The organism is Streptomyces sp. NPDC002513, assembly GCF_053595355.1.
The window spans coordinates 1-53,728 of record NZ_JBSFXK010000051.1 but is presented as its reverse complement, the minus strand read 5'-3'; the positions used below and the strand labels follow the sequence as shown (position 1 = coordinate 53,728).

Genomic DNA, 53,728 nt, shown 5'->3' with positions numbered 1-53,728 from the left:
CCTGCGGCGGAGCAGGCACGTCGAGTAGGCCCAGCCCAAGGAGGCGGGCGGGTGCCCGCCCGCCTCACCCCGCCGGAACCCGGGAGCAGTAGCGTCCCGCCCGCCCATCCGGTGTTCGCCGTCGCAGCGGAGGTCAGCCGCTATGTCCCATGCCCCTTCCCGCGCTCGATCCGCCCCCGACCCGCCCGTGGCCGCGCAGGGCCCGAGCGCACGCCCCGGCCGTCGGGGTCCCGCCGGCCGGGGGGTCACCCGGGGCGCGGCGCTCGTGACCGGTGCGTCCTCCGGGATCGGTGCCGCCGTGGCCTTGCGGCTGGCCGCCGAGGGGGGCTGGCGGCTCGTGCTGAACGGCCGTGACGTGTCACGGCTCGCGCGGGTCGCCGACCAGACGTCCGCCGCCGCCTTCCCCGCGGACCTCACCCGGCCCGGCGCGGACCGGCGGCTGGCCGAGTTCGCCCTCGGACGCGTCGGCCGGGTGGACCTGCTGGTGGCCGGTGCCGGCATCGGCTGGGCGGGTGATTTCACCACCATGCCCGCGTCCGCCATCGCCGAGGTGATGGAGGCCGACGCGCTGGCCACGATGCGCCTGGTACGGCACCTGCTTCCGCACATGGTCGCCGCCGGCTCCGGACGGGTGGTGATCATCGGCTCCTTCGCGGGTTCCGTCGGCGTCCGGGGAGAGGCCGTCTACTCCGCCGCCAAGGGGGCGCTCGCCACCTTCGCCGACGCCCTGCGCTACGAGGTGCAGGGCACCGGCGTGGGCATCAGCCTGGTGATCCCGGGGGTGGTGGACACCCCGTTCTTCGACCGGCGGGGCGTGCCCTACCGGCGTACCAGGCCGAGGCCGGTGCCGGCCGAGCGCGCCGCGGACGCCGTCTGGCGTGCCGTGGTCCGTGGCCGCGACGAGGTCTACGTTCCCGGCTGGCTGCGTCTGCCCGCCCGGGTGCGCGGCGCGGCGCCGGGGCTGTACCGGCGGCTGGCCGCCCGGTACGGGTGAGTGCCGGGTGAGCGTCCTCACCGTCGTACTCGCCCTGCTCACCGCGCTCTCCAACGCCTCGGCCTCCGTCCTGCAGCGGCGGGCGGCGGCGGACCAGGCCGGGGGCGGCCGGGGGATCCGGCAGGCCGTCCGCTGGCTCGTCCGGGTGCTGCGGCGACCGCACTGGCTCGCGGGTGCCGGTCTGCTCGCGCTGTCGACCGTGCTGCAGGCCTCCGCGCTGGCCGTCGGCAGCCTCTCCGTCGTCCAGCCCCTGCTGGCCAGCGAACTGCTGTTCACCCTCATGGTCGGCAGCGTGGTCTTCCACCGGCGCCCCAATCGCCGCACCTGGCTGGCGTTCGCGGCACTCGCCGCCGGCCTCGCGCTCTTCCTGGGGGCGGCGGCGCCCTCCGCCGGGCGGACCACAGCCGTGGCGGGCCGCTGGGCGGCGACGGGAGCCGCGGTGCTGTGCGCCGTGGTGGTGTTCATGGTGGCGGCCCTCCTGGTGACGGGCGCGCCGCGCGCCGTCCTGCTCGGCCTGGCGTCGGCCGTGTCGTTCGCCGCCACCGCCGCGCTCATGAAGGAGGTCGTCGGGCAGCTCGGAGACGGTGTCGTCGTGGTGCTGACGCGCTGGCCGCTCTACGCCGGGATCGGCGCCGGAACGGTCGGCTTCCTGCTGCTCCAGAGCGCGTTCCGGGCCGGCTCCCTGTCGGCTTCGCAGCCGGCTCTCACCCTGGGGGACGCACTGACCAGCGTGGCTCTGGGCTGGGTGCTGTTCGAGGAGCGGATCGCCCTCGGCGTCCGGGTGCTGCCCGAAGCGGTCGGCGTGGCGCTCATCGGGGCGGGCAGCGTCGGACTGGCCGGTGCCCTGACCGCCGGCGGAACCTGGGACGCCCCGCCCGTTCGGCGGAACGGTCCGGGCCCCGGCGCCGGGGAGCCGACGGCACAGCAGTCGTGAAGGGGGGCCGGCAGCGCCGTGGACGGGGCCCTGCGACGCCGTGGACTACGAGCCGCGGACGGCGGGCCTGAGGCGGCGCGGGACGGCGGCCGTGGGACGGGGCCGCAGACGGCCACGGAGGACAGGTCGCAGGCGGCGTGGACGAGGCCTGCCGAGCCCTCGGGCCGTGGCGCGTCCCGGAGTTCGCGGAGCGGGTCGCGGGCGGACCCGGTGGAGGTTGCGACCCGTGCCGCACGGGCGTTACCTGGAAGTAGCCCGGCGGTGAGAAGGAGAGCCCCAGGGGCCACGGCACACCCGGTGGCCCGCGCCGTCCCGTGTGCCCCGGTAGCGCCCCGACTGTCGCCGCCGTCATGCCGGCGCGCGACGCGGAGGTGACCGAGGTGAAAGCCGTCGTCTACGAGGAGCCTTTCCATGTGACGGTGCGGGAGGTCGACGATCCGCGTGTCGAGCATCCCAACGATGTGATCGTGCGCGTCACGTCGACCGCGATCGGCGGCTCGGACCTGCATATGTACGAGGGCCGCACGGTTGTCGAGCCGGGCATCGTCTTCGGCCACGAGAACCTCGGCATAGTCGAGGAGTTCGGCAGCGGTGTGGTCTCCCTGTCGCAGGGTGACCGGGTTGTGATGCCCTTCAACGTCGCCTGCGGATTCTGCAAGAACTGCCTGGCCGGCAAGACCGGTTTCTGCCTGACGGTGAACCCCGGTTTCGCGGGCGGGGCCTACGGATATGTGGCGATGGGCCCGTACAAGGGCGGTCAGGCGGAGCGGCTGCGGGTGCCCTTCGCCGACTTCAACTGCCTGAAGCTACCGCCAGGACGCGAGTTCGAGAACGATTTCGTCCTGCTTGCCGACATCTTCCCGACCGGTTACCACGGGTGTGAACTCGCCCAGGTGTCCACCGGCGACAGTGCGGCCGTCTACGGGGCCGGCCCGGTGGGGCTGATGGCCGCCTACTGCGCCCTGCTGCGCGGTGCGTCGAAGGTGTTCTGCGTCGACCGGGTGCCCGAGAGGCTCGCCAAGGCGGAGGAGATCGGGGCCGTCCCCATCGACTTCACCCAGGGCGATCCGGCCGAGCAGATCAAGGCACAGACGAACGGTGAGGGCACCGACAAGGGTGTGGACGCCGTCGGCTACCAGGCCCAGGCGCACGACACCAGCCACGAGGAACCCGCCATCGTCCTCAACGAGCTCGTCGAGACCGTACGGCCGACCGGCATGCTCGGTGTGCCGGGCCTGTACGTGCCCTCCGACCCGGGCGGACCCGACGACCACGCCAAGCACGGCCAACTGCTGGTCTCCATCGGCAAGATGTTCGAAAAGGGTCAGCAGATGGGCACCGGTCAGTGCAACGTCAAGCAGTACAACCGCCAGCTGCGCGACATGATCATCGCCGGTCGCGCCAGGCCCAGCTTCGTGGTCTCCCATGAGCTGCCGCTCGACCAGGCGCCGCAGGCGTACGAGAAGTTCGACAAGAGGGTCGAGGGCTACACCAAGGTGGTCCTGCACCCCGGCCACGCCCTCGCGGCATGAGAGCAGGCCCCTGAGCCGGACGCCGGCGCCGGGCCCGACGTCCACTCCGGCGCCGCCCGCGACCCTGTGACGCCAACCCGTCCGTCGTGAAGGGACGGTTGTTAGAGCTCCGAACGAAATGGGCGCCCGGCTCGCGGCGTCTGGCACGCACGCTCGCGGCGTTCGCACGCACCAGACGCCGCGAGCTGATCGGACTCCCATTTTGTTCGGAGCTCTTATTCCGGTAACTCTCAGGGGAGTTGAGGCCTGCGGCGGCATAATGAGGGCGTGACGTACACCGTCGAGGTGCCGTTGGAAGACGGCGAAGATGACCACCAGGTGGTCCGGGTCCAGATCCGTGAGGTGGACGAGTCGCTGGTGCGGGTGGGCCGCGGGGGACGTTCCGTGGCGCGTGCCGGTCGTTCGCTCGGGGAGATGCTGGACACTGTCCGTCCGGTGGCGGAGAGCTTTGTCGGACGCTTCCGCGGGCTGGCCCAGGCACCGGATGAGATCACGCTGGAGTTCGGAGTGTCATTGTCGGCCGAGGCGGACGTGGTGATCGCCAGCACCGCCACCGAGGCGAACTTCTCGGTCACCCTGACGTGGCGGAAGAGCGAAGCGCACCCCACGGCAGGCGGCGCCACGCAGGAAGGCTGAGGGACCGAGGACGCGGGTGAGGCGGGGGTCGACGGACGTGGCGGTGGCGGCGGGGGGCGGAAGCCCGGAGGAGGCCCTGGCCTCGGGAGTCGTACGGGTCAGGGGAATGGGCACGGAAGGCCCCGTCGGCGGCGGCGGATTCCTGGTCTCCGAGGACCTTGTCCTGACCTGCGCTCATGTCGTTTCGGATGCGTTGGGCCGCCCTCGGGAGGACGATCAGCCGCCGGGAACCGAGGTGATGGTGGACCTGCCGCTGCGTGACGGCGGCAGAGCCGTGGCCCAGGTGGAGCACTGGATACCGGTCCGCGGGGATCAGACCGGCGATGTGGCGGTGCTCCGGCTGCGGGATGCCCTCCCCGCTGCGCGTCCGCTCACCATGGTCGAAGCGGATCAGGTGTGGGGCCACGAGGTACGGGTGCCCGGCTTCCCGCATCGCTTCCCCGGCGGGGTGTGGCATGCGGGCCGTCTGCGGGGCCGGACTGCCGAACGATGGATCCAGCTGTCCCAGGCCGATGACACCAGCGTGGCCATCGAGGGCGGCTTCAGCGGAAGTCCCGCCTGGGACGAAGAGCTGCGCGCCGTGGTCGGCATGGTGGTGACAGCCCAGCTCGGCGGCGCGCGGCAGAGCTTCCTCATCCCCACCCAGACGGTGGTCCGGGAGCTTCCCGCCCTCACCGCAGTCCTCAGCCCTGGATCGCCCTTTCGGGGACTGTCCACCTTCCAGGAGGCGGACCGGGACGTCTATTTCGGCCGGGAGGAAGAGGTTGCGGCCGTCGTCGCCCTGCTGTGCGGCGAGAGCCCCAGCGTCACCGTCGTCGGCCCCTCCGGGTGCGGCAAGTCGTCGTTGGCGCTGGCCGGCGTGGTGCCCGAACTGCGGCGTATCGGTCAGGAGATCGTGGTGCTGCGCGCCGGCAAGGGAGCCTCGATCCACAGCCTCCTGGCCTCCGAACTGGCCGGGACGGCCCACGCCGAACTGCGAGGGGCCGCTCGCCTTGCGGAGGTCGAGGCGTTGGAGGTCTCGCTGCGCCAGAGGGGGTTGGCGCAGACGTTCCGCCTGGCGCTGGGGGCGTCGGCTTCGGGACTGCTCGTCGTCGTGGACCAGGCCGAGGAACTCCTCACCGGCCCGCAGCAGGCTGTCCGCGACGTCGCCGAGGTGCTCTTCCCGGTGCCGGCACCGGACGATGTGCGGGTACTGCTCACGCTCAGGGCCGACTTCATGGAGACGGCTCTGTCGGATCCGTGGATGGGCCCGGCGCTCGCGCGCGGTGCGGTGCGGCCGCTCACCGCGATGTCGCGGCGGCAGTTGGAGGAGGTCGTCACCAAACCGATCGCGTCGATGCCCGCGGTGACCTACGAGGCCGGGCTCGTGGAGCGGCTGCTGGACGACACGGGTGATGAGCCGGGTGCTCTGCCGCTGCTGGGCTTCGTCCTGGCCCGGCTGTGGCGGGAGCGGTCCGCGGGGCGGATGCGGTTTGCCACGTATGGGGAAATCGGCGGTGTGCGAGGAGCTCTCGGCCGGCACGCCGAGCGGGTCTGGCGGGATCGCGTGCGAGCCGAGGACGAGGAGGAGGCGCTCGGGCTGCTGACCTCTCTGGTCCGGCTGCTCCCCGGCGGGGAGGCCCCGCTGCGCCATGTGCTCACTCGCGACGAAGCGGGCACGGAACGCTGGCGGTTGGCCCAACTGCTCGCAGGGGAACGCCTACTCGTCACCGGCAGCGACCCCAGTGGTCGGCAGACGGTCGAACTGGCCCATGAGGCGTTGATCGGCGCATGGCCCAGACTCGCCGAACGGGTCCGGGTCAATCGGGACTTCCTGGCATGGCGGGCCGCGCTGCGCGTGGACGTAGACCGGTGGAAGCAGCACGGGCAGGCTGCGGAACAACTGCTGAGGGGTGAGCCGCTGAAGAAGGCGCAGCAGCAGCTGCAATCCCGTGCACGGGAACTGACCGCCGAGGAGCGGCAGTACATCGAGGACAGCGCCCACCGCCAGGCCGAGCAACAGGGACAAGAGCGCCGGCGGGCGCGGCAGAAGCGGTGGGCGATCACCGCCCTCGTCGGGCTGACCGTGGTGGCGCTGGTGGCCTCCGCCCTCTACGTCGCACGGAACCGGGAACTCGACGGTCAGCTGCGCCAGGCCGCCTCCGAACAGCTCGCCGCCCGCGCCGAGCAACTCGACGACGTATCCGTGGTCACCTCGGCGCTGTTGGCGAGCACCGCCTTTCACACCGCGGACGGTCCGCAGGCCCGGACGGCGCTGATCGAAGAGTTTCTGCGGCTGCGGAACGTCGACCGCATCGTCCTCGAAGGCAAGGGCATGGTCAGGGACATCGCCATGACGGAGGACGGCAGCCGGGTGCAGGCCCTGCTCGACGACGGTGAGACGCTGGACGTGAAGGTCACCCAGGGCGGAACGCGGGCCGTGCATGGCGTGGTGGGGTCCAGCCGCCTGGCCGCCCTCTCACCCGACGGCCGCATGATGGCCCGCGCCACCAGCAGAGGGCTGGTTTCCCTGGGGGTGCGGACCTCACCCGACGGCAGCACCTTCCGCGTCAAGCGGTTGCGCACGGTCGCCGACGTCAGGAAGAACGCTCGCGGTGCCACCGTGCTGGCCTTCGACGGCAGCGGCGGAAGGCTGCTGGCCGCCCTACCCCGCGAGGGCGTACGGGTCTGGGACACGAGCACCGGGCACCAGGTGGGCCGGGCGCTGCCCGCACCCGGCGGATGGGAGGTGGCACAGGCCTGGTTCGGACCCGCCGACGACCAGATTATCGGCCGCGTCGTGCCACAGGACTCGACCGGGGACGACGGCGCCCAGGGGCGTCTGGTCCGCTGGAACCTGGGCAGCGGAGTGCGGACAGCGGGCCCCTCGGGGACAAGAGCCATCGGGAAGGCGGCCGTCAGCGGGGACGGCCGCACCCTCGTCGGCTGTACATCGGACGGTGTGCTGCAGGTTTGGGACCTGACCGGCTCCGCCAAGCCGGCACACCAGTACGGGCCCCAGCAGATCAGCCAGATCTGTCCGCTGTACGCGCCCCGTCTCGACCGTACGGGCCGCTATCTGCTCAACCCCGTGTCGCGGATCGGCAGTCAACTGGCACGGCTGCAACTGCTCGTGCTCGATCTGCAGTCGGGGCACCGCAGCGTCATCGAACTGCCCGGCGCATCCGAGCTGGACCGGACCGCCACCGGCGAGGACCAGGTTCCCGCAGTGGCGCTCGCAGGAGAGCCCGGGAACCTCAAAGTCGCGCTCAGCACCGGTGGCACCGTGGTGACAGCCCGCATTCCCGTACCGACCGCCTTCGACAGCGCCATGCTCACCAGTCTGGTCAAGACCGCCGATGCCGACACCGCGCGGGTCGCCACCGTCGACCCTGACGGCAACGGGCTGCGACTGTGGGACATGCGCAGCCACCGGCAACTCGCCGGGGTACGCCCGCCCCGCCCTTTGGCCCGGCAATACGCCGCCTTCACGCCCGACGGCACACGACTGCTGACCACCAGCCAGGACGCCCGCGTCGTCCTGGAGTGGAACCTGCCCGACCTCTCCCCGGCCGGCCACATCGACGTACCGCTGCCGCCCGGCACCGACCCCGCCGCCCACAACACGCTCACCGGCCTCATGGCTGCCTCGCCCGCCCTCACCTTCACCGACGACGACCACGTGGTGATCTCAGCGGCCTCCTACGTCTCGCGTTGGAACGTGAAGACAGGACGCCAGGAAGGCGAGTCCTACCGTCCCCCCGTACAGGAACCCGTCGACATCTCCGCCGCCGCAGCCAACACGATCGGCATCGCCCGGCCCCGACACGCCCAGGCGGCCCTGTCCGTACTCGGCGACAAAGTCGTCCTCTGGGACTTCGACAGCGGCGACCAGGTCGCTGCCATCCCCGTCCCCGCCGGCACCGTCAAACAACTCGGCTTCGATCCCACCGGCCGCTACCTGGCCATCCTCACCTATGACGGCCAGGTGCTCCTGCGGGACGTGGACCACAACCGGTGGCTTCCCGACCTCGCCCACACCGGCGTGCTCTGGCTCACCGCCTTCTCGTCACCCCAGACTCTGGGTGTGCAAAGCACCAAAAACGAATACGTGGTGTGGAACGTGCCGGACCGCACCGAGCGGTACCGCTTCCCTCTGGCGAACGGGGTGACCGGAGACATCAGCCGAGACGGCCGGTTGCTCGCGGACATCGAAGGATCCGACGCGGTCCTCCTCCCCCTGGACCCGGAGCAGTGGAAGGACCGCTTGTGCCGCCTCGCCGGCCGAGACCTGACCCGACCGGAGAAAGACCTCACCCCGGCCGGCAGCCGAACAGACGGCGTCTGCGCAGCAGGTGCGCCGGATTGACCAGGGGCGATCGGGTCCGTTTCGCGACGGCGATGTCGTAACTCCGCTGCGCCGCATGCTTCGATCGCGGTGGGACCAACCAGGCGATCCTGGCCTCTGCCTTTCAGAGGCCGCGGGCGGTGATGTCGCCGTGGGAGGTGGTGGCGCGGATGTCGAGATCGGCGGTGCCATCGTTCTTGAGGGCGTTGCTGATGCGGCCGTGGCCGGTGCCGGCGTTCAGGGTGGCCGAGACGCCGGCCGCGGCGGCGACCGAAATGTCGCCGGACTGGGTGCTGAGCACGACCGTGCCGCGCACGGCCTCGGCGATCCGGATGTCGCCCCTTGCGGTGCTGATCTCCGCGGGGCCGCTCAGCCGGCCGACCTCGACGTCGCCGTCGATCGCGGTGAGGCGGACGCTCGCGGCCTCGTCGATCTTGATCTGGTGGTACGCGCCGTCGAAGGTGACGTCGCCGAGGCGGCCGACGCCGCGGAGTTCGGAGCTGGCGGCCTTGGCCTCGATGCGGGAGCCGGCGGGCAGCTGGACGGTGATTTCCAGGGATCCGGAGGGACCGAAGAGCTGGTTCTTGGGCTCGGGGGTGCGGATCCGCAGGACGCCGTCGGCGTAGGCGACGGTGGTCTGCTCGGCGGTCTGGACGTCGCGGCTCTTGGAGGGGTTGGCGGGCAGGACCTCGACGGTGGTGTCGGCGCGGTCGGCGGCGATGAACTGGATGCGTCCGGCGGGGATGTCCAGGACGGCGGAGATCGGGGCCGGGGTGTCGAACTTCTGCATCGTGCTCTCCCGTGCTCGTTCGTTGTTTCTGACATTGGAAACGCTACGTTGCTTTCCAGGTACGGGCAATGGATCTGTTGCATCAGACCAGTATATGCGCAGGTAGATGATGGGAAACTGTTGCAACGATCTCCTCAGTAATGCAACGGAGACTGTCCGGGTCATTGCAATGGGAGAGAAGTGAACGCTATGGTGGGGGGATCGGGGGCCGCCACGAGGATCACCAAGGAGACCGCGATGCCGGGAGGCAGGCTCACCCAGCAGGAACGCCGGCAGATCGCGCTGGGGCTGGCCGACAGCCTCCCCTACGCCGAGATCGCTCGACGCCTCGACCGTCCGACCTCGACGATCACGCGTGAGGTGATGCGCAACGGCGGCCCCACCGCCTACCGCGCCGACCTGGCCCACCGCGCCACCGAACGCCGCGCCCACCGGCGCAGGCCCGTCTCCTCCCGAGCGTCGGAGTCAGTTCCTCAGCCACACGGACGTGATGCCGAGGCCGTGACCGAGTACGAGGAGACGCTCACCACCGTCCTCATGGCTTCGGGCCTGCCCAAGATGACGGCCCGGGTGCTGACGTGTCTGTTCATCACCGACGCGGGCAGCCTCACCGCGTCCCAACTCGCCCAGCGCCTCCAGGTCAGCCCGGCGTCCATCTCCAAAGCGATCGCCTTCCTGGAGAGTCAGAGCCTCGTCCGCCGGGAGCGCGACGAACGCCGCCGCGACCGCTACATCGTCGACGACGAACTCTTCTACCAGGCGACGATCGCCAGCGCCCGATCCAACGACCAACTCGTCGAAACCGCACGCCAAGGTGTCGCCGTCCTCGGCCCCCACACGCCCGCCGCCACCCGCCTCGAGAACATCGCCCGCTTCCTCGACTTCATCAGCGAGAGCATCACCCGCGCCGCCGAACAGGCCCGCGAAGTCCTCCACACGAAACCCGAAACAACCTCGAACGACAGCGCCCGACCAAGTCCGGACCACGGATAGAGACCACGGACAGACGGTCGTCCGCGGTGTCGGCTTCACCTCGCCGGCCGAGAACCTGGACACCCCGCCCCCGGTGGCCGGCCGCAGTCACCTGCCCGCGTTGACCGTGAGCCGGGACGGGACGCCGCGGTGGCAGAGGGCACGGTGGCCGCCCTAAAGTGAAAGGACGTCTTCCGTCAGGTCCCGCACGCCGGTCGGCCGGGCGGCATCCCGCCGGGCTGCGGGGTGGAGACCGTACGGGCCCGGCACCGATCGTCGACCGCGCTCCGGCGTCCCGCTCGCGGCCGCCGGGAGGAGGAGTGGCCCATGGCAGGACGCCCCCGGGAGCCCGTTCCCCAGCCGGTGCTGTCCCCGCTGACCACCGCGGCGATCTTCCTGGTGGCGACGATCGGCACAGGGGGCGAGCCGGTGGTGCGGGATCTGCTGGCCGACCTGAACGGACTGCGGCGCGCGGTCGGTTTCCGGGCCGAGCCGGACGGAAGGCTGAGCTGTGTCCTGGGCATCGGCTCCGCCGCGTGGGACCGCCTGTTCACCGGGCCGCGCCCTGCGGAACTGCACCCCTTCCGGGAACTGTCCGGGCCCGTCCACCGCGCCGTGTCGACGCCCGGTGACCTGCTCTTCCACATCCGCGCCGCACGGCTCGATCTGTGCTTCGCGCTGGCCGCCGAGATCATGGACCGGCTGCGGGGCGCCGTCACGGTGCGCGACGAGGTGCATGGGTTCAAGTACTTCGATGTGCGCGACCTGCTCGGCTTCGTCGACGGAACGGAGAACCCCACCGGGCCGGCGGCGGCCGCGGCCGTTCTGGTCGAGGACGAGGATCCGGCTTTCGCGGGCGGGAGTTATGTCATCGTCCAGAAGTACCTCCACGATCTGGACGCGTGGAACGCCCTTCCGGTGGAAGCGCAGGAGCTGGTCATCGGCCGTCGGAAACTGTCCGACGTCGAGCTGGACGACGAGGTCAAACCGGCCGACTCGCACGTCGCGCTGAACACGATCGTCGATCCCGACGGCACGAAGCACGAGATCCTGCGCGACAACATGCCCTTCGGCACCGTCGGGAAGGGCGAGTTCGGCACGTACTTCATCGGGTACGCCCGGACCCCGGCGGTGACGGAGAGGATGCTGGAGCGGATGTTCCTGGGCGCACCTCCGGCGAGTCACGACCGGATCCTGGACTTCTCCACCCCGGTCACCGGCTCGCTGTTCTACGTCCCCAGCAGCGACTTCCTCGACGACCTGCCCGATCCGCCCGGCCTGATCGCGTCGTGCGAGGCGGGCACGCCCCGCGAGGAGTCCGGCCCGCCGCCGTGCGAGGCTCCGTCGTCCCCGCACGGGACCGACACGCCCCGGGACGAGAGCGACGACGGCAGCGACACCGCGCCCTGCGTACCGGCGCGGGTCCGGGACGGTTCCCTCGGGATCGGCGACATGAAGGGCGGTCATACAACGCAGTCGTGAGACGCAGTCATGAGACGCAGCCATGAAGGACGGTTGGGCCGATGAACAACCTTCACCGCGAACTCGCGCCCGTCTCCGCCGAGGCCTGGGCCGATCTGGAGGAGGAGGCCGGCCGCACGTTCCGACGCCATGTGGCGGCCCGCCGGATCGTCGATGTCCCCGAGCCCGGTGGTCCCGACCTGTCCGGTGTGGGCACCGGACACCTCCAAGCCGTCGACGGCCCCGCCGAGGGGGTCATCGCCCACACCCGCCTCTTCCAGCCGCTCGTCGAACTGCGGGTTCCGTTCACCGTCGACCGCCGGCAGGTCGACGACGTCGCACGCGGAGCCAAGGACGCCGACTGGCAACCGGTCAAGGACGCCGCCCGCCGGATCGCGTATGCCGAGGACCGGGCGGTGTTCGAGGGCTACGCGGCCGCGGGCATCGCCGGCCTGCGCGACAGCTCGTCGAATCCGCCGCTGGTCCTGCCCGAGGCGGTGCCCGAGTACCCCAATGCCGTCAGCCAGGCCGTGAGCGCGCTGCGGCTCGCGGGTGTGGGCGGCGCCTACACCCTGGCACTGAGCGCGGAGGCGTACACCGCCGTCAGCGAGACCTCCGACTACGGCTATCCGGTCATCGACCACATGGCCCGGCTCCTGGACGGCGACATCGTGTGGGCGCCCGCCATTGACGGAGCCTTCCTGCTGTCCACGCGGGGCGGCGACTTCGACCTGCGCATCGGCCAGGACCTGTCGATCGGGTACCTGTCGCACGACGACAACAGCGTGCGGCTGTACTTCCAGGAGACGCTGACCTTCCTGGTGTACACGAGTGAGGCCGTGGTGGCCCTGGAGGTCCCGCAGACGCGCCCCACGGCCCTGTGAGCGCTTGCTCCGGCCCCGAGGCGCTGCGGCCGCCGCGGACGAACGCCGGGCCTGTGCCGATGTCGTGTCCGGGCCGCCGACGTCGTGCCCAGGCCGTCGCCTACGCCTGTCGTTCACCCGCCGCCGACCGGTGCAGGAGCAGAGGCCGGGCCGCGACGAGCGTGGCGACCGCGACGAGTACGAAGGGGAGCGCCCCGGCCCATGAGGGCGCCACCTGGCGCAGCGCCATGGCAGCCGCCGCACCGGCGATGAGCGCCCCGAGCCGGGCGGGCACCCATCCGTCCGGTCGCGCCCGTCCGACGCCGCGCACGATGTACGTGGCAAGCGTCCCGGTCAGATAGGTGGTGGGAGCGGCGGCCCGTCCCGCGGCCACCATCGCCGCGGCCTGCCCGCCCATGGCCACCGCCGCCCCGCACTGCAGAGCGTCCCGGGCCACCCCCGTGGGCGCGCCGCCCGAGGCCGCCCAGACAGCCGCTCCCAGCGCGAGCAGCACGGCCTCGCCGATCAGACAGAGCATCACCCGGGGGTGCCAGTGCGTGGCGCCGCCCGTGCGGCCGTGGGTCACCCAGGCCACCACCCCGGCGCCCGCGCCGAACCCCGCCAGGGCCAGCACGGCGGAGGTGACTCCCGTACCGCCGCCGTGGCCGATCGCGATCCCCAGCAGGGCGAGGTTGCTCGTCATGACACCGGCGAAGACATGGTCGAGCGCGGTGAACGAGATGGTCTCCACCGCACCGGACGCGGCCACCAGCACCACCACCGCGACCCGCATCGTCCGGCCCGGACTGTCGTCCGACGCTCCGTGCTCCTCCATCACCGCTCCTCTCGACGGTAGTCACCGAGGGTAGGTGCTGGTCACCCACCGCGCCGAGCGGCCACGGCTCGGGAGCCGCTCCCCGCCCGGGCGGCGCCCTGCGGCATCGAGTCCTTCGCCGCGCGCCGCGTACCGGGCCCGCATCCGCGATCCGCCGAGTCCGCCGGGAATGCGAGGGAGGGGGCCGCTGTTACAGACCACGTAGCTGACATGCGCGAGTCAGGATCGCGGATGTGGGTGAAGGGAGAACCTCATGGCACGCAGCAACGCTCGCCCGGTCGTCAAGCTGAAGTCCACGGCCGGTACCGGCGTCACCTATGTGACGCGCAAGAACCGTCAGCACCACCCCGACCGGCTGGTGCTGCGCAAGTACGACCCGGTGGCCAACCAGCACGTCCTCTTCCGCGAGGAGCGCTGAACCGAGTCCCGGTCGGCCCACCGACGGCCACGAGACACGCACGAACGGCCACGAGAAAGGAAACTCCCATGAGGACTGGCATCCACCCCGAACTGCGGCCGGTGGTCTTCCGGGACCGCGCCGCGAACACAGCGTTCCTGACCCGCTCGACGGCACAGCCCACCCGGACCGTCGAGTGGGAGGACGGCAACACCTACCCGGTGGTCGACGTGGAGATCTCGTCGGCGAGCCACCCGTTCTACACCGGCACTTCGCGCGTCATGGACACCGCCGGCCGCGTGGAGCGCTTCGAACGGCGCTACGGCCGTACGGCCCCGGCCCAGCGCTGACGGCCGATCACGTGGCGTGCGAGAGGAGAAGACAGCAATGAAGGTACGCAAGTCCCTGCGCTCTTTGAAGTCCAAGCCCGGAGCCCAGGTGGTACGCCGCCGGGGCGTGGTCTTCGTCGTGAACAAGAAGAACCCGCGCTTCAAGGCCCGCCAGGGCTGACGCCGGCTCACCGGACACCAGTAGACACCCGGCCCCTCTCCGTCCCGTACGGAGAGGGGCCGTCTGTTGTGTCCACGCGTCTGCGCCGCGCGGGGGCGCCCCGGTCTCCCGACTGGCCGTGCGGCAGTCGTCCACGGATCGGGTGCCGGCCACGGCGTTCCCGTGCGGCCGAATGTGGCACTTCTGCACGCTCTTGGTGAGGCGTGGGGCCGGGGTGCCGTGGTCGGCGGACACCGCGCGGTTACATGGCCCGGGATGCGCACGGAGGCGTTTCCCGCTTTGGGGGCCGTGTCTGTCCGCCGGTCTCCCGGCCGGTGGCGCACACCCCGGATTCCGCGCCCGGATACGCGGGCCACGACGGCGCCCATGTCGCATCCGCCGATCCGCACGAGGCCGCGCGGCCGTGCCGGGCAGCCCTGACCAGGATGCGAGGGAGAAATGAGCGAAGCAGCCGGAAACAGCGAGGCAGGCGGAAACCAGGAAGCCGGTGACGCCACCTATGACGTGATCGTGCTGGGTGCCGGTCCGGTCGGCCAGAACGTCACCGACCGCGCCCGCGCGGGCGGGCTCTCCGTGGCCGTGGTGGAGCGTGAACTCGTCGGCGGTGAGTGTTCCTACTGGGCGTGTGTCCCCAGCAAGGCGCTGCTGCGGCCGGTCATCGCCCTGGCCGACGTCCGCCGCGTGGACGGCGCCCGGCAGGCCGTGACCGGACGGATCGACACGGAACGGGTCTTCGCCCGCCGCAACCACTACGTCACCGACTGGGACGACAGCGGGCAGGCCGAAGCGGTCAAGTCCATGGGCGCCGACCTGTTCCGCGGGCAGGGCAGGATCGACGGCCCGCGCCGGGTCACGGTCACCAGGGACGACGGCGCGCGCCAGACCCTGACCGCCCGGCACGCCGTGGCCGTCGCCACCGGCAGCCGGCCGTTTCTGCCGGACCTGCCGGGCATCCGGGAGGCCCGGCCCTGGACCAACCGGCACGGCACCGACTCCAGCACCGTGCCCGCCCGCCTCGTGATCGTCGGCGGCGGCGGGGTCGGCGTCGAGATGGCCACCCTCTGGCAGGGCCTCGGCTCCCAGGTCACCCTGCTCGCCCGCCGCGCCCTGCTGCCCCGGATGGAACCCATCGCGGGGGAGCTGCTGGAGCGCGGGCTCACCGAGGCGGGTGTGGATGTGCGGATCGGCCGTCAGGTGACCGCGCTGCGGCGCCCGCAGCCGCAGGGGCCCGTCACGCTCACCCTCGACGACGGCAGCGAACTGGAGGCCGACGAGGTCATGTTCGCCACCGGCCGGACGCCCGCCACCGACGACATCGGCCTCGACACGGTCGGCCTGACCCCCGGATCCTGGCTGGACGTGGACACGACCTGCCTGGTCCGCGATGTCGACGGCGACTGGCTGTACGCCTGCGGGGACGTCAACCACCGTGCCCTGCTCACCCACCAGGGCAAGTACCAGGCCCGCACCGCGGGCGACGCCATCGCCGCCCGCGCCGCCGGACGCCCGCTGGACGACGCGCCCTGGGGCGACCACGCCACCACCGCCGACCAGCATGCCGTGCCCCAGGTCTTCTTCACCGATCCCGAGGCCGCCGCGGTGGGCCTGAGCGCCGAGCAGGCGGCCCGGGCCGGCCACCGGGTCAGGACCGTCGACGTGCCCTTCAACGCCGCCCAGGGCGCCAACCTCTACGCCGACGGCTACCAAGGCCACGCCCGGCTGGTCGTCGACCAGGACCGGGAGGTCCTGCTGGGGGTGACCTTCGTCGGGCCGGGCATCAGCGAGCTGCTGCACTCGGCGACCGTCGCGGTCGCCGGTGAGGTGCCGCTGAAACGGCTGAGACACGCGGTCGCCTGTTTCCCGACCGTCAGCGAGATCTGGCTCTTTCTCCTCGCCGCCTGCCAGCGCGAACACGGCTGAGCCGGACCGGCAGGGGCGCGCCCCACTCCGGCGCGCCCCACCGCGGCGACCTCACCGGACCGTGTGCCGATGCCAGCGGCGGGACCAGCGGAAACCCGAGAGCGCGAGGCTCGCCACGAAGACCACGACTCCGATGATCAGGAGGTAGAAGAACCCTTTGATCACCGCGCCGATGAGCCCGAGGGCGACCGCCGCGAGGATCAGGAACAGGAAGAACGCTAGGAACGCCATGAGAGAACACATCCTCCGGCCGGTGGTGCGGATGACGGATCGCCGGCGATCGGCGGGCCGGTCGGCGCCATAGCAGGTCAGCGCCGTGCGAGGCGGCGCCCGCGGTCGGCCCCGGGCGCGTAGGCCTGGTCGTAGTGCTGGAAGATCTCCGCCTCCCGCTCGGCGGGCAGGATGTCGTCCAGACCCATGGACGGAGCCTTCTTCACCAGACCCCTTGAATGCGCCACCTTGACATAGCCCGGCCCCAGGGTCGCCCCGTCGAGGGGGACGAAGACGAGCCGCTGCCGGGTCGGCAGCCCCGTACGGACGGTGGCCATGGCCGGCGCGTCGGTGGTGGTGTCCACGTAGACCGCTTCCAGAGCTCCGATCCTGCGCCCTTTGGGGTCCACCACGTCATGGTTGCGCCATTCGCGGATATCGGCTGAATGGATCATGCCTCGCTCCTTGCGGCCCGCGGCCTCTCACAGGAGCCCCGCACCAGGGGAAGCGGCTGTGGGAGAGCCGGCACTTTCTTCACCTTACGTCCCCGGAGCCTCAACCAGCAGCTACGGCATGGTGCACCACCCCCGGACGCCGCAGGCGGCTGTCCGTGCCGCGGGCCGTCCCGGTCACCGGGTGAAACGCCGGCTCCCCGTCCGCTCGGGGGTCCGTGGCCGGGTTTCCCGCCTCCCACACGGGAGGAGGCGCGGCTCCCGCTGCGCGACGATGGGGGGAACGGACCGCTCTCCCGCGGCAGGCTTCACCGGAAACAGGGGTGACCGCTTCCGGCCCGGTGCGGGAACGGCGGCCGGGAGGTGGTGTCATGCCGATCAGGCGGGTGGGACTTGTCGTGCACGGGGGCCGTCCACAGGCGGTCGCCGGGGCGCGGACGGTACGGGAGTGGTGCGCGCGGCACGGTATCGGGTGCGCCGACATCGATGTGTGGCACGACGGGGCAGGCCGCCGTCACGCACGTGAGGAAGTGCAGGCGGCGGGCGGTCCGGACCTCATCGTGACCCTCGGTGGGGACGGCACGTTCCTGCGTGGCGCGCGCATCGCCGCCAAGAACGACGCCCTGGTGCTGGGCGTGGACGTGGGCCGGGTCGGCTTCCTGACCGAAACCCCGGTCAGCGAGGTGGCGCAGGCACTGGAGGCGATTCAGGCCGGAAGGTCCGAGTGCGAGGAACGCATGATGCTGATGATGCGGTCCTCCAGGCTGCTGGAGATACCCGCCGGCATGGAGCAGACCCTGTGCTACGGGCGGGGCCCGGCGCTGCCGCCGCCCCAGCCGCAGCCGGAGGCGGACGCCGGGGAGGAGGCCTCGTGGGGGATCCCGCTGGACGTCAACGCCCTGAACGACGTCGTGGTGGAGAAACTGGCGCGGGACCGGCAGGTCGGCGTCGGGGTGTACATCGCGGGCCGGCTGCTGGCCTCGTACTCGGCCGACGGCGTCATCCTCGCCACCCCGACCGGCTCGACCGCCTACAGCTTCGCCGCGGGCGGACCGGTGCTCTCCCCGCGGATGAGGGCCCTGGTCTTCACCCCCGTAGCCCCGCACATGACGTTCAACCGCACGGTGATCGCCAACCTCGACGAGCCGATCGCGCTGCGGGTGCTGCCCCACTCCGGCCGGGCCGCGGTCAGCGTGGACGGGCAGTCGCGCGGCATCCTCGAACCCGGTGACTGGATCGGGGTGGCCGCGGCGCCGCGCCCGCTGCGCCTGGTCAGGCTGGCCCCCGCCAACTTCTACGGGCGGCTCAGGGAGCGTATGCGGCTCACCGACGCGCCCGCGACGGCCGCCGACGGTGAAGCGGCGCCCGTGTTCCGGCCCGCGGGCCCCCTGCCGGAGGACCTGCACGGTCTCCGGCTGCCCCCGGCGCCGTGACCCGCGGCGTGGAGGCGCGGTCCGGGCGGCCTCGATGACGGCGGCCCGGTGCCGGGGCGGCACCTGGCCGCAGCGCGCGGGCCTGCCGCTGGTGCGCCGGGATCCCGCGGGCCGCCGGCCCAGGGCGGAGGGAAGTGCCGGACGGCGAAGATCCTGTGACGGGACGTCAGCCGTGGAAGGTGATGTAGCCGTTGCCGTCGGGGTCCGAGCCGGACTTGGTGTAGGAGTGGACGTCGGCACGGCTTCCGGAGGGCTTGTACAGGTAGATCGTGTCCTTGTCGTTGTTCCAGATGAAGTTGCAGTTCTGGCGGTAGACGACGTTCTTGGCGTCGGAGTCGGTGCCCTTGCCTCCGCGCAGCTTCACATAGTCGCCCGGCTCCAGGTAGTGGTTGGCGGGGAAGGCGAAGCGGTTGCCGGTGGCGTCCTTGACCACATAGCCCTTGAGATTGACCGTCGTGCTGCGGGAGTAGTTCTTGATCGTCAGGTACTCGTCCCGCGTGTTGCCCGTGGAGCAGCTGTTGGAGTCCCGCCCGGGCGCGTCGTACTGAACACCCGTCAGTTTCACGGCCGACGAGTACTCGGTGGCGTGCGCCGGGACGGCGGCGACGGCGATGAACGTCCCGGCGGTGGCGGCGGCAGCGGCCAGAACGGCGCGTATACGCATGAGGAATCCCCCCTCGGAGTGCGAATGGAGCGCGAGGAGCCTATCCGACGGGTAAGCGTGAAGTGGGTGAGAAGTGATGAAAGCATGGAGAATGTGTGGCGGCGTGAGTCTGTGGGGGGCCATGGCCGTGCCCCCGCATCCGGCGAGGGGGCGGGGGCACGGTCTGCCGCGGCGGGGGTCAGCAGCCTCCGCAGTTGTAGTAGAGGACGTCCCAGTGACTGCCCTCGTCGGCGTAGACGTTGCCGGAACCTGACTGGTACTGGGGTGCGCCGTCACCCCGCAGGCCGATGTAGGTGAAGGTGCCCTGGATGTAGTTGGTGACGCAGGTGTTCTTGCCGTAGTCGAGCTTGTAGCCGTTCCAGTGCGAGTACGTGCCGGAGGCGTGCCCGGTCTCGGTGCCCCCGGTGATGTTCAGCGCGCAGCCGGTGGCCTGCTTGAGGGTCTGGGCACCCTGGGCCGTGGCGAGGTTGAGCTGTTCGAAGGACGTACAGGTCGGGTTGTTGCGGTCGGAGCAGTTGCCGGAGGACGACCAGGTGATGCCGACCTGACGGAACATCGAGGTGGCCGTGGCGTGGGAGATCTTGGTGACGGCCTGGGCGCCGTCCTGGGCGGCGAGCGCGTCCCCGGCGCCGCCGAGTACGGCGAGGCCGGGCGCGACGGTGAGTGCGAGGGCCGTGAGGGCGGAGCGCATCTTCATGCTGGGACCTTCCTGCGGTCGGGCCGTATGCCTTGTGGGTCGGCTGTGCAGGTGGTGCAGGGAGATGGTGCCCGAGATCTACGCGCGTCCGCCAGAGGGCGGATCAGGACAGGGCGACGCGATGTCCGTCGCCGAAGACGTCCCGGGCGCTCCGCCCCGACCCGCGCCCGGCGCTTGTGGGGCGGCCGTCACGCGGTGCGCGTGAAGACGGGGAGGTAGCCGCGGGACTGCCCGAGTGAGGTGGGATGGTACGACTCGACGGGCGCCAGCAGGCTGACGCTGCGCACCCAGGGGCTGGCGGAGCAGATCTCGTGGTCCGTGAAGGCGGCGCGTACGTCGGCGAACGTGTACCCGTGGTCGGCGGCGCGCTTCGCGGTCACGGTGTTGAGGTGGTCGACGGCGCTGTTCAGGGCGGACCGTGAGGTGTCGGCGAGGCCGGCCGCGCAGGTGCCGCGCAGTTTGTACAGGTGCGGATAGCCGAGGACCACCACATGGGCGGCCGGGGCCTTCCTCCTGATGGTCGTGTAGAGACGGTCCAGGTCGCGCGGGAGGGTGCTGTCCATGTAGGTGCGCGCCTCCGCCACGGCGGACTGGCATGCGGCGGGGCCGCGCAGCACACAGGTCGTCATGACATGGCCGAAGCCCGAGTCACTGCCGCCGGCAGTGACGCTGACCAGACCGGTACGGGCGCTGAGCGGGCCGAGCTGGCGGTCCATGACATCGCTGGTGCGGGCCCCGTTGCACGCGGTGAAGCTGAACGACGACCGTGGATGGGACGCGGCCCACAGGGCGGGATACGCCCGACTGCTGCGCAGGCAGTCGCCGCTGGAGGCGAAGTAGCCGCCGGAGCCGACCCCGGAGGAGTACGAATCCCCGAGGGCCACGTAACCCGTGGCCGCTGCCTGCGGGACGGCCTGCGCCGGCCCGGTACCCGTGAGGGTGCAGACGGCGGAGAGGAGGAGCGAGGACACACATGCCGCGATTCGGGACTGTCTCATAGCCCTCGCTTAGCACGTCCGAGCCGGTCAGGACGTGCCCGGCGCCGTCTTCGTCCGCGGCACGTCGCCCGGCGGCCAAGGGCGTGGCCCTTCCCAAGTTCCGTGCTTGACACGGCACTTACCCCTGGCCGGAGGGTGCGGCAGTGTGCGGTGTCCCGTGCGGGAGTCACCCATGGGGCCGTCACCCGTCCGGCGCTGTCTCTCCCGGGACGCCCGGACCGCGCGGCCATGACACCCGCCCGGCCCTGCACACCGTGCCGCGCCGGGCCGGAAACCTAGGGTGGGAGGTGATGAGCTGCGCCACCGAGCGACGTCGACCGGCCCGTCGGCCCGGGTACGTGGCCGCGGCGGGTGTCTTCGCCGTCGGCATGCTGGGCACCACCCTGCCGACGCCGCTGTACGGGCTGTACCGCCAGCAGATCGGGTTCTCCGAGCTGATCGTCACCGTGGTCTTCGCCGTCTACGCCGTGGGCGTCATCGCCGCCCTGCTGGTGGCCGGTGACTTCTCCGATCTGCTGGGGCGACGCCCGGTGCTGCTGGGCGCGCTCGGGCTGGCCGCGCTCAGCGCCGTGTGCTTCCTCGGCGAGGGCGGACTGCCGCTGCTGTATGTGGGACGGGTCCTGTCGGGGTTCTCCGCGGGCCTGCTGAGCGGCACCGGCACCGCGGCCGTCCTCGAACTGGCACCGCCGGAGCGACAGGCCCGCGCAGGTTTCGCGGCGACCGCGGCGAACATGGGCGGCCTCGGCCTCGGTCCCCTGGTCTCCGGCGTCCTCGCCCAGTACGCGCCCTGGCCGCTCAAACTGCCCTTTCTCGTTCATCTGGGGCTCCTGGCGGCCGCCGCCGTGGTCACCGTTCTGCTGCCGGAGACCGTGCGCCGTGCCGGCCCCCGGCCCCCGCTGCGGCCGCAGGGCTTGACGGTCCCGCCCGAGGTGCGCGGGGTGTTCGGGCCCTGTGCCCTCGCGGCCTTCGCGGGCTTCTCGCTGCTCGGCCTGTTCACCGCGGTCGCCCCGGCCTTCCTCGGCCAGACGCTGGGCGAGCACGATCTGGCGGCGGTCGGCGCCGTCGTCTTCTCCGTGTTCTGCGCCTCGACCTGCGGACAGCTTCTCCTGGGCCGCCTGGGGACGCGCCGAGCGCTGCCGTTGGGCTGCCTGGTGCTCGTCGCCGGTCTCCTGCTCATCGGGGCCTCACTGCTGCTGGCGTCGTTGCCGGTGCTCCTCGTGGGGGCCTTGACCGGCGGCGTGGGACAGGGCATGGCGTTCCGGGCCGGTCTGACCGCGGTCAGCTCCGCGGCGCCCGACACGCACCGAGGCGCCACCATCTCGGCGTTCTTCGTCGTCGCGTACGTGGGCATCTCCCTGCCCGTCGTCGGGATCGGCGCGCTGGCCGTGGCCCTCGGAGTGCGCGACGCCGGTGTGGTCTTCGCGGGCTGCGCGACCCTCCTCGTCGCCGGAGTGGGCACCGCCCTGTGGCGACGGCCCCCCGCGGATTCCTGACCGGATCCGGTGCTGCGGGGCGATGAGGTCCGGTAGCCGACAGCTTTCACTCCGACGGCCCACCCCTGACCCGTTCGGACCATGCGGCCGGGCGTGCCCGCCACGGACGGGTGAACACTCGGGTGACGGAGACCTCGAGCAAAGCGAGAACGCCATGACAGCATCTGCGATCCACGGCCTACCCCGCCGCATACGAGGCGCGCACGTCACCGCGGTGGGGTGCGCCCTGGCCCTGTGCGCCGTCGGGGCAGCCCCCGCCGACGCGGCCGGCACCACCTCCGACACGAAACCCACCATCGTCCTGGTGCACGGGGCGTTCGCGGACGCCTCCAGCTGGAACGGAGTCGTCGAACGGCTGCAACGCCGGGGCTACACCGTGATCGCCCCGGCCAATCCGCTGCGCGGCCTGTACAACGACTCCACCTACATCGCCTCGGTGCTGAAGACCGTCAAGGGGCCGATCGTGCTAGTGGGCCACTCCTACGGCGGCGCGGTGATCAGCTCCGCCGCGGCCGGGAACAGTCAGGTGCGGTCGCTCGTGTATGTGTCGGCCCTGATGCCGGACAAGGGGGAGAGCGGGATGTCGCTGGCCGCCATGTTCCCGAGCGAACTCGCCGGCGCCCTCCGTACCGTTCCGTACCGGGCCGGTGGGGGAGCGAGCGGGACCGATCTCTACGTTCAGCCGGACAAGCTCCACCGGGTCTTCGCCGCCGATCTGCCGGAGCGCACGGCGAGAACGCTCGCGGCGACCCAGCGGCCCGCGAGTACGGCCGCCTTCTCCGAGAAGGCCAAAGAGGCCGCCTGGCGCACGATTCCGTCCTGGTTCCTCGTCGCGAAGCAGGACAAGACCATCAACCCGGCCCAGGAACGCTTCGAGGCGCGGCGCGCGGGCTCGCACACGGTGGAGATCGACTCCTCCCACGTGGCCATGATCTCCCATCCCGACGCCGTCACCGGCCTCGTCCTCCAAGCCGCCACGTCGGTCGGTTCCGCACCGCGGTGACGGCCCGCCCGTTCCGAATTCACCGGGACTGCGGCGGTGCCGTGGCCGGACGGCCGTGTCCAGTTCCGCGCCGCTGCCGCCAGGGATGCACCTGACGTGTCGTCAGTGGCCGGATGCCGAGCGCACGGCGGCCCGGGCCGCGCCCTCCACCAGAGCGACGCCGTCCTGCATCGACGGGCTGCCCTCCGAGAGGACCGCGACCAGGTAGTGGTGTCCGTTCACCGTGATGCGCCCGATGCTGTTGATGTCCCACAGCCCGGTCGCGGTGCGCTGCAGCCAGCCGTTCTTCAACGCCCATCCCGAGGTCGTGGCCGCGGAGACGCCCCACGCCTGGTCGCCGTCGATACGGGTCATCAGCGTCCGGACGTATTCCCGCGACTCCTCGCGCAGTGCCAGGGAGCCGGTGTTCCTCACCGGAGCGGTGTCGAACACCGCGCGCAGCAGCAGTATCTGGTCCCGCGCCGTCGTCCGGGTCAGCCCCCACAGCAATCCGGGGCCGCCCTTCGTCGCGGCCAGTCCCAGTCGCTTGTTGGCCGCCTCCAGCCCCGGGGCGCCGCCGATCTCCCGCCACAACGCGGTCGCGGAGTCGTTGTCGCTGTGCCGGATCATCGCCTCCGCGTGGGTGAGCTGCTGCGCGGTCGGCTTCCGTCCCGCGTCCTGCGCCTGGAGCAGCACCGTCGCGAGGATGTCGACCTTGACGATGCTCGCGGTGTCGTACGGGGTGTCGTCGCCGTGCACCGTGGGCTCGCGGCCCGCGTCGTCCAGGCCGAGCACCGCCGACGTCACCCGTGGCGTGGCGTGCGGCCGCACAGGTGCGGGGGCGGCGGGGGTGTCGGGCCCGGCCGCCGGCGCGGCAGCTTCCGCCGGCGCCGAGTGCAGGGCGCCGGTCGAGAACAGCGCCGTCACCGACGCCAGGAGCACACCGGCGCAGGCGACGGCGCGCTTGCCCCGGCGCTTGTCCACGGTGTCCGGGCGCCGCGGGGAGAACGGTCGGAAGAGCATGGTGGAGCAGCCTCAACGGTTCCTGGGGGAGGGGCACTGAACGTCGAACGTAGACAAAACGCCCGTTCCGCGAGGTGACCGCCATCACTCCGGACCGCCTTGTGGCCGGAATTGTGGGGAGAACCACAGGCTGCTGTGTGAGGGGAGCCACGGCGGTCGCCGCCCGCTCACGGAGTGTCGTCGGGGAGTCCGGTGTCGTCGTCGGCGGCGGTGCGGGCCGCCGAGAGGTAGGTGTAGGCGGAGGCCCGGGAGATGCCGAGCCGTGCCGCGACCTGCTGCACCGCGCCGCGTACGGCGAACACGCCGCGCCGGTCGAGATCGCGGAACAGCTGAAGCCGTTCCCCGCGGCCGAGCTGGGCCCACGGCTTGTTCTGGCGGAGCTGGCGCTCGTCGACGATCGCGTCCAGCACCGCGCCGATGTCGTCGCCGAACGTCGTGGTCGGTACGGCCGCGGGGGAGGCGGTGACACCGGCGATCTCGCCGATCAGGGCGTGGGCCTGGTGGACGGCGGTGATGTCGAGGTTGACGCACAGGGCACCGAAGGCCGTGCCGCTGGAGTCGCGGAGCACCATGGTCGACGACTTGACCAGCTTCCCGTCCTGTGTGCGGGTGAGGTAGTTCAGCTCGTCGCGCGCCTGGTCGCCGCGTGCCAGGAGCTGCATGCCGATCTCGCTCATGGACCCGCCGGGACCTCGCCCGGTGACCGACCCGGCGAGGGCGACGATGGAGTGCTCGGGCCGCCGGAAGTCATGGATCACCACTTCGCAGAAGGATCCGAGGGTCGCGGCGATCCCCTCGATCACGGGGGTGAGAGCGGCGATGATCGCGTCCTGCTCACCGGCCGCCGGCCCGGACTCCGTGCGGCCCGCCGTGCCCGCCGTGGCTCCGGGCCGGACACCGGACCCGTCGGAGCCTGTGGGCCGCCCGTCGTCGGCGTCGCTCATGCCTGACCGTCCCTGTGTCGTCCGTCCGTCTCCCTGGTGCCGCAACCATGTTCCCAGCGATTGGACGTCGAGTATAGGCTCTGGACAAGAATTCCAAGCCGCGTCAGAGTGGCGGCGTCGACGACCGCAGGGCGCTCACCCGCGACCCGGAACGGAGTTACGAACATGACCGATACCCAGCGCGTCACCCTGGAGGACGTGCAGGACGCCGCCGCTCGGATCAAGGGCGTGGCCCACCGCACCCCGGTGCTGCGCTCGCGCACCCTGGACCGGCTGGTCGGCGCCGAGGTCTTCGTCAAGTGCGAGAACTTCCAGCGTGTCGGTGCCTTCAAGTTCCGCGGCGCGTACAACGCCGCGTCACGGCTGTCCCCCGAGCAGCTCGCGAAGGGGATCGTCGCGTACTCCTCCGGCAACCACGCGCAAGCCGTCGCCCTGGCCGCCCGGGAGCTGGGGACCAGCGCCGTGATCGTCATGCCGGAGGACGCCCCGCGCTCCAAGCGGGAGGCGACGGCCGGATACGGGGCGGAGATCATCACCTACGACCGCTACACCGGAGACCGGGAGGCGATCGGGGAAGCGCTCGCGGCCGACCGGGGCCTGGCGCTCGTACCTCCCTACGAACACCCGCATGTCATCGCGGGGCAGGGCACGGCGGCCCTCGAACTGATGGAAGAGGTCGGGGAGTTGGACGCCGTCGTGGTGCCGGTCGGTGGCGGCGGGCTGATCGCCGGGACCGCCACGGCCGCCAAGGGACTCCGTCCTGCCCTGCGGGTGATCGGCGTCGAGCCGGAGGCCGGCGACGACACGAAGCGCTCCCTGGAAGCCGGCCGGCGTGTGTCCATCCCGGTGCCGCGCACCATCGCCGACGGCCAGGCCGCGAACATCCCCGGTGAACTGACCTTCTCTGTCAACCGGCGGCTGGTGGACGAGATCGCCCTGGTCGGCGACGACGGGATCCGGGATGCCATGCGGTTCGCCTTCGAACGCATGAAGCTCGTCACCGAACCCAGCGGCGCGAGCGCCCTGGCCGCACTGCTGGCCCGCCGGATCGCCCCCGTGCCCCGGCGGATCGGCGTCATCGTCTCCGGCGGCAACATCAGCGCCGAACGGTTCAGCGAGATCGTCGGCGGCTGACCGTCGGACACCGCACACCGGGGCGGCCGTGGTCACCGCGAAGGCCCCGGGCACATCGGCCGCGGCCGGAGGATCCCGGCCACGCCGACCTCGGCCGTAGGCCCCCGGCGGCCTACCGAATTCGGCCATGGGCGCCGGGTACACCGACGCCGTCGACGTACTCGCGCGCCGGACGCCAGGAGTCGTCCTCGCGGCCCCGGCCGAGGGACTATCGTGCCTTCATGCCCGTCGACCTCATGCGCATCGTCTCCCGTGACTCTCCCATGGCGCTCGCCCAGGTGGAGCGAGTCCGCACCGAACTGGCCGCACTGCACCCGACCGTGCGCACCGAGGTGATCCCGGTGAAGACGACCGGTGACAAGTGGATGGGCGACCTCTCCCGCGTAGAGGGGAAAGGCGCCTTCACCAAGGAGGTCGACGCGGCGCTGCTGGCGGGTGAGGCCGATCTCGCGGTCCACTGCGTGAAGGACATTCCCGCCGACCGTCCGCTGCCGGTCGGTACGATGTTCGCGGCCTTCCTCAAGCGCGACGACATCCGGGACGCCCTCGTCGACCCCGCGGGCCGCACCCTCGACGAACTCCCCTCCGGGACCCGTATCGGCACCTCCTCCGTGCGCCGGACCGCGCAGCTCGCCGCGTCCCACCCGCACCTGCGGTGCGTTCCGATGCGCGGCAACGCCAACCGCCGTCTGGACAAGCTGGCCGCCGGGGAAGCCGATGTCCTGCTCCTCGCCGTCTCCGGCCTTCAGCGGATCGGCCGCACCGACGTGGCCAGCGAGATCCTGCCGGTGGAGACGATGATGCCGCCGATCGGCGCGGGCGTCCTCGCCCTGCAGTGCCGTGAGGACGACACCGAGACCATCGAGACCGTCAGCGGCCTCGGTGACCCGGCCACGCACCGCGAAACCCTCGCCGAGCGCATGTTCCTGCACGTCCTGCAGGGCCACTGCAACAGCCCGATCGCCGGGTTCGCACGCTCCGAACGGGGCGATGAACTGTCCCTGCGCGCCTGCGTGTTCACGCCGGACGGCAAGACCGTGCTCAATGCCCACGAGTGGGCCGGCCGCCTCGATCCGGCCACCCTCGGCACCTCCGTCGCCGTCGCCCTCCTCCGGCAGGGCGCACGCGACCTGATCGACAGCATCGCCCACTGAACCGGACGCCCACACACGCCCCTTCGGGAAGCCCCCGGTCAACTCCTGTGTGACCGGGGGCCATTGAGTGTGTCGGCCGCCCGACCGCCGTGACCGCCGCGCCGGGCGGCCGACGCCCGGCCCGGCCACCTCGTACGTCGGTGTCCGGGGCACGCCCGGGCCGTCCCGGGAACGTCCACGCCGCTTCCCCACCGCCCTCGCCGACGCGTGCCTCCGGAGCCAGAGGACAGGGCCGGGTCCGGCGCCGTCCCGTCTCCCGGCTCTCTCAGCGCCCTCTCAGCGGGCACCGGACAGGCTGGAGGGGTGACCGACAGGCGAGTGAAGACCCTGCGTACGGGAAAGAGTGAGCCCCTATGGCTTCCCACACCTCGGCCCCGCCCCTCTCTGCAGCCGGAGGTCATACCGGCCCCAGGAAGGCGGGCCCGGCCCGCCGACTGCACGGCTTCTACGAATCGGCCTGTGACACGACGCCGTCGTCGGTGGCGCTCGAGTGTGACGAGCGGCGTCTGACCTACGCCGACCTCGACGCCCGCGCCAACCAGGTGGCCCACTGTCTGCGCCGTGCGGGCATCGGTCCGGGGGACCGCGTGGCGCTGCTGCTGCCGCGGTCGGTGGACCTGTACGCGGCCTTGTTGGGGGTCGGCAAGGCGGGTGCGGCGTTCGTACCGATCGACCCCGCGTCCCCGCCCGACCGGGTCTCCTTCATCCTGGGCGACGCCGGCGCCGCCGTACTGCTGACCGTGTCCGCTCTCGACCCCGGAGCGTCTCTTGCCCCCGGAGGGTCGCAGGCGCGGACACCGCCTCGGTGCAGGGTGATCGACCTCGACGCGTGCGCCGGAGAACTCGCCTCCCTGCCCACCACCCGCCCGTCCCCCGCGACAGCGGGCGGGAGCGACCCGCTCGCGTACATCATGTACACCTCGGGATCCAGCGGCAGGCCCAAGGGCGTGCAGATCGCCCAGTCGAGCATCTGCAACTTCCTCCGTGTCGTCACCCCCGTCTACGGCGTGCGCCCCCACGACCGCGTGTACCAGGGCATGACCGTCTCGTTCGACTTCTCCATCGAGGAGATCTGGCCGACGTGGACGGCGGGCGCCACGCTGGTCGCCGGACCGGCCGGTCCCGGGCGGCTCGGCGACGACCTCGCCGACTTCCTGGAGGAGCACGGCGTCACGGTGCTGTACTGCGTCCCGACGCTGCTGGCCACGATTCCCCGGGAACTGCCGCGGATCCGCGCCGTTGTCGTGGGCGGCGAGGCCTGCCCGGGGCAGCTCGTCGAGCGGTGGAGCAGGCCGGGACGCCGCATCCTCAACACCTACGGACCGACCGAGGCCACCGTCACCGCCACCTGGAAGGAACTGCTTCCCGGGCGGCCCGTGACCATCGGACGGCCCCTGCCGACGTACTCGGTGGTCCTGCTCGACGAACGGCGCCGGCCCGTACCGCCCGGCACGGTCGGCGAGATCTGCCTGGGCGGCCCCGGTCTCGCCCGCGGCTATGTGGGCCGGCCGGACCTGACCGCCGACCGCTTCATCGAGTACCCGACGGTGCCCTTCGGCGGCCGGCTCTACCGCACCGGGGACCTCGGGCGGCTGACCGACGACGGCGAGATCGAATACCTGGGCCGGGCCGACGCCGAGGTCAAGATCCGCGGCTACCGGGTCGCGCTCGACGAGATCGACAACGTGCTGCTGGAGGACCCGGGCGTGGCCGAGGCGGTCACCGCCCTCGTCCCGGCGCCGGGAACGGGCGGAGACGCGCGGTCCCCGGATGCTCCGACGCCGGACGACCGGACGCCGCCCGGACAGGACAGGCAGCATGTGCAGGACGCGCACGACGACGGCGAGTACGGCAAGACCCTCGCCGCCTACGTCGTACGCACCCCGGAGCACCTCGCCCCGGACACCCCCGGTGACGACGGTGACGACGGCGATGACGGTGACGACGACCTCGCCGCCCGCCTGCACGAGCGCCTGCGCCGCACCCTGCCCGCCTACATGGTGCCGTCGTACCTGGACGTCCTCGACCGGCTTCCGGCCATGCCCAGCGGCAAGGTCGACCGCAAGCGGCTGCCCGCCCCGACCGGCCGCCTGCTCACGGGGACCGGCCCGGTGGTGCCCGCCCACGGCGCGGAGGAGACGCGGGTGCGGGACGTCTGGGCGCAGGTACTCGGCATCGCCCCGGGCCAGCTGTCGGCCGAGGCGGACTTCTTCACCGACCTCGGCGGCCACTCCCTGCTCGCCGCCCGGGTCGTGTCGCTGCTGCGCGGCAGGGACGGCGAGGCCGGCCCCACGCTGCGTGATCTCTACGGACACCCGACCGTACGGACGTTCGCGGCACGGCTGCGCGCCTCGGCCGCCGCCGCACCCTCGGTCGCGCCACCGCGCCCGGAGCCCCTCCGCCACGGCGGGGGCCGGATCGCGCGCGCCGGGCTGGTCCAGGCGACGGCGCTGTACGTCGTGCTGTTCCTGTTCACGCTGCCGGTCGCCCTGTACGCCGGAGAGTACAACGGGATCCCCGGGCGGTCGATCGTGGAACTGGCCGCCCTCGCGCTGGCCGGTTACAGCGCCATGCGCTGGATCGTGCCCTTCGTCCTGGTGCGCCCGCTCGCGGCGGGCATCCGCCCGGGCCGCTACCCGCTCTGGGGAACGACCTATCTGCGCCTGTGGGGTGTGAACCTGCTCCTGGGCCTCAGCCCGCTGCGTACGCTCAGCGGTTCCCCGATGATGGCCCCCTGCCTGCGGCTGCTCGGAGCCCGTGTCGGAGCACGCACCACCATCGCCACCGGCATGGTCTCCCTGCCGGCCCTGCTGACCATCGGCAGCGACGCCGCGATCGGTTACGGGGCCTCGCTGCGCGCCTGGCAGGTCGCGGACGGCTGGGTGACGGTCGCCCCGATCACGATCGGCGAGGGGGCGTTCGTCGGCGCCAACGCGGTGCTCGAACCCGGCGCCCGTATGGGACGCCGGTCCGGGCTCGGTGAGCAGTCCGCCCTCGGTGCGGACGAGGCGGTCCCCGACGGGGCACGCCGGGCCGGATCCCCCGCACGCCCGGTCGAAGCCCTCGCCCCGGCCGTCGAGACCATGCTGCGCGAGTGCGGCGCCGCGGACCGCTGGCGGCCCCGGCAGCTCACCGGCGCGTTGTTCGGCCTCGTCCTGCTGGAACTGGCCGCGCCCGCCATGGCCCTGCCGTGCCTGGCGCTGTACTGGTTCGCCTGGGCGCGCTGGGGGGCGGGAGCGGGACTGGTCGCCACCGCGCTCGTCGGCCCGCTCTGGGTGGTCACGGTCTGCTGTGTGGTCGCCGTCGGCAAACGGGTGGTCCTGCCCGTGGTGCCCGTCGGCATCCATCCCGCCCGCTCCTCGCTCGGTGTGCGCAAGTGGGTCGCGGACAAGCTGCTGGAGTCCAGCCTCACCCTCACCAACTCGCTCTACGCCACCCTCTACACCGTGCCCTGGCTGCGGCTGCTCGGCGCACACGTCGGCCGGGGCGCCGAGGTGTCCACCACCGCGTACATCGACCCGGACCTGCTCACCCTGGGGGAGAGCAGTTTCGTGGCGGACATGGCGAGCGTCGGGTCCGCCGCCTTCGCGGCCGACCGGGTGGCGTTCGGGCCCACCGAGGTGGGCAGCCGCGCCTTCGTCGGCAACGCGGCGCTCATCCCGGCGGGAACGGAGCTGGGGGCGGGCTCCCTGGTCGGAGTGGGAACCGTCCCGCCGCCGGACCGGGTGCCCGACGGCACCACCTGGCTGGGCTCGCCCGCGCTGCGGCTTCCGGTGCGCCAGAGCAGCGGCTCGTACCCCGAGGAACTCACCTACCGGCCGACCCGTGGGGCGGTGCTCGGCCGCCTCGGCATCGAGTTCTTCCGTGCCACCGTGCCGCCCGCCGCGCTGGCGAGCAGCGTCTACCTCTACCTCACGGCGCTCTCCGGCCTGGCCCGGCATGCGGGGCCGGTGGTGGTGCTCGTGTCGCCCTTCCTGGCCATGGGCGGGTCGCTCGCCGTCATCGCGTTCTGCGTGGTCGTCAAGCGCCTCGTCGTCGGCCGGTACCGGCCGCGTGTCGAGCCGCTGTGGAGCCTGTTCGTCCGGCGTACGGAGTTCGTCACGGGCGTCTTCGAGGCAGCCGCGGTCCCTGCCGGGGTGGGTACGCTGGTGGGCACACCGTTCCTGCCACCGGTGCTCCGTCTGTTCGGTGCCCGCATTGGCCGGCGCACCTGGATCGGCACCACCTTCCTCACCGAGTTCGACCTGGTGGAGGTGGGTGACGATGCCACGATCGACACCAACGTCTCGTTGCAGACGCATCTGTTCGAAGACCGTGTGATGAAGATGTCCAAGGTGACCGTCCACGCCGGTGCGAGCGTCGGAACCCGTGCGATCGTGCTGTACGACGCGGTGGTGGGCGAGGGCGTCCGGCTCGGGGCGCTGTCGCTGGTCATGAAGGGCGAACGGCTGACGCCGGGGACGAGCTGGCGCGGACTGCCCGCCGAGGGGCTCGTCGAGCGCCCCACCACGGGACCGCGGGAACGGCCGCCCGTCCGCGCCGGGTGCGCGGAGTACGAAGAAGGGGTGGCGAACAGGACATGACCCACATCGACGGTCCCGGCGGCGGGCACCGCCCCCTCGCGCTGGTCTACCGGGGACCCGCCTCGCTGCGCGGCTGTCCCGAGGCGGTCGCCCAACTCCTTGCCGGGGGACCCTGGAACCTGGACGTGCGCTTCACCGGCCCCCGCGAGGAGCTGCCGCTGTCGGCCGATTCGCTCTCCCAAGCCCAGGTGTACGCCCAGCCGGGCGGCGGCACGCTCCGCTGGGCCTACTGGCGGCTGCGGCGCAGGCGCGGCGCGATCCGTGACTTCGTCGAGGGAGGCGGCCGTTACCTGGGCTTCTGCCTGGGCGGCTATCTGGCCGGGGCCACCCCCGGATTCGGCCTGCTGCCCGGCGACACCGACCAGTACATCTCCTCACCCGGGTGCTCGGTCCACAACCAGAGCAACACCCTGGTCGGGGTGGTGTGGCGGGGCCGCCCCCGCACCGTGTTCTTCCAGGACGGGCCGTACTTCGTCCTCGACCGCGACGCCGGCGCGGACCCCGAGGTCCTGGCCACCTACGACAACGGCACGCCCGCCGTGGTGGTGTCCCGGTTCGGTGCGGGCCGCGTCGGCGTCACCGGACCCCACCCGGAGGCCACGGAGGACTGGTACACCGACTACGGCCTGCCGCCGCAGTACACCCTCGACCTGGCGCAGGACCTCGTGGCGTCGACCCTGGAGCCGTGACGGGGGCGCCGAACGCCGAAGCGAGGACCCGTGACGGGGGCGCCCTGCCCCGTAGCGAGGACCCGTGACCCGTATCGGTGACCGCTGACCGCCGGGACGCGTCGACCACGGGACGTCGGAGGGACCATGGAGGGAGGAGGCCGGGGGCGCGTGTGCCACGGACCACCGGCGGTGCCGGCCCGCCCCACCCCTGACCGGCGACGGCCGCCGCCGGTGCCCTGGGCAGGCCCCTCGAAGGAGGCGGTGCACGGTGATCACGCGAGTGCGGATGCCGCACCGGCATCTCACGCCGCCGGCCAGGTCCGGGCCGCCACGCGAGCCGCCGAGGCCGCCCGCGCAGCCGCCCCGGGCGGGCTGGCAGTGGTGGATCATGCCCCTGGTCTGGGTGCTGTTCCTGGTCGTCCTCACGCTCGTCCGCGCCCCGTCGGGCACCCCGCCCACCCACCTCACCTACAGCGACTTCGTCGCCAAGGTCGGGGTGGGCCAGGTGAAGACCGTCGACATCAACGACAGGGGAGCGGTCAACGGCATCCTGAAGAACGGCACCAAGTTCACCACCCAGCTCCCGACGGCGCTGGGCACCGGACCGCTCCAACAGCAACTCCAGTCCCAGCACGTGCAGATCACCGCGTCCCAGAGCAAGGGCGGCGGCAGCCCGTTCACGTCGGTCCTGTCCGCCCTCCTGCCGGTGCTGCTCCTCATCGGCGTCTTCTACTGGTTCGGCCGCCGCGCCGCGCGTTCCATGACGGGCGGGCTGAGCGCGATCGGGCGCTCCCGGGCGAAGATCATCGAGGCGGAGCGCCCGACCACCGGGTTCGACGACGTGGCCGGCTACGACGGCGTCAAGCAGGAGATCAGCGAGGTCGTCGACTTCCTGCGCAACCCCTCCCGCTACGCCGCCGCAGGTGCCAAGGGACCGCGCGGTGTGATCATGGTGGGGCCGCCCGGCACCGGCAAGACACTCTTCGCCCGCGCCGTCGCCGGGGAGGCCGATGTGCCGTTCCTGTCGGTGACCGGATCGGCCTTCGTCGAGATGTTCGTCGGGGTCGGCGCGTCCCGGGTACGTGACCTGTTCGACGAGGCCCGCAAGCGCGCCCCGTCCATCATCTTCATCGACGAGATCGACGCCGTCGGCGCCCGCCGCGCGGGCATCGGGCGGATCGGGGGGAACGACGAACGCGAACAGACCCTCAACCAGCTGCTGGCCGAGATGGACGGCTTCGACCAGTCCACGGGCATCGTCGTCCTCGCCGCCACCAACCGGCCCGAAGCCCTCGACCCCGCGCTGCTGCGCCCGGGCCGTTTCGACCGCCAGGTCACCGTCCCGCTGCCCAACCAGGCCGAACGGGACGCCATCCTCCGGGTCCACGCCCGGGGCAAGACCCTCGCCCCCGACGTCGACCTCGGCATCACCGCCCGGGCCACACCGGGATTCTCCGGCGCGGACCTGGCCAACCTGCTCAACGAGGCCGCCATCAACGCCGTCCGGGCCGACCGCACCCTCATCGAGCCGGGCGACCTCGACGCCGCCCGCGACCGCGTCCTGCTCGGCCGCCGTGAGGCGTCCAACGCCCTGCTGCCGGAGGAACGCCACGCCGTCGCCGTACACGAGTCGGGCCACGCCCTGGTCGCCGCGCTGTGCGAGCACGCCGACCCCGTCGCCAAGGTCACGGTCCTGCCGTCGGGCATGACGCTCGGGGTGACCGAGCAACTGCCCGAGGCCGAGCGCCATCTGTACAGCGAGGGGTATCTGATCGACCTGCTCGCGGTCCGCCTCGGCGGCCGGGCCGCGGAACTCGTCGTCTTCGGGGAGGGGTCCAGCGGAGCCGCCAACGACCTGGCGGGCGCCACCCACATCGCCACGCGGATGGTCCGGGACTTCGGTCTCTCGCCCGCCGTCGGCCCGGTCGGCTACGCGACCGCCCAGCCGAGCCAACTGGGCGAGACCGCCGAGGAGCCCGTCCCGCAGCCCTACTCGCAGCAGACGCAGCGGATCATCGACGAGGAGGCCGCACGCCTGCTCCGCGAGGCCGAGGCCCGGGCGACGGGGCTGCTACGGGACCACCGCCGGGCCCTGGACCGCCTCAGCGACCTGCTGGTCGTACGGGAGACCGTCGACGGCTCCGCCGTACTCGACGTGCTCCGGCAGGAGGAGCGGGAGAGGCGGGACGCGGACGGCGCACCCGGCGAACTGCGGCCCCCGCCGCCGCGGGCCCGCGTCCCCGGCGAGGGGGACCGCTCGGCCGGTTCGGCGGCGGACCGCGAGGCGCCGGGCGCCGACGGGTCGCCGAACGGTCCGGCCTGACGGGGCGCTCGGAGGGGAGCGCGGGTTGTCGGCCCGCCCGCCCCGCGGCGCCCTGTCCGTCTCGGCGGGCTCACCCGGGGGTGAGCGGCACGGCGACGACGGGGCAGCGGGCATGGCGCAGTACGCCCTGGCTCACCGAACCCAGCCGCGTGCCGGTGAACGCGCCGTGACCCCGGGTTCCCACCACCAGGCCGAGCGCGCCGGCGGACGCCTCGGTCAGCAGCTGCGCCGGATGGCCGCCGACGAGTTCGTGGCGCACCTCCACGTCCGGGTACGCGGCACCGCGGTCGGCGACGGACTCGTACAGCAGACGCCGGCACTCCTGTTGCGCGGCCTGTGCGTCGAGCACCCCGAGCAGGCCCGGCCGCCAGACGTACAGCGCCCGCAGCGCCGCACCGTGCAGGGAAGCCTCCTCGAAGGCGAAGTCGACGGCGGCGGCGCAGCGTGGGCTGCCGTCCACGCCGACGACGAGGTACGGGGGCCGCTGGGTGATGTGCTCCGGCTCGGGCACCACCACCACGGGGCAGCGGGCATGTGCCAGGACGGACAGGGCGACCGACGCGGAGCCGAACAGTCCCTTCACCCGGTTCAGATGCCGGGATCCCAGGACGACGGCCGTGGCATCGTGACTCTGCTTCTGAAGGATCTGCGCCGGATACCCCTCCACCGGCAGGGCGGACACCTCCACCCGCGGCCACCGGGCCGTCACGAAGGCCGCCGCCCTCGTGAGCACCTGCTCCCCGGCCGCGCGCAGGGTGCGGTTCTGCTCCTCCCACGAGTCCGGTACCTCCCAGCGGCGGAGCTCGGCGGTCGGCACGCTCTCGGCATGGACCAGACGCAGCGGCACCCCGCGCCGCTCGGCCGCGTCGGCCGCCCAGGCCAGCGCCCCGCGCTGTGCGGGGTCGGGGTCGACACCGACCACGATCGGCCGGCGAGCACCAGGTCCGGACATCGTCATCTCCTGCGATTCGGGTTCCGGTGCGTCGATACCTCCGACGTCCCGCCACCCGAGGCGGCTTGTCTTACTCTCTTCTTACATTACGCAACTGAATAGGGACATTCTGTCATTCCGGATGACCTGCGCAAAGAACATGCAAAGGGGGCTTCTCTGAATGAGTCAAATTTCTAGCAGTGCTCTTCTGCTGGGGGCGCCTCGATTCCTAGTGTGAGCCGCCATTGCGCGTTAATTCGGTGTTCGGATAGTGAGAGGCCCCTTGACATGGCGAAACTCGACCATGCCGCCCCCGACGACACACAGGCCGCGACCGGTCTACGGCGGGAGGTCGGCCTGATCGGACTGATGTGGGCCTCGGTCGGTTCCATCATCGGATCGGGCTGGCTCTACGGCGCCGAGAAGGCCGTCGTGATGGCCGGCCCCGCAGCGATCATCTCCTGGCTGATCGGCACGGTGGCCATCGTTCTGCTGGCGCTCGTACACGCCGAACTGGGCGGCATGTTCCCGGTGGCGGGCGGCACGGCCCGTTACCCGCACTACGCCTTCGGCGGCCTGGCCGGCATGTCCTTCGGCTGGTTCTCCTGGCTGCAGGCCGCCACCGTGGCCCCGATCGAGGTCGAAGCCATGATCGGCTACGCCGGCCACTGGCATTGGGCCAAGGGGCTACAGCACTCCGACAGCACCCTGACGACCAGCGGCCTCATCGTCGCCGTCGTCCTCATGGCCGTCTTCGTCGTGGTCAACTTCCTCGGCGTCCGCGTCCTCGCCCACACCAACAGCGCGGCCACCTGGTGGAAGATCGCCGTCCCGCTCGCCACCATCTTCATCATCGCGGCGGGCAACTTCCACCCGCACAACTTCACCGCCCACGGCTTCGCCCCGTTCGGCGCCAAGGGCGTACTGGGCGCCATCAGCTCCAGCGGCATCATCTTCGCCCTGCTCGGCTTCGAGCAGGCGATCCAGCTCGCGGGCGAGAGCCGCAACCCCCGGCGCGACCTGCCGCGCGCCACGCTCGGCTCGGTCGCCATCGGCGCGGCCATCTATGTGCTCCTCCAGGTCGTCTTCATCGGCGCGCTGCCGCTCAGCTCCTTCGCCCACGGCTGGGGCAAGCTCGACTTCCCGGGGATCAGCGGCCCCTGGGCGGGCATCGCGACGCTGGTGGGCCTCGGCTGGCTGAGCGTGGTGCTGTACATCGACGCGGTGATCTCCCCGGGTGGCACCGGCCTGATCTACACCACCGCGACCTCGCGTGTCTCCTACGGCCTGTCGAAGAACGGCTACGCGCCCAAGCTCTTCGAGAAGACCGACGCCCGGGGCGTGCCGTGGTTCGGTCTCGCCATCTCCTTCCTCACCGGCGTGATCTGCTTCCTGCCCTTCCCGAGCTGGCAGGAGCTGGTCGGCTTCATCACCTCGGCGAGTGTCCTGATGTACGCCGGCGCGCCGCTGGCCTACGGCGTCTTCGCCGATCGGCTCCCGCACCTCGAGCGCCCCTACCGCCTGCCCGCCGGCAAGCTGATCTCGCCGCTCTCCTTCGTCGTCGCCAACCTCATCATCTACTGGGCCGGCTGGGACACGCTGTGGCGCCTGGGCGTCGCGATCATCCTCGGCTATGTGCTCCTCGGCGGCTACGCCTGGTACGCCACGGCCAAGGGCCTGCCGGACGCTCCCCGGCTGGACTGGCGGGCCGCCCAGTGGCTGCCCGCCTACCTGGTGGGCCTGGGCCTGATCTCCTGGCAGGGCGGCTTCGGCGGCCAGGGCCACATCGGCCTGTGGTGGGACATGCTGGTCGTCGCGGCCTTCTCCCTGATCATCTACTTCTGGGCGAAGGCCACCGCGTCCCGTCCCCAGGAGATCGAGCGGAGCATCGAGGAGGTCGTCGTCACCGACGCGCCCGCTCACTGACCCGGACCCCACGGTGTCCCGTCGACCACGGCCGGTCCGGCCGAGGCCGACGGGACACCGTCGTGTTCGGTCCCGCTCACGCGGTCCTGTTCGGTTCTGCTTACGCGGTCTTCGGCGCCGCCTGCTGCACGACCTCGAAGGACCACAGCGTGGACCCGCTCGCCGCCGGCTTGGGCCGCTCGCCGCTCTCGGCGCCGCCGCCCTGGTGGGCCGTCTTCATGGGACCCTCCATCCACGCCTGGAAGGACTCCTCGTCCCGCCACCGCGTGTAGACGAGGTAGGTGTCGGTCCCTTCGACGGGCCTGAGGAGTTCGAACCACTCGAACCCGTCGGAGCTCTCCACGGCGTGGGCACGGGAGGCGAAGCGCTTCTCCAGCGTCTCCCGCTGCTCGGCTGGGACGGTCAGTACGTTGATCTTGACTACGCTCATGGCCCCATCCTGCCGCACGGCGGGCGGCCGACGGTGAGCGGCTCGTCCTTCGCGCCCCTGCGCGCTGCCCGATCGGGCCCCGGCGGGGCGCGGAGCCGACGGCCACGGTCCGACGTGCGCGGACGCGATCCGGGGGTGAGGGTGAAGTATGAGCGAGCCGCGCGTGATCGTGTCCGCGCCGTCCGAGACCGGTGGCCGCCGAGTCCGGTCCGACGGCGAGATCCTCGGGATGGCGTACAGCCTGCATGAGCTGGCCGTGCTGCTGCAGCGGGCCGGCCTGGAGGGCTGGGACGAGGTGGACGTGGCCGAGTCCCCCTTGATCGAGTGGCATGGCGGCGGGCCGGAGGTCTGGCCGAGAAGCGGCGGCTGCCCCGGCGGGTGACCGGGCGTGGCGGGTGCCAGGTCGCCAGGCGGGCCTGCCCCCCTGACGGCTTTTTCGACGGAAGCGGACAGGTTCCGCACCATCGCGCGCTCTGCGGGGCAGGCAACACGGTGGCAGATCACCGTAGGGGAGGGGTTCCATGGGGACAGTGCTGCTCGTCGCGTCGGCCGTCGCCGTCGTGGGGATCGTCGTCGTGAAGGCGCTGCGCGCGGGGCGCCGGGAAGCGTGTGCGGAGCAGGGCCGGCTGGCCGAGGACGCGCGCCGCCAGGCGCGCCGGTCACTGGACGCGGTCTGGGTGATGGACGACCGCCGGTTCGAGGAGTTCGTCGCCGCTCTCTGCCGCCGGGACGGGTGCACCGGCGTACGACGGGTCGGCGGCGCGGGCGACCTCGGAGCCGATGTGACCGGGTTTCTGCCCGACGGCCGACGGCTGGTCATCCAGTGCAAGCGCTATGCCAAGCACCGCACGGTCGGCAGTCGCGAGATCCAGACGTTCAACGGCACCGCTCGGGCCGAGCACGGCGCGGACGTCCCCGTCTTCGTCGCCTCCTGCGTGTTCACCAAGCCGGCCCGGGACTTCGCCGCCCGGCACGCGCTGTGCCTGGTCGATGTCGACCTGCTCGGTTTCTGGTACAGCGGCACCCCTCTGACCTCGTTCCTGTCGCTGGACATCGGCCGCTCCGGCAGCAATCGCAGGCTCAGCCCCGATCCCGAGTGAGGAGCGGGCTGGGCGGCCCCGGCTGAAGGCGCGTGCGGGAGTGGGCTGTTCGCCGGTCAGCCGCCTGGGGGCGGTCCCGGGCTTTCCCAGGAGGAATCCGCCCCCTCGGCCGACCGCTGTACGCCGCCCCCCACTCCCGGATCTTCCCGGCGGGCTATGCCCGCTTCGGGAAAATGCGATGCCCACAAGCCTGAACGCGGCTAGAGTCGCGGGCATGCACTTCCTTCAGATCTACGGCTGACGCGGTCGGGGCAATGCCCCGGCTTCCCTCCCGCATGTCCATGTGCGCCCCCGGTAACCGAGTCTTCCTCGGAGAGGTCGGCGTGCTGACTTGCTGTGTCCTCTTCGCCGTAGACCTGAAATGAGTGAGCTTCCGTGTCTTCCGTGTCTTCCGTGCCCCGTCGCCGCGCCCACATCGCGATGGTCGGCATCCCCATCGTCAGCCATGTCCTGCCCAGCCTTGCGATCATCCGCGAGCTGGTGGCCCGCGGCCACCGGGTGACCTACGCCAACGACCCGGCGATGGCCGACCTGATCACGGCCACCGGCGCCGAACTCGTCCCCTGCACCTCCGAACTGCCGGTCGCTGACAACAACTGGCCCGACGACCCCATCGCCGCGATGGGCCTCTTCCTCGACGACGCCATCCAGGCACTGCCCCAGTTGCGCGCCGTCTACGACCACGACCCGGCGGACCTGTACCTGTACGACATCGGTGCCTACGCCGCGCGTGCCCTCGCCGAATCGCAGGACCGGCCCCTCATGCAGCTCTCCCCGACGTTCGTGGCCTGGGACGGATACGCCCAGGACGTCGCGGCGCACCTGTGGGGAATGCCGGGCGCCGATGCCTACCGGGCGAAATTCGCACGGTGGCTCGCCGACTCCGGGGCGTCCACCACCGACGTGGACGCCTTCTCCGGCCGTCCCGCGCGGGCCCTGGCGCTCATCACCCGGGCGATGCAGCCGCACGCCGACCGGGTCGACACCGACACGGTGACCTTTGTCGGGCCCTGCTTCGACACAACGGCGGGCGCGGACGGCTGGGACCGCCCGGCGGATGCGGAGAACGTGCTGCTGATCTCCCTGGGCTCGGCGTTCACCCGTCAACCGGAGTTCTACCGCCAGTGCCTGGCGGCCTACGGCAACCTGCCCGGCTGGCATGTCGTCCTCCAGATCGGCAAGTACATCGACCCGAAGGAACTCGGCGACATCCCGCCCAACGTCGAGGTGCACTCCTGGGTTCCGCAGCGGGCGATCCTGGAGCAGGCGGACGCCTTCGTCACCCACGCCGGCATGGGCGGCTGCGGCGAGGGGCTGCTGGCAGGCGTCCCCATGATCGCCGTACCTCAGGCCGCGGACCAGTTCATGAACGCCGACCGGCTCGTGGAACTGGGCGTGGCCCGCCGTGTCGACACCGCGCAGGCCACCGCCGACACCCTGCGGGCGGCCCTGAACGACCTGGTCACCGATGCGGAGGTCGCCCGTCGCTCGGCACGGCTGCGTGCCGGCGCACAGGCCGAGGGCGGCACCCCGCGCGCCGCCGACCTCATCGAGAACATGCCGGCCTGAGCCCTGCCCGCTACAGCCGGGGGGTGGTGAAGCGGTACTTCGCTGCGGGCAACGGCCGTTCCTTCGTACACTGACGGCCGTTGCCCGTCGACGGCCGAGTCCGGCCGCCTCGCGGGGATCCGCCGCAGGGCTTGACGCACTGCGGCGACCGCCGGCCGCGCCACCCCCCATCCGCGCACCACCGCTCACTCGCAGAGGGCCGAATGCCGACCATCAGACTTGTCCAGTACCTGACAGGAGTGGCCGCGGTCCTCCTCCTGCTGACCACGGCGCCCGGAGCGGTCGCCGCCGCCCCGGAGTCCTCGCCCCGGACCACTGTCGCCACCGTCCCCGCGGCCGACACCTGGCAACCACCGTTGTCCACCCGCGGCCGGTACATCGTCGACGCCGCGGGCAACCGCTTCCGGCTGAGGTCGGCCAACTGGGACGGCGCGCAGGGGTCCTGGACGGGCAGCGGCAGCATCGACGACCCTGCCAACCACCACGCCGGCCAGGACTCCTACGGCATTCCCCTCGGCCTGGACCGCGTCGCGCTGCCCAAGCTGCTCGCCGACTTCCACGCCCTCGGGATCAACAGCATCCGGCTGCCGTTCTCCAACGAGATGATCCACACGACGACTCCCGTGCCGGACGCCGCCGTCACCGCCAACCCGCAGCTGCGGGGCAGGACACCGCTGCAGGTCTACGACGCCGTAGTCGCCGCGCTCACCGGCGACGGCTTCGCGGTCATCCTCAACAACCACACCAACACCTCCCGATGGTGCTGCGGCATCGACGGCAACGAGCGGTGGAACAGCCGGCAGTCCACCCAGCAGTGGGCCGACGACTGGGTCTTCATGGCGCGCCGCTACGCCTCCGACCCGCGCGTGGTGGGAGCCGACCTCTACAACGAGGTACGGCGTGACATCATGGACGACCCCAACTGGGGCCTGGGCGACGACCACGACTGGTACGCCGCCGCCCAACTCGCCGCGGACCGCATCCTCACCGAGGGCAACCCCAACCTCCTCATCGTCATCGAGGGGATCAACTGGACCGGCGTGCCCGTCGACGGGCTGCCGCACGGCCGCCCCGCCCTCACCCCCGCGCGCACGCTCTCGCACACCCTCGTGGCCACCCACAAGCTGGTCTACTCCGCCCACTTCTACGGCTACACCGGCCCCCACCACAGCGGCGCCACCGGCCTCGGGGAGACGCACGACCCCCGCTACCAGGACCTCACCCGCGACCAGCTGTACCAGGCCCTGACCGACGAGGCCTTCTTCGTGTCCGAGGAGGGCGGCCGGCACTTCACCGCACCGCTGTGGATCAGCGAGTTCGGCATCGGAGCCGGTGAGACGGGCACCGCCGCCCGAGCCTGGTTCGGCAACATCACCGACTTCTTCGCCGACCACGACACCGACTTCGCCTACTGGCCACTGGTCGGCTGGGAGGGCCACGACGACTGGTCGCTACTGCGCTATGACACGGCGGGTCACCGATACGGCATCCTCGACCAGTCCGACTGGCGCAGCACCGCGTGGAACCACCTCATGACCGCGCCCACACGCACCGGGCCCGTGGCGGAGGTGCCCTCCTGGCGCATGCTCGCCACCGACCACGGCGACCGGATCCAGTCGCTTCGCGTGCGTGCCACCGGCGACTGGGACTCGGGCGCCGCCAAGGCGGCCTGTCCCGACGGCCTGCGGCTGACCGGCCTCGGCCACACGGCGGGCCGCGCACTGTGCACCGACATCACCGCCGGTGATCTGCGCGCGGCGGGCGACGCCCAGACGGTCGTCACCGACGAACGTTACGTCCCGCAGGGCGGCGACTGGGCCTCGGGTTACACCAAACTCCAGTGCCCCACCGGCGACTTCCTCATCGGCTACAGCCACCGTGGCGGCCGGGTGTCGGCGGCCCTCTGCGTTCCCGCCCGGGGGCAACTGGGCACCGCGGGACGGACCGTGTGGTTCGACCGGTCCGACAATCGCCCCGCCGACGCCGCAGGCGGCGACTTCGCCTACGGCGACTACAAGGGCCAGTGCGCCGACGACGAGTACGCCGCCGGGATCGCCTTCACCACACGCCTGGGCAGTACGGCGGGCCCTGCCGCCCTGCTGTGCCGCAAGCTGTCCTGAAGGCCGGGACGCCGGGGCGCCGGTGACGGGGATACCGCGACGGCGGTATCCCCCCGGTGTGCACGGATCAGTCCGCCCCTTCGGCCGGTCCGTCGAGCCGGTCGAGGGACGCACCGGCGAGGGCCGGTCGGGCACCCGCGTGCCGTGGCGGACGGCAAGAGAGGGCCACAGGCGGCAGTAGACGGCGTACCGCGTGGGCCCGCTCGCGCGGCCCGGGCGCGAACCCCGCCCTGATGAGCGGGGCGACCGTGAACGAGCGGTCGACGAGCGGGCGGGCGAGTGCGGCCTGAGCCGCGGTCATCCCGCGTGCCGAGAGCAGGTCATGGACCAGTCCGTTGTGGGTTGACGACACACCGCCTGCCCCGAGACCGGGAGGTTCTGCACACCGCTCGGCGCTCGTGGCGCTCGCCGTGGGCCGTCGAGCGGGCGATTACAGCATGTGAGGTGTGCGAGGCGGCCGTGTCCTCGGCTCGTTGTGATGCCGTAGCGAGGAGCCTGCCCGCCACGATGGCACTCGGGACCGGTATTGCCCGAGATGCGACAGAACTTGTCCGGTCTGGGTGGTCGTACGCGCCGGTAACCGCAATCATGCCATTTACGCACCGTAGCGGTAGGCATTCGTTTGAGTGAGCAGGTAGCGTCCCCACACATACGAGCGGGCCCCGGCACGGCGGGATACCAGACCGGGGCCCGACTCAACTCTGTTCAACGATCGAGGAGATGACTGACATGCCCCCCAACCGAAACAACGGCTTCGGCCGGCCACTCGAGCGGAGCCGGTCGGAGCGGTTCGACCGTAACATCCCGCACGCGGCCGCGGTTGAAACCCGCGACCTGCGTGACAGGGAAGTCAACATGCAGGTAGGGGCGTTCGTCGCCGCCCCGGTCCTGGGCATCGTGCTGGTCCTGCGGCCCGAGGTGTACGAACTCGCCGCAGCGGCGGTCTGCATGCTGCTGGCCGCAACCCGTCGCTCACACCTGCGCTACCGGCGGCTTCGCCTCGCCTGACGATCGGGCGGCCGCCCCCGGGACGCTCCAACGGCCCGGGCGGCGGCCGCCCGACCGGCGGCGCGCCGATCACCCACCCGCGGAGCCGGCCCGAGTTCGGCTGACGGCTTCTGCCGAAACTCTCAGTTTCCGCGACCCAGCCCCGGCAGCACCTGCCCGCAAAGGATGCCCGATCCCATGACGCCCAAGGACCCAGGACCCGCCAACTGTCTCAACCCCGACTGCGGCAAACCCATTGACCGCAGCGGCGGCTCCGGCAGGCCGCGCCACTACTGCAACGACGTCTGCGGCCGCGCCTACCGCCGGGCGCGTGAGAAGCACCCGACCCCGGACGCGGTCGCCCACGATCACTTCGCCGACGAGGTCGCCGACGATCTGGCGCGCGGCGTCGAACACCTGCGCCGACTGACCCGAACGCGCCATCCGCTGGCCGGCCTGAACCTGCTGCACACCCTGGAACGCGACCTGGAGGACCTGAAGGCCGCGCTGGTGCAACAGGCCCGCGACCAGCGGGAGAAGAACGCGGAGATCGCCCGTGCGCTGAGCCTGCCCCCCGAGCAACTCACCCGGAAACTCTCCTCCGAAGCCGTCCGCCGGAGGATGGCCAACCGTCAGCAGCGCCCCCGCAGCGGTCCGGCCCGACCCACGGAACCGGAGGCCGCCGCCTCGGCGCCCGTCATCCGCATCCCGCGCCAGCGCCGGCCCCCGGGCGGGCCGGGCGGCGCCACACCCTTCCGGGCCCGGGAGCCGGACCGGCATCCCGCGGGGCCGGCCGCAGTCCTCGCTCGCGCCCTGTCCCAGCTACAGCGCGTGAGTGCCAAGTCCTTCCGTCGGCTCGCCGACGACACCCATATATCCGCCTCCTACGTCTCCCGGGTCCTCAGCGGCGAACGCTGCCCTTCCTGGAAGGTCACGCGCGCGCTCACCCTGGCCTGCGGGGGAGACCCGGCGGAGATCCAGCCCCTGTGGGCGGCCGCCCGCGGACAGACACCGAATCAACGCGGCAGCCTGCACGCGGCCCTGCGCGGACTGCACCTGTCCGCCGCGCGGCCCGCCACGGCCGACCTCGGCGCACGCAGCGGCCTGAGCCCTTGGGCCGTGGTCGGCATGCTCAGCGGCAGCACGCTGCCCGCCTGGGAGGACGTCGAGGAACTGGCCCGTGCCCTGGGCGCCGAAGCCCCACCGCTCCGGCCGTTGTGGAACGCCGCACGCGCCGCGGCGGCCGGGCCCCCCGACCCGCTCGCCCTCCGTCCACCCGCCGAGGTCTTCGGATGACTCCACACACCCTCAGGAAACCGGTCCGCACACCGGCAGCCCGCCCCCGCCTCCCCTGTCCGCCCCCGTACGCACACATCGACCCGCCCCGCCAACAGGCCCCGCTCACCCCCGCGTTGCCTCCCGCCTTCGAGGCGTTCTGCGCTCTGCACCGCGACCACTACCTCGACTACGCGCGCGTTCACCTGCCGGACGACGAGGCACACAGCTTCGTCCGCGGCATCCTCGGGGAACTGGCGGTCCGCTGGCCGCACATCGTCAGCCATCCCAATCCCGCCGCCCGCGCCTGGACCCTGCTGAGCGCCCGGATCCGGGCCCGACGCCCCCTGCCCACCCCCCTCGACACCTGCCCGGCACCGCAGTACGACGCCCTCGTGCTGCACTGCCTGCTGGAGCACAGCAGCACGGCCGCCGCCGAGACCATGGGCCTGGAGCCGAGCAAGATCCGCTTTCTGGTCTGCTCCGCGTCCCCCGCCTGCCGCAGGGCCGCCCGGCATCTGCGCCCCGATCCACCACGGGATCTGCCCCCGGCCATCACCGGGCCGCGCGACGCTCCCTCCGCGGGAAGAGCCCGGTGAGCAGAGGGCCCACGCGTCCTCCTGGCCGGTCGGGGAGACCTGGCGCCTGCCGACCGGACGCCCCCGCCAGGGCTCTTCGAGTGACCGAGAGATTGAGTCGCCAAGTCCGTGGCCGGTTGATGTCGTCCGAGCCATTGTCACCGGCCACTCCTGCCTGGTTGGGTTTCCCGCTGGAACGTGACAGGCATGGCAGGCCCGGCCCACGGGCGTGGCGCGCCGACGAGGGAGTGGGTGGCATGGCAGCGGGGACGCGGGCAGCGGACGGCGGGACGACCCTGCCCGACGGGCTCGGACAGGCGATCCACGAGACCGCCGCGGACATCGCGACGGTGTTGCGAGCGGCGGCCGACACGACCGTACCCGTGCCCGGCTCGGAATGGACCGTGGGCGAGGCGGCGGCTCATCTCGCGCTGGCCAACGCGTTGATGGCCGACCTCGCGGCGGGCCGCGCACGCCCGTACGGGGACGGCACGCCGCAGAGCCTGGCCGCGGCCAACGCGCGGTCGCTGGCCGCGTTCGGGGAGCGCGGGGCGCAGCCGCTGGCGGCGATGATCGTGGCACAGGCGGACGGCTTCCTCGAGGCCGTCGCCCGGGCCACGGCGGACCAGACCGCCGACCGGACGCCGGTCACGCCGCTGGGACCGATGGACCGGTCCGTTCTCGCCTCATACCTGCTGACCCACATGCTGGGCCACGGCTACGACCTGGCCCGCGCGCTCGGCCGACCGCACATGATCGACCGCGCTCGGGCCGGACTGTGCATGCCCTTCCTGCTGACCGCCATGCCGCGAGTCGCCGACGCCACCGCCGCAGCCGGGGTCACGGTCCGCTACCGGCTCCGCGTGCGGGGCGGGCCGGAGTTCGGCGTCACCTTCACCGACGGCGCCGTGGACGTGACGTCCGCGCCGCCGGACCGTCCGGACTGCACCATCCTCACGGAGCCGGTCACGTTCCTGCTCATCGCCTTGGGCCGCTGCGACCCGTGGCGGGCCATGGCGCGCGGCCGGGTGCTCGCCTGGGGGCGCAAGCCCTGGCTCGCACCGCGCTTTCCGACGCTCTTCACGGCACCGTGATGCGTACAGCGGCCCCGCGTCAGCGACGGTGTCCGTACGGTGCCCGGACCCGCATCGCGGCCCCGTGCTCCCGCTCCGGAAGGGCGGGTGCCTGCGCCTCAGCGCCCGCTGTCAGGCCAGATACCCGTCCGTGAGCGCGAGAACGGCCGAGCCGTCGTTGTCGGCGAGCTTGGTGCCGGTGAAGGCGCGCGCCCACTCGGAGGTCTGCAGCCGGAACGGGGGCCGCTCGGCGGTGAGCGTGTCGATCACGGTGGCGGCAACCTGCTCCGGGGTCTGTGCGGCGTTGGCGAACTGCCCCAGGGTGCGGGCGACATAGTTCCGCAGCGGCTCCGCGTACTCGCCCGCGGCGGCGATCAACTGCTCCGGGTCGAGGCCGACGTTGGTGACGAACTCGGTGGCCACGGCCCCGGGTTCGACGACGGAGACCGCCACGCCGAGCCTGCCCACCACCGGGGCGAGGCTCTCCATGAAGCCCTCGACCGCGAACTTGGCCGCGCAGTACGCCTCGTTGAAGGGCTGGCCGACGATCCCGCCGACCGAGCTGACGGTGATCAGCCTGCCGCCGGAGGCGCGCAGGTGCGGCAGGGCGGCCTTGGTGGCCGCCACGACGCCGAAGAAGTTGACCTCCATGACCCGGCGTACGTCCTCGACCGTCTCGTTCTCGATGGTGCCCACATGGCCGGCACCGGCGTTGTTGATCAGTGCGTCGAGCCGTCCGTGGTCGGCGAGGATGCCCTCGATCGCGGCGTTCACCGAGGCCGGGTCGGTGACGTCGAGCTGTCGGATGTCGAGTGTGACTCCGGCCCGGTCGGCCGCGTCGCGCAGTGCGCCGGCCCGGTCCGGATTGCGAAGGGTGGCGACGGTGGTCCATCCGGCGCGGGCGGCGGCTATGGCGGTTTCCAGGCCGATCCCGGAGGAGGTGCCGGTGATCAGGACGACTTTGGCGGACATGGCTGCCTTTCTGCGGGTGTGCTGGGGTGAGGCGCCCCGGGGGAGAGCCACGGTGAGAGGGTGCCGGACGAGAGCGCTCCAGACAGGGGCCGGTACCCATGCACTGGGCCTATATAGTTATAGAGCACCACCATATTTGTCAACCATGGTGGTGGCTGAAAAGCTGGCCTAGACTGCGGTCATGGACGCCCCCGACCCGCTCACCGCAGAGGTGGTCAGCCTCTTCGCCAAGATCACCGCCCGCTACGGCCGTGAGTACGAGACCGCCTCGGCCCACCACGGCCTCACACCGCAGCAGGTCAAGGTGCTGCTGGCGTTGGACGAGCCGCTTCCCATGCGGAGGATCGCCGAGCGCGTGGGCGCCGACCCGTCCAACCTCACCGGGATGGTGGACCGACTCCAGAGCCGCGGCCTCGTCGAACGCGTTCCCGACCCGGCCGACCGGCGGATCAAACGCATCGCCGCCACCGAGGCCGGCCTGGCCGCCGCCCAGGACGTCCGCGCCCGCCTCCGCTTCGCGAGCGATCCACTGGCCGCCCTCGACGGGGACCAGCGGCGCGGCCTGCGGGACCTGCTCCGGCTGATGGTCGATTCCCAGCGCCCCGGCGACTGACCCCCGCGGCGCACGGCTCTCTCCCCCGGCTTTCCGCATCGACGACGTGGGGTTGTTCCGTGTGGCGCGCTCCCCGCACCGGTCACGTACTCCTCAGTCCTCGCCCAGCACCGTCCGGATCACGTGCCGGGCGTTGTGCGCCATCGCCTGGTTCGTCCTCCGGTAGTACGGCAGCGCGATCAGCGCCTGCGAGAGCGTCCGTGCCCGGCCGCGGATCCAGGTCGCGTCGTCCACGCCGAGCGCGTCACGGAAGACCTCCCGCGCCTTGGCCGGCAGCAGATTCCACGCCGGGAACAGATCGCAGGCCGGATCGCCCACCCCCATGCAGCCGAAGTCGATCACCGAGGTCAGCCTGCCACCGTCCACGAGCAGATTGCCCGGCATCAGATCGGCGTGCAGCCACACCGGCGGCTCGTCCCAGCCCGGCGCCCCCAGCGCGTCCTCCCATACGGCGGCCGCGGCATCGCAGTCGACGCCCTCCTGCGGGATCCGGCGCAGTTCCTCGATCGCCGCCCGGGTCGCCGTATCGAGCGAGGCGACCGGCCCACCGCGGTAGGCCTTCGGCGCTCCCGGCAGAGTGACGCTCCGCAGCGCCGCCACGAACTCGGCCAGATCCTTGGCGAGCAGTACGGGCTCGTCCAGTGTGTCCGGCTCGGGATTCCGCCCCGTCAGCCACCGGTACACCGACCACGGCCACGGATACCCCTCGCCGGGCTCCCCGGCCCCGAGCACCTCAGGGACGGGCCGGGGCAGCAGGGGTGCGAGGCGGGGCAGCCACTCCTGCTCCATCGACACGTCCTGGACTCCGCTCTCGACCAGCGGCAGCCGTACGACCATGCCGTCGCCCAGCCGGTACATGGCGTTGACCGTGCCCCCCGACGGAAACCGCTCCACCGCCAGCCCCGCCCACCGCGGGAACTGCCCGGCGATCAGGCGCCGTACGAGGTCGTCGTCGACGGGGTACTGGCCCGGGTGCAACCGCTCTGTACTCATGGGGCGTCATCCGATCGCCGGACGGCGGCGGGCGGCAAACGCTTTTCGGTGAGGCGGGGCACGTTGAGGCCGGCGCCGACCCGGGCCGTAGGCCCATGACACGGCGGCCGACTCCAGGGGCGCGGTGAGTCGGCCGCCGTATGGGTCCCTGCTCACCTGTGACGGGGCGGGGCGCTCCACCTGCTTCCAGCATGCACGGAGCATCTGGCTACGGCGACTCGGATGCCGCCGTCCCGGTGAGCCCCTGCCGGTTGCGGGCGCCGTACCCGGCGAGGGGCACGGCGCGGCAGTACGCGCGCGTGGGGGAGTGCGGAGTCGGGCCGGATGCGGGCCCGTCCGACGGTGGCGCCGGGGGCGTCAGGGGCGGTGCCATCGCGCGGGTAGGGTCCGCCTCATGAAACGGAAGCAGACCGTGCCCGAGCCCCCGGTGCCGGCGGTGGAGTTCCTGGCCTCTCAGGAGATCACCCAGACGCAGTGCCGCAAGTGCGGCAGCGAGGTTTCCGGGGTGAACGGCCGGTACGCCTGCGGGGTGTGCGGATGGGTCAACCACTGGAGCGAGGGGCACAACGACCTCCCGACCGCCGCGGACGACGCTGTCGAGGAGTGAAGCGGACAAAAGCGACCGAAGGAGAAAGAGTGTTCCATTTGCCGGGGTCGGCGGGATAAGGTCGCGCTCTGCGAGATCTTGTACGGAGGTACCCGGAATGGAGAACAGCGAGCCGGCACGCCGAGGGCGGCCGCCCGGCGTCCGGACGGTCGAGGGTGGGCTGACCGGCCGTCAGCAGGACATCGTCCGGTTCATCTCCGACACGGTCAAGCGGCAGGGCTACCCGCCGTCGATGCGGGAGATCGGCCAGGCGGTGCACCTCGCGAGCACCTCCTCCGTCGCGCATCAGCTGATGTCCCTGGAACGCAAGGGAGTCCTGTACCGCGATCCCAACCGGCCGCGCGCCTACCGCGTACGCTCCGCATGGGCCCCCGACCTGGACTGCGGCCCGAACACCGCGGTGGAGGTGCCGCTCGTCGGCCGGATCGCCGCAGGCGCGCCTCTGCTCGCGCAGGAGATGGTCGAGGACGTCTACACATTGCCGCGCCAACTGGTCGGCGACGGCGACCTGTTCGCCCTGACCGTGTCCGGGGACAGCATGATCGAGGCGGCGATCTGTGACGGTGACGTCGTCACGGTCCGTCGGCAGGACAGCGCGGACCACGGTGACATCGTCGCCGCCCTCCTTGAGGACGAGGCCACCGTCAAACAGCTGCGTCGGCAGGACGGTCAGGTGTGGCTCATGCCCCGCAACCGGGCGTACGAGCCGATCCCCGGCGGCCAGGCGAAGATCCTCGGCAAGGTCGTGGGAGTCCTGCGCGCCCTCTGACCGAGTCCGCCCCCCTCCACCGGCCCTCTCCCCGGCCGCCGCTCACCACATCGCGCTGCGCGCCTTGCCGTATCTGTTCCGGGAGGACAGCACGGCAGTGGGGGGATTCATCCGCGAACAGCGGCTGGAGCGCTGCCGAGCCGACCGCACCGCCCGCTTGTCGGCCGACTGGAGCGTCGCCGCGATCCGCGCCGGTTTCTGCGATGCCGCCGCGTTCAGCCGGGCCTTCACGGCATGCTGCGGAATGCCGCTTGGCGCATACCGCCGAGGCCAGGCGGGGCCGCAGCCGCGGAACCCGCCCGGGCGGCCGGACCGAGCCCCCGTCCCGGCGGTGTCAGCGGGCGCCGACGAACGTGCCCTCGACCCAGTCGGCGAAGCTCGTCCAGCGGATCTGCGGATGGGCGTTGCGCAGAGCGGCGACGTCGACGCGATAGCCCGGCCCGTTCAGGAACGTCCACATCGCGTGCATGTCCGGATTCCCGATCGCCGCCAGCGGCACCTCCTCATAGCGGACCCTGCGTCCCAGCACCTTGCTCAGCGTGGCCGCCATCTCCACGGGCGTGGGCGCGTCGCTGGCCAGTTCGATACGCTGCCCCACGTACGCGCCGGGGTTGAGCAGCACCTCGGCCGCGAACGCACCGAGGTCGGGCCGGGAGAGCTGCTGCAAGGGCCGATCGGGCGGCAACGGCAGTTCGATCACCCCGTCGAGGATGAGCTCCGCCTCGCCCAGGGCGTTGTCGTAGAAATACGTCGGCCCCAGAATCGTGTACGACAGATCGCTCGAGGTCAGCTCGGCTTCGATGCGCGCCTTGCTCTCGAAATGCGGTACCCCGCTGTTCTGGTCGGCTCCGGCCACCGAGCTGAACACGAGATGCGGTACGCGCGCCTGCTGCGCGGCGGCCAGGATCGCCCGGCCCTGGGCCACCTCGGCCTCCACGCCGGCCTCGAAGGGAGTGGTGAACGCGAACACTCCCGCCACCCCGGTCATCGCCGCAGCAAGCGACTCGGGATCGTTCAGAGAGCCCGCCACGACCTCGACGCCCTGGTGGGCCAAGTCGCGTGCGGCCCGCCGGCCGGGGTCCCGCACCAGCGCTCGGACCCGTGTCCCGCGGGCCAACAGGGCGTCGGTCACAGCCCTGCCCTGCCCGCCCGTTGCCGCAAGCACCAGAATCGGCTCATCGACCACCGTGGAACTCCTCTCCTCGCCGGGAAGCGTGACGATCGATCATCAGCGTACGCAACGCTATCCCTACCGCGACCCACCGGCAGCACTTCACCGGTACCCGGCACGCGTGGACCTCGACGACGCACTCACGCTCCCTGCCGCCGCCATCGCCGGACTCCACCGAAACCGGGAGCGGTGCGATGCGTCGTGGCTCCCCTCAAGTCGTCGCTGTGGCCATACGGGACGGCGGCGCGCCGAGTCCGCACGTCACAGTGGTGTGCGTGGGCTGGAGCGAACGCCCGTCGCCCGACCGCTCGCCGTGCGCGCCGGCCGGACGCCGAGCGACGTCGAGCGACGTCGAATTTCGCTCGATCGAGAGCTGGATGCCTTGTACATTCCCCACCGTGAGTGACGAGGACAGCGACGGGATCCGGTTGGCGACTGCCGCGGACGCGGCGGTGGTCGCACGCGTGCACATGACCTCTCGTGCGGCGGCCATGCCGTATCTGCCTCCGCAGAGACGCGATCACCAGCAGGTCACCCGATGGATCGAGGACGTGGTTCTGAAGACGTGCCGGGTGTGGGTGGCCGTGCGGGAGATGGAGATCGTCGGCTATGCCGCCCTTGAGGGCGACATGCTCGAGCATCTCTATCTCCGGCCGGACGTACGCCGACGGGGCATCGGCACGGTGCTGCTCGACGAGGTCAGACGGCACAGTCCCGACGGGGTGTCCCTGCATGTCTTTCAGCAGAACACCGAGGCTCGCGCGTTCTACGAGCACCACGGCTTCCGCGTCCTCGCCACCAGCGACGGCCGGGGGAACATGGAAAAACTCCCCGACATGACCCTGCGTTGGGCACCAGACCGCGCCCGGTGAACCGAACCGAAACGGGGCCGTCCGGCGGCTGTACTGATCGGCGACGCTGACGAACCTGTACGGGCCACCACCCGGCATGCGGAGGCCGCGGCCGCTGTCGCTCGTCGTGGGGCGACAGCGGCCGCGGCCGTACGGCTGCCGGTGAGCGGTGAGCCGGTCAGGCTCCCGTCGTGCCGGAGGCGTTGCGGCGGCGCAGCATGTAGGCGCCCGCCCCGAGGCCGCCGAGCAGCAGGATCGATCCTGCGGCCAGACCGCTGCCGCTGGTGCCCTGGGTGAGGGCACCGCCGCCGGCGTGGACACCGCCCGTGGGCGCCTTCTTGGCCTCCTGGTGCTCGCGGGCGCCGTGTTCGGCGTGGTCGGACTCGCTGCCCTCGGAGCCACCGGTGGCGGCGTCGCCGGCGGCCTGCGGGTCCTCCTCGGGTCCGCCGGCCTGCGGGTCTTCCTGGGGTCCGCCGGCCTGCGGGTCCTCCTGGGGGCCGCCACCCTGCTCGTCTTCCTGGGGTCCGCCCTGGGCGTCCTCGCTCTTCTCGTCGTGCTTGCCCTCGTGCTTGCCTTCGTGCTTGTCGCCTTGGTGGTCCCTGGTCAGGGCCAGGAACCCGCCGCCGGCCTTGACGCCGCCGGTGGGCGCCTTCTCGGCCTCCTGGTGCTCGCGGGCGCCGTGCTCGCCGTGCTCGCCGTGTTCGGCGCGCTCGGACTCGTTGTCCTCGGCGCCGCTCAGGGCCGGGGCGTCGCTGTCGGCCTCGGGCCCGCCCTGGGACTCCTCCCGGGCGTCGCCGTCCTCGTCGTGGTGCTTTTTGCCGTGGTGTTCGC

General features: G+C 71.9%; 49 protein-coding genes. 33 read left to right on the top strand and 16 right to left on the bottom strand.

Annotation, left to right across the window (positions count from 1 at the left end; translation table 11 throughout):
• Nucleotides 1–142 precede the first annotated feature (142 nt).
• The 5 genes from ACWD5Q_RS27195 (at nucleotide 143) to ACWD5Q_RS27175 (ending at nucleotide 8,444) form a co-directional block, all read left to right on the top strand.
• Nucleotides 143–994: an SDR family NAD(P)-dependent oxidoreductase gene (locus ACWD5Q_RS27195; RefSeq protein ID WP_451429675.1), complete on the top strand. Its 852-nt coding sequence runs from the start codon at nucleotides 143–145 to the stop codon at nucleotides 992–994.
• A gap of 7 nt (nucleotides 995–1,001) precedes the next feature.
• Nucleotides 1,002–1,928, top strand: a complete 927-nt coding sequence (locus tag ACWD5Q_RS27190; RefSeq protein ID WP_451429674.1) for a DMT family transporter — start codon at nucleotides 1,002–1,004, stop codon at nucleotides 1,926–1,928.
• A gap of 380 nt (nucleotides 1,929–2,308) precedes the next feature.
• On the top strand, nucleotides 2,309–3,460 hold the full coding sequence (locus ACWD5Q_RS27185; RefSeq protein WP_451429679.1) for a glutathione-independent formaldehyde dehydrogenase: 1,152 nt from the start codon (nucleotides 2,309–2,311) through the stop codon (nucleotides 3,458–3,460).
• Nucleotides 3,461–3,727: 267 nt separating this feature from the next.
• Entirely contained in the window at nucleotides 3,728–4,096 is a 369-nt protein-coding gene (locus ACWD5Q_RS27180) for a CU044_2847 family protein (RefSeq protein WP_451429673.1), read from the top strand.
• Between the two features lie 16 nt (nucleotides 4,097–4,112).
• Nucleotides 4,113–8,444: an nSTAND1 domain-containing NTPase gene (locus ACWD5Q_RS27175; protein WP_451429672.1), complete on the top strand. Its 4,332-nt coding sequence runs from the start codon at nucleotides 4,113–4,115 to the stop codon at nucleotides 8,442–8,444.
• 103 nt (nucleotides 8,445–8,547) lie between these two features.
• On the opposite strand, the gene ACWD5Q_RS27170 is transcribed toward ACWD5Q_RS27175, so the two are convergent.
• Nucleotides 8,548–9,213, bottom strand: a complete 666-nt coding sequence (locus tag ACWD5Q_RS27170; RefSeq protein WP_451429671.1) for a DUF4097 family beta strand repeat-containing protein — start codon at nucleotides 9,211–9,213, stop codon at nucleotides 8,548–8,550.
• Between the two features lie 237 nt (nucleotides 9,214–9,450).
• Between ACWD5Q_RS27170 and ACWD5Q_RS27165 the strand changes: the two genes are divergently transcribed.
• The 3 genes from ACWD5Q_RS27165 (at nucleotide 9,451) to ACWD5Q_RS27155 (ending at nucleotide 12,530) form a co-directional block, all read left to right on the top strand.
• Nucleotides 9,451–10,206: a helix-turn-helix domain-containing protein gene (locus ACWD5Q_RS27165; protein WP_451429670.1), complete on the top strand. Its 756-nt coding sequence runs from the start codon at nucleotides 9,451–9,453 to the stop codon at nucleotides 10,204–10,206.
• Nucleotides 10,207–10,512: 306 nt separating this feature from the next.
• The gene (locus ACWD5Q_RS27160; RefSeq protein WP_451429669.1) at nucleotides 10,513–11,667 is read left to right on the top strand and encodes a Dyp-type peroxidase; all 1,155 of its coding nucleotides are present in this window, start codon (nucleotides 10,513–10,515) and stop codon (nucleotides 11,665–11,667) included.
• A 41-nt stretch (nucleotides 11,668–11,708) separates the two neighbouring features.
• A complete protein-coding gene (locus ACWD5Q_RS27155; RefSeq protein ID WP_451429668.1) occupies nucleotides 11,709–12,530 on the top strand; it encodes a family 1 encapsulin nanocompartment shell protein in 822 nt (273 codons plus the stop codon).
• A gap of 100 nt (nucleotides 12,531–12,630) precedes the next feature.
• On the opposite strand, the gene ACWD5Q_RS27150 is transcribed toward ACWD5Q_RS27155, so the two are convergent.
• On the bottom strand, nucleotides 12,631–13,344 hold the full coding sequence (locus ACWD5Q_RS27150) for a DUF1275 family protein (RefSeq protein WP_451429667.1): 714 nt from the start codon (nucleotides 13,342–13,344) through the stop codon (nucleotides 12,631–12,633).
• Between the two features lie 253 nt (nucleotides 13,345–13,597).
• Between ACWD5Q_RS27150 and rpmG the strand changes: the two genes are divergently transcribed.
• From rpmG to ACWD5Q_RS27130, 4 genes are all read left to right on the top strand, one after another.
• The gene (gene rpmG / locus ACWD5Q_RS27145) at nucleotides 13,598–13,762 is read left to right on the top strand and encodes a 50S ribosomal protein L33 (RefSeq protein ID WP_451429666.1); all 165 of its coding nucleotides are present in this window, start codon (nucleotides 13,598–13,600) and stop codon (nucleotides 13,760–13,762) included.
• A gap of 68 nt (nucleotides 13,763–13,830) precedes the next feature.
• Complete coding sequence (locus tag ACWD5Q_RS27140) at nucleotides 13,831–14,091, top strand: type B 50S ribosomal protein L31 (RefSeq protein WP_451429665.1); 261 nt, start codon at nucleotides 13,831–13,833, stop codon at nucleotides 14,089–14,091.
• A 37-nt stretch (nucleotides 14,092–14,128) separates the two neighbouring features.
• Entirely contained in the window at nucleotides 14,129–14,251 is a 123-nt protein-coding gene (gene ykgO, locus ACWD5Q_RS27135; RefSeq protein ID WP_054244622.1) for a type B 50S ribosomal protein L36, read from the top strand.
• A 438-nt stretch (nucleotides 14,252–14,689) separates the two neighbouring features.
• Nucleotides 14,690–16,171, top strand: a complete 1,482-nt coding sequence (locus ACWD5Q_RS27130) for a dihydrolipoyl dehydrogenase family protein (protein WP_451429664.1) — start codon at nucleotides 14,690–14,692, stop codon at nucleotides 16,169–16,171.
• 51 nt (nucleotides 16,172–16,222) lie between these two features.
• On the opposite strand, the gene ACWD5Q_RS27125 is transcribed toward ACWD5Q_RS27130, so the two are convergent.
• Together ACWD5Q_RS27125 and ACWD5Q_RS27120 are read right to left on the bottom strand one after the other, a co-directional pair.
• Entirely contained in the window at nucleotides 16,223–16,402 is a 180-nt protein-coding gene (locus ACWD5Q_RS27125) for a hypothetical protein (protein ID WP_451429663.1), read from the bottom strand.
• Nucleotides 16,403–16,479: 77 nt separating this feature from the next.
• Nucleotides 16,480–16,836, bottom strand: a complete 357-nt coding sequence (locus ACWD5Q_RS27120; RefSeq protein WP_451429662.1) for a PRC-barrel domain-containing protein — start codon at nucleotides 16,834–16,836, stop codon at nucleotides 16,480–16,482.
• 368 nt (nucleotides 16,837–17,204) lie between these two features.
• On the opposite strand from ACWD5Q_RS27120, the gene ACWD5Q_RS27115 reads away from it, so the two are divergent.
• Nucleotides 17,205–18,266, top strand: a complete 1,062-nt coding sequence (locus tag ACWD5Q_RS27115; protein WP_451429661.1) for an NAD(+)/NADH kinase — start codon at nucleotides 17,205–17,207, stop codon at nucleotides 18,264–18,266.
• 166 nt (nucleotides 18,267–18,432) lie between these two features.
• Here the strand turns inward: ACWD5Q_RS27115 and ACWD5Q_RS27110 are convergent, their stop codons facing one another.
• The 3 genes from ACWD5Q_RS27110 to ACWD5Q_RS27100 all read right to left on the bottom strand — a co-directional run bounded on the left by ACWD5Q_RS27110 (nucleotide 18,433) and on the right by ACWD5Q_RS27100 (nucleotide 20,625).
• Entirely contained in the window at nucleotides 18,433–18,930 is a 498-nt protein-coding gene (locus ACWD5Q_RS27110) for a lamin tail domain-containing protein (RefSeq protein WP_451429660.1), read from the bottom strand.
• Nucleotides 18,931–19,108: 178 nt separating this feature from the next.
• On the bottom strand, nucleotides 19,109–19,627 hold the full coding sequence (locus ACWD5Q_RS27105; RefSeq protein WP_451429659.1) for a hypothetical protein: 519 nt from the start codon (nucleotides 19,625–19,627) through the stop codon (nucleotides 19,109–19,111).
• Nucleotides 19,628–19,815: 188 nt separating this feature from the next.
• A complete protein-coding gene (locus ACWD5Q_RS27100) occupies nucleotides 19,816–20,625 on the bottom strand; it encodes an SGNH/GDSL hydrolase family protein (RefSeq protein WP_451429658.1) in 810 nt (269 codons plus the stop codon).
• A 290-nt stretch (nucleotides 20,626–20,915) separates the two neighbouring features.
• Here ACWD5Q_RS27100 and ACWD5Q_RS27095 point away from each other — a divergent pair, with 290 nt between their 5' ends.
• Nucleotides 20,916–22,118 carry an MFS transporter gene (locus tag ACWD5Q_RS27095; RefSeq protein ID WP_451429657.1) on the top strand — a complete coding sequence of 401 codons (1,203 nt, stop codon included), beginning with the start codon at nucleotides 20,916–20,918 and terminating at the stop codon, nucleotides 22,116–22,118.
• Between the two features lie 154 nt (nucleotides 22,119–22,272).
• Entirely contained in the window at nucleotides 22,273–23,121 is an 849-nt protein-coding gene (locus ACWD5Q_RS27090) for an alpha/beta fold hydrolase (protein ID WP_451429656.1), read from the top strand.
• A 102-nt stretch (nucleotides 23,122–23,223) separates the two neighbouring features.
• Here the strand turns inward: ACWD5Q_RS27090 and ACWD5Q_RS27085 are convergent, their stop codons facing one another.
• Both ACWD5Q_RS27085 and ACWD5Q_RS27080 read right to left on the bottom strand, forming a co-directional pair.
• Nucleotides 23,224–24,123 (bottom strand): serine hydrolase, encoded by a 900-nt coding sequence (locus tag ACWD5Q_RS27085; RefSeq protein WP_451429655.1) that lies wholly within the window; start codon nucleotides 24,121–24,123, stop codon nucleotides 23,224–23,226.
• Between the two features lie 167 nt (nucleotides 24,124–24,290).
• Complete coding sequence (locus ACWD5Q_RS27080) at nucleotides 24,291–25,067, bottom strand: helix-turn-helix transcriptional regulator (RefSeq protein ID WP_451429654.1); 777 nt, start codon at nucleotides 25,065–25,067, stop codon at nucleotides 24,291–24,293.
• Between the two features lie 165 nt (nucleotides 25,068–25,232).
• On the opposite strand from ACWD5Q_RS27080, the gene ACWD5Q_RS27075 reads away from it, so the two are divergent.
• From ACWD5Q_RS27075 to ftsH, 5 genes are all read left to right on the top strand, one after another.
• Nucleotides 25,233–26,201 carry a threo-3-hydroxy-L-aspartate ammonia-lyase gene (locus tag ACWD5Q_RS27075; RefSeq protein WP_451429653.1) on the top strand — a complete coding sequence of 323 codons (969 nt, stop codon included), beginning with the start codon at nucleotides 25,233–25,235 and terminating at the stop codon, nucleotides 26,199–26,201.
• A gap of 221 nt (nucleotides 26,202–26,422) precedes the next feature.
• A complete protein-coding gene (hemC, locus tag ACWD5Q_RS27070) occupies nucleotides 26,423–27,355 on the top strand; it encodes a hydroxymethylbilane synthase (RefSeq protein WP_451429652.1) in 933 nt (310 codons plus the stop codon).
• A gap of 353 nt (nucleotides 27,356–27,708) precedes the next feature.
• Nucleotides 27,709–31,938, top strand: a complete 4,230-nt coding sequence (locus ACWD5Q_RS27065; RefSeq protein WP_451429651.1) for a Pls/PosA family non-ribosomal peptide synthetase — start codon at nucleotides 27,709–27,711, stop codon at nucleotides 31,936–31,938.
• Nucleotides 31,935–32,627: a BPL-N domain-containing protein gene (locus ACWD5Q_RS27060; protein WP_451429650.1), complete on the top strand. Its 693-nt coding sequence runs from the start codon at nucleotides 31,935–31,937 to the stop codon at nucleotides 32,625–32,627. The genes ACWD5Q_RS27065 and ACWD5Q_RS27060 overlap by 4 nt, the downstream gene beginning before the upstream one ends.
• Before the next feature lie 250 nt (nucleotides 32,628–32,877).
• The gene (gene ftsH / locus ACWD5Q_RS27055; protein ID WP_451429649.1) at nucleotides 32,878–34,932 is read left to right on the top strand and encodes an ATP-dependent zinc metalloprotease FtsH; all 2,055 of its coding nucleotides are present in this window, start codon (nucleotides 32,878–32,880) and stop codon (nucleotides 34,930–34,932) included.
• Between the two features lie 70 nt (nucleotides 34,933–35,002).
• Here ftsH and ACWD5Q_RS27050 read toward each other — a convergent pair whose 3' ends face one another.
• Nucleotides 35,003–35,884: a universal stress protein gene (locus tag ACWD5Q_RS27050; RefSeq protein ID WP_451429648.1), complete on the bottom strand. Its 882-nt coding sequence runs from the start codon at nucleotides 35,882–35,884 to the stop codon at nucleotides 35,003–35,005.
• A gap of 267 nt (nucleotides 35,885–36,151) precedes the next feature.
• Here ACWD5Q_RS27050 and ACWD5Q_RS27045 point away from each other — a divergent pair, with 267 nt between their 5' ends.
• A complete protein-coding gene (locus ACWD5Q_RS27045) occupies nucleotides 36,152–37,789 on the top strand; it encodes an APC family permease (RefSeq protein ID WP_451429647.1) in 1,638 nt (545 codons plus the stop codon).
• Between the two features lie 100 nt (nucleotides 37,790–37,889).
• Here ACWD5Q_RS27045 and ACWD5Q_RS27040 read toward each other — a convergent pair whose 3' ends face one another.
• Entirely contained in the window at nucleotides 37,890–38,219 is a 330-nt protein-coding gene (locus tag ACWD5Q_RS27040) for an antibiotic biosynthesis monooxygenase family protein (RefSeq protein WP_451429646.1), read from the bottom strand.
• Nucleotides 38,220–38,367: 148 nt separating this feature from the next.
• Between ACWD5Q_RS27040 and ACWD5Q_RS27035 the strand changes: the two genes are divergently transcribed.
• The 4 genes from ACWD5Q_RS27035 to ACWD5Q_RS27020 all read left to right on the top strand — a co-directional run bounded on the left by ACWD5Q_RS27035 (nucleotide 38,368) and on the right by ACWD5Q_RS27020 (nucleotide 43,008).
• Nucleotides 38,368–38,601, top strand: a complete 234-nt coding sequence (locus tag ACWD5Q_RS27035) for a hypothetical protein (RefSeq protein ID WP_451429645.1) — start codon at nucleotides 38,368–38,370, stop codon at nucleotides 38,599–38,601.
• Between the two features lie 139 nt (nucleotides 38,602–38,740).
• Nucleotides 38,741–39,319, top strand: a complete 579-nt coding sequence (locus ACWD5Q_RS27030) for a restriction endonuclease (RefSeq protein ID WP_451429644.1) — start codon at nucleotides 38,741–38,743, stop codon at nucleotides 39,317–39,319.
• A 420-nt stretch (nucleotides 39,320–39,739) separates the two neighbouring features.
• Nucleotides 39,740–40,888 (top strand): macrolide family glycosyltransferase, encoded by a 1,149-nt coding sequence (locus tag ACWD5Q_RS27025; protein ID WP_451429678.1) that lies wholly within the window; start codon nucleotides 39,740–39,742, stop codon nucleotides 40,886–40,888.
• 203 nt (nucleotides 40,889–41,091) lie between these two features.
• On the top strand, nucleotides 41,092–43,008 hold the full coding sequence (locus ACWD5Q_RS27020; RefSeq protein WP_451429643.1) for a glycoside hydrolase family 5 protein: 1,917 nt from the start codon (nucleotides 41,092–41,094) through the stop codon (nucleotides 43,006–43,008).
• A gap of 67 nt (nucleotides 43,009–43,075) precedes the next feature.
• Here the strand turns inward: ACWD5Q_RS27020 and ACWD5Q_RS27015 are convergent, their stop codons facing one another.
• On the bottom strand, nucleotides 43,076–43,360 hold the full coding sequence (locus tag ACWD5Q_RS27015; protein WP_451429642.1) for a hypothetical protein: 285 nt from the start codon (nucleotides 43,358–43,360) through the stop codon (nucleotides 43,076–43,078).
• Between the two features lie 377 nt (nucleotides 43,361–43,737).
• Between ACWD5Q_RS27015 and ACWD5Q_RS27010 the strand changes: the two genes are divergently transcribed.
• From ACWD5Q_RS27010 to ACWD5Q_RS26995, 4 genes are all read left to right on the top strand, one after another.
• The gene (locus tag ACWD5Q_RS27010) at nucleotides 43,738–44,016 is read left to right on the top strand and encodes a hypothetical protein (protein WP_451429641.1); all 279 of its coding nucleotides are present in this window, start codon (nucleotides 43,738–43,740) and stop codon (nucleotides 44,014–44,016) included.
• A gap of 177 nt (nucleotides 44,017–44,193) precedes the next feature.
• A complete protein-coding gene (locus ACWD5Q_RS27005) occupies nucleotides 44,194–45,291 on the top strand; it encodes a helix-turn-helix domain-containing protein (RefSeq protein WP_451429640.1) in 1,098 nt (365 codons plus the stop codon).
• A complete protein-coding gene (locus tag ACWD5Q_RS27000; RefSeq protein ID WP_451429639.1) occupies nucleotides 45,288–45,869 on the top strand; it encodes a hypothetical protein in 582 nt (193 codons plus the stop codon). Before ACWD5Q_RS27005 ends, ACWD5Q_RS27000 begins: the two co-directional genes overlap by 4 nt.
• A gap of 236 nt (nucleotides 45,870–46,105) precedes the next feature.
• Nucleotides 46,106–46,942 carry a maleylpyruvate isomerase family mycothiol-dependent enzyme gene (locus tag ACWD5Q_RS26995; protein ID WP_451429638.1) on the top strand — a complete coding sequence of 279 codons (837 nt, stop codon included), beginning with the start codon at nucleotides 46,106–46,108 and terminating at the stop codon, nucleotides 46,940–46,942.
• A gap of 111 nt (nucleotides 46,943–47,053) precedes the next feature.
• Here the strand turns inward: ACWD5Q_RS26995 and ACWD5Q_RS26990 are convergent, their stop codons facing one another.
• Complete coding sequence (locus ACWD5Q_RS26990; RefSeq protein WP_451429637.1) at nucleotides 47,054–47,893, bottom strand: SDR family oxidoreductase; 840 nt, start codon at nucleotides 47,891–47,893, stop codon at nucleotides 47,054–47,056.
• Nucleotides 47,894–48,074: 181 nt separating this feature from the next.
• Here ACWD5Q_RS26990 and ACWD5Q_RS26985 point away from each other — a divergent pair, with 181 nt between their 5' ends.
• Nucleotides 48,075–48,506, top strand: a complete 432-nt coding sequence (locus tag ACWD5Q_RS26985; RefSeq protein ID WP_451429636.1) for a MarR family winged helix-turn-helix transcriptional regulator — start codon at nucleotides 48,075–48,077, stop codon at nucleotides 48,504–48,506.
• A 93-nt stretch (nucleotides 48,507–48,599) separates the two neighbouring features.
• Here ACWD5Q_RS26985 and ACWD5Q_RS26980 read toward each other — a convergent pair whose 3' ends face one another.
• Nucleotides 48,600–49,499: an aminoglycoside phosphotransferase family protein gene (locus ACWD5Q_RS26980; RefSeq protein ID WP_451429635.1), complete on the bottom strand. Its 900-nt coding sequence runs from the start codon at nucleotides 49,497–49,499 to the stop codon at nucleotides 48,600–48,602.
• 394 nt (nucleotides 49,500–49,893) lie between these two features.
• On the opposite strand from ACWD5Q_RS26980, the gene ACWD5Q_RS26975 reads away from it, so the two are divergent.
• Both ACWD5Q_RS26975 and lexA read left to right on the top strand, forming a co-directional pair.
• On the top strand, nucleotides 49,894–50,106 hold the full coding sequence (locus ACWD5Q_RS26975) for a hypothetical protein (RefSeq protein WP_451429634.1): 213 nt from the start codon (nucleotides 49,894–49,896) through the stop codon (nucleotides 50,104–50,106).
• 97 nt (nucleotides 50,107–50,203) lie between these two features.
• Entirely contained in the window at nucleotides 50,204–50,875 is a 672-nt protein-coding gene (gene lexA / locus ACWD5Q_RS26970) for a transcriptional repressor LexA (protein WP_451429633.1), read from the top strand.
• A gap of 334 nt (nucleotides 50,876–51,209) precedes the next feature.
• Here lexA and ACWD5Q_RS26965 read toward each other — a convergent pair whose 3' ends face one another.
• The gene (locus ACWD5Q_RS26965; RefSeq protein WP_451429632.1) at nucleotides 51,210–52,061 is read right to left on the bottom strand and encodes an NmrA/HSCARG family protein; all 852 of its coding nucleotides are present in this window, start codon (nucleotides 52,059–52,061) and stop codon (nucleotides 51,210–51,212) included.
• Nucleotides 52,062–52,516: 455 nt separating this feature from the next.
• On the opposite strand from ACWD5Q_RS26965, the gene ACWD5Q_RS26960 reads away from it, so the two are divergent.
• Nucleotides 52,517–52,918 (top strand): N-acetyltransferase family protein, encoded by a 402-nt coding sequence (locus tag ACWD5Q_RS26960; RefSeq protein WP_451429677.1) that lies wholly within the window; start codon nucleotides 52,517–52,519, stop codon nucleotides 52,916–52,918.
• 157 nt (nucleotides 52,919–53,075) lie between these two features.
• Here the strand turns inward: ACWD5Q_RS26960 and ACWD5Q_RS26955 are convergent, their stop codons facing one another.
• On the bottom strand, nucleotides 53,076–53,636 hold the full coding sequence (locus ACWD5Q_RS26955) for a hypothetical protein (protein ID WP_451429676.1): 561 nt from the start codon (nucleotides 53,634–53,636) through the stop codon (nucleotides 53,076–53,078).
• Nucleotides 53,637–53,728: the final 92 nt, after the last annotated feature.

What these genes read in the sequence shown, in the direction of transcription:
- ACWD5Q_RS27195 (WP_451429675.1), top strand. Translation starts at nt 143, where the DNA reads ATGTCCCATGCCCCTTCCCGCGCTCGATCCGCCCCCGACCCGCCCGTG.
- ACWD5Q_RS27170 (WP_451429671.1), bottom strand. Translation starts at nt 9,213, where the DNA reads ATGCAGAAGTTCGACACCCCGGCCCCGATCTCCGCCGTCCTGGACATC.
- ACWD5Q_RS27165 (WP_451429670.1), top strand. Translation starts at nt 9,451, where the DNA reads ATGCCGGGAGGCAGGCTCACCCAGCAGGAACGCCGGCAGATCGCGCTG.
- ACWD5Q_RS27160 (WP_451429669.1), top strand. Translation starts at nt 10,513, where the DNA reads ATGGCAGGACGCCCCCGGGAGCCCGTTCCCCAGCCGGTGCTGTCCCCG.
- ACWD5Q_RS27155 (WP_451429668.1), top strand. Translation starts at nt 11,709, where the DNA reads ATGAACAACCTTCACCGCGAACTCGCGCCCGTCTCCGCCGAGGCCTGG.
- ACWD5Q_RS27150 (WP_451429667.1), bottom strand. Translation starts at nt 13,344, where the DNA reads ATGGAGGAGCACGGAGCGTCGGACGACAGTCCGGGCCGGACGATGCGG.
- rpmG (WP_451429666.1), top strand. Translation starts at nt 13,598, where the DNA reads ATGGCACGCAGCAACGCTCGCCCGGTCGTCAAGCTGAAGTCCACGGCC.
- ACWD5Q_RS27140 (WP_451429665.1), top strand. Translation starts at nt 13,831, where the DNA reads ATGAGGACTGGCATCCACCCCGAACTGCGGCCGGTGGTCTTCCGGGAC.
- ykgO (WP_054244622.1), top strand. Translation starts at nt 14,129, where the DNA reads ATGAAGGTACGCAAGTCCCTGCGCTCTTTGAAGTCCAAGCCCGGAGCC.
- ACWD5Q_RS27130 (WP_451429664.1), top strand. Translation starts at nt 14,690, where the DNA reads ATGAGCGAAGCAGCCGGAAACAGCGAGGCAGGCGGAAACCAGGAAGCC.
- ACWD5Q_RS27125 (WP_451429663.1), bottom strand. Translation starts at nt 16,402, where the DNA reads ATGGCGTTCCTAGCGTTCTTCCTGTTCCTGATCCTCGCGGCGGTCGCC.
- ACWD5Q_RS27120 (WP_451429662.1), bottom strand. Translation starts at nt 16,836, where the DNA reads ATGATCCATTCAGCCGATATCCGCGAATGGCGCAACCATGACGTGGTG.
- ACWD5Q_RS27115 (WP_451429661.1), top strand. Translation starts at nt 17,205, where the DNA reads ATGCCGATCAGGCGGGTGGGACTTGTCGTGCACGGGGGCCGTCCACAG.
- ACWD5Q_RS27110 (WP_451429660.1), bottom strand. Translation starts at nt 18,930, where the DNA reads ATGCGTATACGCGCCGTTCTGGCCGCTGCCGCCGCCACCGCCGGGACG.
- ACWD5Q_RS27105 (WP_451429659.1), bottom strand. Translation starts at nt 19,627, where the DNA reads ATGAAGATGCGCTCCGCCCTCACGGCCCTCGCACTCACCGTCGCGCCC.
- ACWD5Q_RS27100 (WP_451429658.1), bottom strand. Translation starts at nt 20,625, where the DNA reads ATGAGACAGTCCCGAATCGCGGCATGTGTGTCCTCGCTCCTCCTCTCC.
- ACWD5Q_RS27095 (WP_451429657.1), top strand. Translation starts at nt 20,916, where the DNA reads ATGAGCTGCGCCACCGAGCGACGTCGACCGGCCCGTCGGCCCGGGTAC.
- ACWD5Q_RS27090 (WP_451429656.1), top strand. Translation starts at nt 22,273, where the DNA reads ATGACAGCATCTGCGATCCACGGCCTACCCCGCCGCATACGAGGCGCG.
- ACWD5Q_RS27085 (WP_451429655.1), bottom strand. Translation starts at nt 24,123, where the DNA reads ATGCTCTTCCGACCGTTCTCCCCGCGGCGCCCGGACACCGTGGACAAG.
- ACWD5Q_RS27080 (WP_451429654.1), bottom strand. Translation starts at nt 25,067, where the DNA reads ATGAGCGACGCCGACGACGGGCGGCCCACAGGCTCCGACGGGTCCGGT.
- ACWD5Q_RS27075 (WP_451429653.1), top strand. Translation starts at nt 25,233, where the DNA reads ATGACCGATACCCAGCGCGTCACCCTGGAGGACGTGCAGGACGCCGCC.
- hemC (WP_451429652.1), top strand. Translation starts at nt 26,423, where the DNA reads ATGCCCGTCGACCTCATGCGCATCGTCTCCCGTGACTCTCCCATGGCG.
- ACWD5Q_RS27065 (WP_451429651.1), top strand. Translation starts at nt 27,709, where the DNA reads ATGGCTTCCCACACCTCGGCCCCGCCCCTCTCTGCAGCCGGAGGTCAT.
- ACWD5Q_RS27060 (WP_451429650.1), top strand. Translation starts at nt 31,935, where the DNA reads ATGACCCACATCGACGGTCCCGGCGGCGGGCACCGCCCCCTCGCGCTG.
- ACWD5Q_RS27050 (WP_451429648.1), bottom strand. Translation starts at nt 35,884, where the DNA reads ATGTCCGGACCTGGTGCTCGCCGGCCGATCGTGGTCGGTGTCGACCCC.
- ACWD5Q_RS27045 (WP_451429647.1), top strand. Translation starts at nt 36,152, where the DNA reads ATGGCGAAACTCGACCATGCCGCCCCCGACGACACACAGGCCGCGACC.
- ACWD5Q_RS27040 (WP_451429646.1), bottom strand. Translation starts at nt 38,219, where the DNA reads ATGAGCGTAGTCAAGATCAACGTACTGACCGTCCCAGCCGAGCAGCGG.
- ACWD5Q_RS27035 (WP_451429645.1), top strand. Translation starts at nt 38,368, where the DNA reads ATGAGCGAGCCGCGCGTGATCGTGTCCGCGCCGTCCGAGACCGGTGGC.
- ACWD5Q_RS27030 (WP_451429644.1), top strand. Translation starts at nt 38,741, where the DNA reads ATGGGGACAGTGCTGCTCGTCGCGTCGGCCGTCGCCGTCGTGGGGATC.
- ACWD5Q_RS27025 (WP_451429678.1), top strand. Translation starts at nt 39,740, where the DNA reads ATGGTCGGCATCCCCATCGTCAGCCATGTCCTGCCCAGCCTTGCGATC.
- ACWD5Q_RS27020 (WP_451429643.1), top strand. Translation starts at nt 41,092, where the DNA reads ATGCCGACCATCAGACTTGTCCAGTACCTGACAGGAGTGGCCGCGGTC.
- ACWD5Q_RS27010 (WP_451429641.1), top strand. Translation starts at nt 43,738, where the DNA reads ATGCCCCCCAACCGAAACAACGGCTTCGGCCGGCCACTCGAGCGGAGC.
- ACWD5Q_RS27005 (WP_451429640.1), top strand. Translation starts at nt 44,194, where the DNA reads ATGACGCCCAAGGACCCAGGACCCGCCAACTGTCTCAACCCCGACTGC.
- ACWD5Q_RS27000 (WP_451429639.1), top strand. Translation starts at nt 45,288, where the DNA reads ATGACTCCACACACCCTCAGGAAACCGGTCCGCACACCGGCAGCCCGC.
- ACWD5Q_RS26995 (WP_451429638.1), top strand. Translation starts at nt 46,106, where the DNA reads ATGGCAGCGGGGACGCGGGCAGCGGACGGCGGGACGACCCTGCCCGAC.
- ACWD5Q_RS26990 (WP_451429637.1), bottom strand. Translation starts at nt 47,893, where the DNA reads ATGTCCGCCAAAGTCGTCCTGATCACCGGCACCTCCTCCGGGATCGGC.
- ACWD5Q_RS26985 (WP_451429636.1), top strand. Translation starts at nt 48,075, where the DNA reads ATGGACGCCCCCGACCCGCTCACCGCAGAGGTGGTCAGCCTCTTCGCC.
- ACWD5Q_RS26980 (WP_451429635.1), bottom strand. Translation starts at nt 49,499, where the DNA reads ATGAGTACAGAGCGGTTGCACCCGGGCCAGTACCCCGTCGACGACGAC.
- ACWD5Q_RS26975 (WP_451429634.1), top strand. Translation starts at nt 49,894, where the DNA reads ATGAAACGGAAGCAGACCGTGCCCGAGCCCCCGGTGCCGGCGGTGGAG.
- lexA (WP_451429633.1), top strand. Translation starts at nt 50,204, where the DNA reads ATGGAGAACAGCGAGCCGGCACGCCGAGGGCGGCCGCCCGGCGTCCGG.
- ACWD5Q_RS26960 (WP_451429677.1), top strand. Translation starts at nt 52,517, where the DNA reads ATGACCTCTCGTGCGGCGGCCATGCCGTATCTGCCTCCGCAGAGACGC.